The following is a 56,330-nucleotide window of genomic DNA, read 5'->3' on the forward strand; positions in this document are numbered from 1 at the left end:
CGATCACGACAGCGGAGAAGAGCGCGCTCAGCGACATGCTCGGTCGTTGCTGATCCGCCCGGCTTCGGGTTGGCTGGGGCCATGGCGACCTTCGTACTGATCCATGGCGGTGGCGGCAGCGCCTGGGACTTCCACCTCCTCGAGGCGGAACTGACCGGGCGCGGGCACGACGTCGTCGCGGTGAACCTGCCGATCGACGACGAAAAGGCGGGCTTCCCGGAACACGTGGAAGCCGTCGTGAACGCCATCGGCGATCGCGGGGACCTGGTCGTGCTCGGCCATTCCTATGGCGGCTTCACCGCGCCGTTGGTGGCCGAGAAGCTTTCACCGCGGCTGCTCGTGATGCTGACGCCGATGGTCCCGAAGCCGGGCGAATCGCCGGGGGACTGGTGGGGCAACACGGGTTTCAAGTCCGACGAAAGCCTCAGCGAAGAAGAGCAGTTCTACAACGGCGTCCCCGCGGACATCGTCGCGGAGGCGGGTTCGCACGCCCGGAACCAGGTCAGCGCCGAATGGGGACAGCCATGGCCGCTGGACAAGTGGCCGGACGTCCCGACGAAGGTCCTCATCGCGCGCCAAGACCGCTTCTTCGCGCCTGAGTTCCAGCGCCGGGTCGTCCAGGACAGGCTCGGTTTCGCGCCCGACGAGATCGACGGCTCCCACTCCGTGCCCTTGAGCCACCCCAAGGAACTGGCGGACCGGCTGGAGTCCTACCTCACCAGCGATCCAGCCGCATGACGTCTTCGAGCGGCTGACGCGCGGCGGGCTTGAAGGTGTCGCCGGTGTAGAACGCCGTCGGGATGAGCGCGGCCTGGTGCACGTTCTCCGGCAGGCCGAGGATCTCCGCGGCCTCCTTCTCGTACGCGAGGTGCAGCGTCGTCCACGCCGTGCCGAGCGTGACCGCCCGCGCCGCGAGCATGTAGCTCCACACCGCCGGCAGCAGGTTCCCCCACAGCCCGGCCTGGTTCCCGGCGGGCAGGTCCGCGCTGTTCGTCTCCAGACACGGGATGACGTGCACGGGCACTTCGCCCATCTTGTCGGCGAGGTACTCGACGCTGGAGCCGACGCGCTGCTGCACCTTCGACCGCTCCGGGTCGTCCGCGAACAGCTTTCCCGCCGCCCGAGGGGAATCCAGGTACTCGCGGCACGCCCGCTGGTAGAGCTTCCCGAGCTCGGCCCGCTGCCCGGGATCGGTGATCACCAGCCAGTGCCAGCGCTGGGTGTTCGACCCGCTCGGCGCCTGCAGCGCGACCTGCAGGGCGTGTTTGACCAGTTCGAGAGGCACCGGCCGGGTCAGGTCCAGTCGTTTGCGGACGGTCCGGGTGGTCGTCAGCAGCTCTTCGGGCGTCATCTCAGAAGTATGTCGTTATGATCCGCTGGTGGGGAGGCCGCCGCGCGAACGAGGGATGGGCACTTTGCTCAGGCACGTCCTCGACGTGACCGAGGCGGACGTCTCCGCGTTCTTCGAGGACATCGGGCTGGGGGACTACCGGCCGCGGTTCACGCCGTTCGTCCGCGCGATCGTCGAGCACGGGCCGCTGCCCATCCGCGACCTCGCCGCCGAAGTCGGCGTCACCCATTCCGCGGCCAGCCAGACCATCGCGCAGATGGCGCGTCAGGACCTCGTCTCGCTCCGGCCGGGGACCGACGCCCGCCAGAGGATCGTTTCGCTGACCGACAAGACGCGCGACCTGATGCCGACGCTCGAAGCGGAGTGGGCGGCGACCAGCGCCGCGGCCGCCCAGCTGGAAGCCGAACTGCCGTACCCGCTCAGGGAGGTGCTGGTCGCCGCCGTCGAAGCCTTGGAGCGGAAATCGCTCCGCGAGCGCATCGCCGAGACGGACGCCGCGCTCAAGCTGAAGCGTCGGCCCGAGAAAGACTGAACACGGCCCAGACGTACTTCCCGCCCGAGCAGAGCTCGTGCCCCCAGTCGTCGGACAACGCGTGCACCAGCTGAAGACCGCGGCTGCGCGCCGCCATCGGCGACGGCTCCTTCAGCTTCGGCCGCTCCGTCCCAGAGTCGAAGACCCGCAGGGTGAGCCTTCCATCGGAGTATTCGACCTCGAGCCTGTCCGGCTTCTCCCCGTGCTCGAAGGCGTTCGTGACGAGCTCGGAGGTGGCCAGGAGGACGTCGTCGACCGCCGGCCCGTCGAGGCCGAGGCCGCCGAGAGTCGCCCGCACGGCCTGTCGCGCGACGGCGGGGGCCGTCACATCGACCGGCAGGGGCAGGGAGACCACCGGCAACGAGCCCTCCGATCGCGTCTTGGACATCGTCATGGTTCCGCACCTCCCCTCACGAGAGACTCCCAGATCCGCTGTTCGCCTCCCTGATACCCACAAGGGCCGAGGTCGAATCAGACTCCGTCGGTGAGTTCCGTCTCGGTCAGTCCTTCACGCAGTTTCTTGAGCGTGGCGGCCAGCAGTCTTGACACCTGCATCTGGGAAACACCGACACGGCGCGCGATATCCGACTGGCTCATCCCGGATCCGAACCGCAGCGCGACGATCTTGCGCTCGCGATCGGGCAGCCGTTCCAGCATCGGCCGCAGTGCCTCCCGCAGCTCCGCCTGGCTCAGATTCGCGTCCGCCTCGCCGAAGCGGGTGTGCGCCGAGTTCTCCAGGAGGTTGTCCAGCGAGGCCCCATAGCGGCCTTGGCCGGCCCGGAGGCCCTCGTAGACCTCGTCGATCGGGACGCCGAGATGCGAGGCGATCTCACTGGGTTTCGGCGCACGCGAGAGCCGGACGGTGAGCTCCTCGCGCACGGCCGAGATGTTCGCGTTCAGCTCCTTGAGCCGCCGCGGCACCCGGACCGACCAGCTGTTGTCACGGAAGTGATGCCGCAGCTCGCCGGAGATGGTGGGGACCGCGAAGGCCAGGAAGTCGCTGCCCTGACCGGGATCGAACCGGTCGACGGCGTGGATCAGCCCGATCGTCGCGATCTGGACCAGATCCTCCATCGACTCGTCCCGGTTGCGGAACTTGCGCGCCAGATTGCGCGCGAGTTCGAGGTGCGCGCGCACCAGCTCGTCCCGCAGCGCCTCGCGCTCGGGGGCGTTCGGGGGCAGCGCGCACATGCGCTCGAACAGGACCGGGACATCCGCGCCGTCTTGCTCGACGGGTTCGGTCACGGCCGGGCCGCCTCGCTCTCCCGGATGAGTTCCACCCTGGACAGGTAGCCGCCGTCGGCCGGGGTGACACTCCGCCGCGCGGACGTCGCGAGCGCGGTGAGCAGCTGCCAGGACAGACCGGTCTCGTCGTCGGGCTCCGGGGAGTCCGAAAGCACCGAGACGGTCACCTCGATCCGCCCGTCCTTCCACGAGAAGACACAGGTCAGATGGCCGTCGGCGGCCGAGGGGAGCAGCATGGAGCAGGCCTCGTCCACCGCCATCCGGAGGTCTTCGACGGCGTCCAGATCGAAGTCCTGGCGCATCGCGATATCCGCGACGATCGTACGGAGAGTGGGTACCACGTGCGGTACCGCGGCCGTGCGTACCTCGATGAGTTGAGCGCCCTCCCCGCCGGGCGGGGTGTTGTCCACCACGTGTGTTCCTCTCTCGAGCTGCGCTGCCGATGGGTCACATGCCCTGGGTGTGAGCAAACCAAACCCACGTTTGAGCCGTGCAGGGGGCGGGCATGTAACCGGCGACAAACGATCTCCTTGGAAGGCGGGGACCGACATGGCTGACGTGAGCCGGCTGCCGAACGTGGTGGCGGAAGAGTGGGACTGGCAGCTCCGTGGGTCGTGCCGAGGCGCGGACAGCAGCTTGTTCTTCCACACGGACAACGAACGCGGTTCCGCCCGTGAGCGGCGCGAATCGCGCGCCAAGGCGATCTGCCAGACATGCCCCGTGCTGGCGCAGTGCCGCAAGCACGCGCTCGCGGTGCAGGAGCCGTACGGCATCTGGGGTGGCCTCGGCGAGATCGAGCGTCGCGAGCTGTTCCTTCGTGAACGCCGCGCCGGGCGCAAGGCCTTGACCGCGCATTGAGCGCGCCCCGGGCACCGGTCGGCGACGCGCACGACGGCGATCGTGGCGCCCCGTCCGTACTGGGTTAGGGTTGGGACTGTCGTTGCGGGGACAGCCACGCCTACCCGCCGAAGAAGAGCGTGCGTCCGTGTCCGGACTGGGCGCGGCCGTCGCTTGAGACCACAGGCGCGTTCCGGCGCTGAGCGTCGGTTCTCACCTGATGAGGAGAATGTGCATGCCCGCAGCGGACCAGAACACCACGCCGCCCGGTTTCAGCATCACGCTGGACGCCGACGCGTCTGAACCGCGTGTGGTGGTCACCGGTGAGCTCGACCTGCTGACGAGCCCGCAGCTTCAGGAGACCCTCGGGGCCCTGATCACGGACAAACCGTCGGGCCGGGTGGTCGCCGACCTGACCGGCGTGACCTTTTTCGACTCCTCGGCGCTGAACGTGGTGCTCCAGGCGCAGCGCCAGGCCGCCGAGAAGGCGGTCGAGCTCGAACTGGTGCCCAGCCCCCAGGTGAGCCGCGTGATCGAGCTCACCGGCGTCGCCGAGCACCTCAGCGTGTCGGAGGAGCCCCCCGCCTGATCCCCCGCTACGGTCGTGGGCTCGTGATCCGCGACACCTGGGGGCAGCAAGATGATGGGGCGGACGCATGCCCTGACGGGGTGGTGCGCGGGCCTCGCGCTCGCGCCCGCCGTCGGAGCGGGGACAGTGCACCAAGCGGTCGTCTTCGCCGCGACCACGGCGGGTTTCGCCCTCCTTCCCGACCTCGACCACCCGGGCGCTCGCGCGTCGAAGCTGCTCGGCTGGTTCACCGGCGCGATCTCATGGATGCTTCGCCGCGTTTCGGCGGCTCTCTACGCGCTGACCAAGGGACCTCGGGACGAGAAGGTCACCGGTAAGCACCGCCATCTCTCGCACACCGTCTTGTTCGCCGTCGGCCTCGGCTTCCTGACCTCGTGGGGGACCGCCGAGGGCGGGCCTTGGGCCGTGTTCGGCGTCGTCGTCCTCGGCCTGCTGCTCGCGGAAGGCGCGCTCGGCGACTGGCTCCTGCCGGTCAGCGGCGCGGCCGTCGGCTGGTGGGTGTGGACCGCCCCGCCGGACAAGTCGGCGCAGCTCGCGGAGATCTCCGGCTGGCTCGGCATCGCCGTCGCGGCCGGGTGTTTCGTGCACTGCCTCGGCGACGCGCTGACCGAGTCCGGCTGCCCGTTCCTGTTCCCGATCCCGATCGCGGGCGAAACCTGGTACGAGATCCGGCCGCCGAAGCCGCTGCGGTTCCGCACCGGCAAGAAGGTGGAAAACCGGCTGATCTTCCCGGTGTTCGCGGTCGCCGCGGTGGTGCTGATCCCGGGTGTCTGGGAGTACCTCTTCACCACGGTCCAAGGGCTGCTCACGCCGGACGGGACGCAGACCGCGGTGCAGTGAGGAATGCCCTCGTCGCCGCCGGCGTTGAATCGGAACGCCGGACCCGGTTGAGGAGGGGGAACAGTGGACAAGCCCGTGCTGCGCGCCGACGCGCGCCGCAACCGAGCGAAGGTGCTCGCGGCCGCCGAAGAGGCCTTCGCCGTCGACGGCCTCGCCGTACCCCTCGACGAGATCGCCCGCATGGCCGGTGTCGGCGCGGGCACCGTCTACCGGCATTTCCCCAGTAAGGAAGCGCTCTTCCAGGCCGTCGTCGTGGACCGTCTCGAACAGTTCGCGCGGGAAGCCCGCGAGTTGCTGACCGCCGAAGACCCCGGCGAAGCGTTCTTCGACTTCTTCAGACGCGTCGTCCAGCAGGCGTCCCGTAACCGGGCCCTCTGCGACGCGCTCGCCGAGACGACCGGGCTGGGTTTCAAGGCGAGCGCGGGCGACGAGTTCCGCTCGGCGACGCAGGCGTTGCTGACGCGGGCACAGGCCGCGGGCGCGGTGCGCGAGGACATCGACGGCGACGATCTGCGCGCCCTGATCGCCGGGTGCCTCGCCGCCGAACGGTACTCACTCGAAGAGCGGCATCTCGTGCGGATCATTGTCGACGGTTTGCGCACGCTACGTAACAAAACGTAAGATCAACGCGAGAAGTCCTCGTACCTGCGCTTCGCATGGCGAGGGGGTGCCGGATGTCCAGTCAGGGTCCCACCACCGGTTCCGTCACGGTCGCGGCCATCGCGGGTCTCGCGACCGGGCTGCTCGTCGCCGCGCTTTTGGTCGCCGGCCGCGAGCCACAGCCCCGCGTCTACGAAGTCGGCACCACCCCGTCCCCGACCTCGACGTCCCGTTCGGTCGGGCCGGTCACGGTGACCGTGCCGGGGAGCGCTCCGGAGCCGCTCGTCATCACGCGGACCAGCACGCCGGCGCCGCGCACGGTGACCCGGACCGTGACGCCTACACCGACGTCGACGGTGCTTCCGCCTTCGACGACCACCGGGTTCCGAAGCGACTGATGACCGTGAAGGCCGCCCCCGATGAACGGCCTCCACGGTCATCCCCTGTGGCTAGCCGACGTCGCGACGCCGCCAGCCCATGAGCCCGGCCACGAGCGCGACCACGGCGACCCCGGTCAGCCAGACCAGCGGTGTCGCGGTGAACGCCGCGGCGGGCAGCTTCGGAACGTGCGAGAACGGTGAGGCGTCCACGATCGCCTGCGGCAGGTTCAGCACCGGGCCGAACAGGCTGAGCAGCAACGCCAGCCCGGCGATCGCCCACGCCGCCGTCGTGAACTTCGGCGCCAGGCCGAAGAGCGTCACGGCGAGCCCGGTGATCACCCACACCGCCGGAAGCTGCGCGAGCGACGCGACCACCATGTCGCCGACCGCGTCACCGGCACCGCCGGACCGCATCCCGTTCGACAGTCCCAAGAGGACACCGCTGACGACCATCATCAGCGCCGTGCCGCCGAACGCGAACACGAGATGGCTCCCCAGCAGCCGCATCCTGCCGACGCCCGTCGCGAGCAGCGGCTCGACCCGCACCGCGGTCTCCTCGGCGCGCAGCCGCAACGCGGCCTGCACCCCGTAGAGCGCGATGACCATGGCGAACAGTCCGGTCATCGCCGCCATGAAGGCGTCGATCAGCCCGTCCGTGCCGCCGAGGCGCTGGAAGATCTCCTTCGCCTGCCGGCTTTCCCCCACGACGTCGCCGATCCCGGTCGCGACCGAGCCGAACACCGCGGCGCAGACCGCCGTGCCGATCAGCCAGCCGATCAACGGGCCCCGGTGCAGGCGCCACGCCAGCGCGAACGGGCTACGCAGCGACGCCGCGGCTTCGGCGGGTCCTGGACGCGGCGGGACGATGCCGGTGCCGACGTCGCGCCGCGGGAGCAGCGCGTAACCGATCGCGCCGACGACCACGGTCGCGGCCAGCGGCAGCAAGAACACCCACCAGCGTTCGTCGGCGAACGGCCGGATCCGCTGTGCCCACCCGATCGGGGAAAGCCAGGAGACCCAGGTCGCGTCCGAGGTCGAGTCACCGACGGCGCGCAGCAGGAACGCGACCCCGACGGCGGTGGCGCCGATCCCGTTGGCCGTCCGCGAGTACTCGGCCACCTGGACGGCGACCGCGGCGACCGCCGTGAAGACCAGACCGGTCGCCGCGGTGGCGGCGCCGAGCGCGAGCGAACCTTCGACGGGCAGCTTCGCGCCGATCATCAGCCCCGTCTCGACGAGTCCGATGAGGACACTCGCCCCGGCCGACACCAGCACACCCGCGGTCAGCAGGGCGTACCGGCCGACCACCGCGGAGGCCAGCAGTTCCGCACGGCCCGAGTCCTCCTCGGCCCTGGTGTGGCGGGTGACGGTGAAGACCGCCATCAGCCCGATGACCAGGGCGAGGAAACCGCCGAGCCGCCACGCGGTGAACCCGCCCGCGGTCGAGAGGTCGAAGGCCGGGCCGTAGATCAGCGAAAGGGACGGGTTCGCGCCCATGCTCGCGGTGAGCCCGGCCCGTTCGGCGGCCGTCGGGTACAGGGTTTCGAACGTGCCCGACGACGTCGAGGGCATGATCCCGAGCAGGACGATCCAGATCGGCAGGACGATCCGGTCCCGCCGCAGCGCCAGCCGGGTGAGCTGCCAGGTGCCGACCAGTCCGTGCGCCGGCCCGGAAACGACGGCCGGGCGCTCCAGCGTCGCGGTCATTTCGCGCTCGCTTCGCCTGCGTAGTGGCGGAGGAACAGCTCCTCCAGCGTCGGTGGCTGGCTGGTCAGGCTGCGGACGCCGACCTGGGTGAGCTGCCGCAGCGCTTCGTCGAGGGAGCGGGTTTCGACGTCGAAGCGGACCCGGTTGCGCTCGACCTTGAGGTCGTGGATGTTCTGGAGTTCGGTCAGCCCGTTCGGCGGACCGGCGAGTTCGGCCGAGATCGACGTCCTGGTGAGGTGCCGGAGCTCGGCGAGCGTGCCGGTCTCGACGGTGCGCCCGTTGCGGATGATGCTGACCTTGTCGCAGAGCGCCTCGACCTCGGCCAGGATGTGGCTCGACAGCAGCACCGTGCGGCCCTGCTCGCGCTCCTCCTGGATCGCGTACTGGAAGGTGGCCTCCATCAGCGGGTCGAGGCCGGAGGTCGGCTCGTCGAGGATCAGCAGGTCCACGTGCGAGGCCAGCGCGGCCACGATCGCGACCTTCTGCCGGTTGCCCTTGGAGTAGGTGCGCCCCTTCTTCTTGGGGTCGAGGTCGAAGCGTTCGACGAGGTCCTTGCGGCGGCGCTGATCGAGCCCGCCCCGCAGGCGCCCCAGCAGATCGATCACCTCGCCGCCGGAGAGGTTGGGCCAGAGGTTCACGTCACCGGGGACGTAGGCGAGGCGCCGGTGCAGGCTCGCCGCGTCCTTCCATGGGTCGCCGCCGAGCAGGCGGACGTCGCCCGAGTCCGCGTGGAGCAGACCGAGCAGGACCCGGACGGTGGTCGACTTCCCCGCGCCGTTCGGGCCGAGGAAGCCGTGCACCTCCCCAACGGGTACCCGCAGGTCAAGGCCGTCCAAAGCCTTGGTCCGGCCGAAGGATTTGTGGAGGCCGGAGATGGAGATGGCGTTTTCCATGAAGCTGAAGGTACAGTGATTTCACGAAGTTGTGAAGTTAAGAAAACGTATGGATGGTGTGATCACTCTGGGGGAAGTAAGAGAGGATGTGCCCATGACGACGACGCCTGAGAGTGCTTCGAGCACGCAGAGAGACGAGGACGCCGTCCGCCGTTACGTGGAGCACCTGGGCCTCACGCTTTCCCAGATCGGGATGCAGCGGATGCCCGCCAGGGTGTTCGCCGCGTTGATGACCACCGACGCCGGCCGGCTCACCGCGGCCGAGCTGGCCGACCAGCTCTCGGTGAGCCCCGCCGCGATCTCGGGGGCCGTGCGGTACCTGGAGCAGATCGGGCTGGTCGCCAAGGAACGCGAGCCAGGCTCGCGCCGCGACCACTACCGGCTCTTCGACGACCTCTGGTACGCCACCTTCATGAAACGCGACCGCATGATCACCATGTGGCGCGACGCGGCCGACGAGGGCGTTTCGGCGCTGGGGGCGGACACGCCGGCGGGCGAGCGGGTCGCCGAGATGCGCGACTTCCTGAGCTTCATGATCAAGGAGCTCAACGACATGTACGCGAAGTGGCACGAGATGCGGGCCGAAAAGGGCAAGTAGGGCCATCGGGCCTCGTGAGTGAGGACGGTTAGAACCGTCCTCTGTACCTGCTGGGTCGAAGGTCCGTGAAGGCCTCCTTGAGGGACCCAGAGTCTCTCAAGGAGGCCTTCACGGACTGGCAGACGGGGCGCGGCGTGCGCGGAGGCGTGACTCGTGTGACTGGATGCCGCACTCGCGAGTTCCGGCTTCGATCACGTGAGTGCGGTGCCACGTCCTCGTGAGTGGCAAGGACGGTTAGAACCAGCCCTGTCCTCCATGCCTACGGTCGGGTGGTTTCGCGTGCCCGGTTGTCGCCGAGCGTCGTCCACGCATGTCTGGTCTTGACCGGGGTTGCGAAAGCCACTTTCGCAACGTTGAAGGTTGCGAAAGTGGCTTTCGCAACACGCCCTTAGAACCTTCACGGACCGAAGCCTAGGACGGGTGGAACCGTCCTGAACACTCACGAGGCCACCGCGACCAGGAGTGTGCCCGCGAGCCGTTCCGCCCACTCGTCCAGCTCCCTCGGGGACGGTTCGCGGTCCTCGAAGGACGCCAGGAACGCGTACTGGAAACACGCCCCGAGCAGCAACGACGCCGCAGCGTCCAGATCCGCGTCCTCGCGGATCCTGCCGAGCCGGGCCTCTTCCTTCAGATACTCGGCGACACGCACGAGCGGGACGTCCGGTCCGCGGTCCCTGCTCAAGACCCGTTCCCGGTGGGTCGCGAGCAACTCCCGTGAGGAGAACAGCGACACCGCGATCGGGAAGCTCTCCAGGTAGAACGACAGCGTGATCCGCGCCAGCCGGGCGAGGTTCGCCGCGAGCGGGGTGTCCGAAGACGTCCCAGCGGTGTCCATCAGCTCGTCCAAGGTCGACCCGAGCGCGGGCAGCCGCTCGGTGAGCACGCTCGTGAAGATCTCGGTCTTGTCCTTGAAGTGCTTGTACAGCAACGCCTCGGAGTAGCCCGCCGCCTGCGCGATGGCCTTCGTCGTGGCATGCGCGTAGCCCTGCTCGCGCATCACCTTCGCCGCCGCGGCGACGATCTCCTCGCGGCTTCCCATGTTCGCTCCTGAGGGCTTCTCAGCGTTCGCTCGACAAGTGGTTAGTGAACACTCACCATAGTGGGTGAGTGTTCACTAACCCAGGAAGGCGTGACCATGAAGCTCACTGTTCTCGGTGCCACGGGCGGGGTCGGTTCCGAAGTCGTCAAGCAGGCGCTGGCCGCCGGCCACCACGTCACCGCGGTCGTCCGCGACCCGTCCCGGCTGGACGTCGAAGGAGAACAGCTGGAAGTGGTCGTCGCGCGGCTGTCCGAGCACGGCGCGCTGACCGAGGCGGTGTCCGGGCGCGACGTGGTGATCTCCGCCCTCGGCGCCCGCGACCGTAACCCGACGACCATCGTCACCGACGGGGCCCACGCCGCCGTCGCCGCGCTCGGCTCGGCGGGTGTCCGGCGGCTGCTGCTGGTGAGCGCCAGCGGCCCGTTCGTCGACGGCGACACCTTCTTCACCAGGAACGTCGTCAAGCCGATCCTGGGCAGGATCCTCCGGCACGCGTTCACGGACATGATCGGCGCCGAGCGGATCGTGCGCGCGAGCGACCTCGACTGGACGATCGTGCGTCCGCCGCGTCTGCTGAACGGGCCGCACACCGGCGAGATCGCCGCGCGCACCGACGGCAACGTCCGCGGGAGCTACAGCATCAACCGCGCCGACGTCGCCGATTACCTGCTCCGCGCGGCCGCGGACGACTCGCTCGTCCGCCAGACGGTCTCGATCGCCCACGGCTGACCTCCCGCGTTCAGTCCTCTCGATGCGGTTGTTGCGTGCGCAACGATCGCGTTCAGAGGACGAAACGCGGCAGTAAGGTCGCGAGGTGATCAGCCGTGCGGTGGTGCTCGCCCCGATCCTGCTCGCGCAAGCCGTCCGGGTGCGCCGTACGACGCCCAGGCTACCCGGTGCCGCGGGGCCGGTCAGCGGCCTGGTGGCGGGCGACGGCGACCCGGTGCGGCTCGCGGTGCTCGGCGAGTCCACTGTGGACGGGGTCGGTGCGGCCACGCACGCCGAGGCACTGACCGGACGGCTCGCGGAGGAACTCGCGCGGGACGGCCGCGCGGTCGCCTGGCAGGCACTCGGCCGGACCGGCGCCAACGCCCGCGTGGTGCGCGAGGACCTGCTGCCGCTGCTCGAACCCGCCGACCTCGTCGTGATCGCACTCGGCGTCAACGACACGATCGAACTGCATTCGGCCACGCGCTACCGGCGTGACCTGCTCGACCTGATCGTCGAACTGCGACGTCGCGTGGGACGGGTCCCGGTGGTGCTGGCCGGTGTGCCGCCCATGGGCCGGTTCCCCTCGCTGCCGCGTCCGCTGCGGGACGTCCTCGGCGCGCGGTCGGCCGTCCTCGACGCCGCGGCCGCCCGGCTGGCCCTGCTGCCCGGCGTCGTCCACGTCCCGATGCCTGCCGCGATGCTGGACCCCGCGACCTTCGCCGAGGACCGTTTCCACCCCGGTCCCGAGGGCTATCGGCGCTGGGCCGGGCAACTCGCGGACGTGAGCCGCCGGCTACTCAGCGACACCTTTTCGGACTGAAAGCGCTGATCAGGTCACTCGCATGCCACAGATTAAGAAATTTCCACGAAAAAGCTGGCTCTGCGTGTATCTGGTGGCAGCCTCGTTGCGTCCTATGGAGCAGTCGAGGAAATGAGGGACACCCGATGACGACCGAGACCAACACCGCGCCCGTCGACGACGAGGCCACGGCCACCGAAGACCTCGAAGAGACGACCCCGAAGCCGAAGCCGATCACGGCGCCGGTCCCGCCCCGTCCCGGCACCAGCCCCGACGGCAACTGGGACCCGCACAGCACCGACCCGCCGGTGAACTGAACCGACACAGACAGGTGATGTCCGGAGGCCGAGGGGGCCGCCGGGCATCACCTCCGGGTGCTCCTTCGGGGGAGGGGGACGCCCGGACGCGGGCCCGTTGGGGAGCGGGCCCGGGGGGAGGGAAAAAAGGACCGGCCGGTGCGCAGTCCACACCTACTCGCGCCGGCCGGTGCCTTTGTCCTCCGCCCACACCGAGGGGGACGACCGAAAACTCGACAAAAAAGTTAGTGACTTGATGTATCCCAGAGCCTCTTGCACGCTCCTTCTCCCCGAAGGGCCCGCGATACTGCCAGCGCCGACACGAAGACACGTCCGAAGTGGGGCAGATACGGTGACCGACGTGCAAACGACCGAGGTAGACCCGCCATGGGAAGGACTGACCGGTGCCGACCTGCATGCCGCCTGCATGCGTGCGGCGCGGGCCGGTGACCGCCAGGCGATGGACAGACTTGTGCACGAGCTGACCCCGCTCGTGTGGCATGTCGCGCGCGCGAACGGGCTCGATCGCCTGACCGCCGAGGACGTGGTCCAAACGGTGTGGCTGGCCCTGTTCAGCCAGCTCGAAAAACTTCGTGACCCCAAAGCGCTCGCCGCCTGGTTGATCACCACCACCAGGCGCGAGGCCCAGCATCCCTTCGGCCGCCGCGCTCAGCCCGTCCCGCTGACCGACGAGCTGGCCGAAAGCATGGAGAGCACCCATCCGGCCCCCGAAGAGGAAGCCGTCCGCGCCGACCGGGATCGCCGGGTCTGGCGCGCCTTCCTCCGCCTGCCGCACCGCTGTCAGCAGCTCCTTCGGCTGACCGTGCTCGCCGGGCGGGCCGAATACCAACTGGTCGCCGAAGCACTCCGTATGCCACGCGGAAGTGTCGGCCCGACCAGGGGCCGTTGCCTCGAATCGATGCGCGACCTGCTGGCCCACGAAGGGGGAAGCCGATGAACGACCTCGGGACGCCGGGGGAGATGACCTCCCCGGGCGATGAGGCCTTGCTCGCCGATATCGGACGTTTCATGGACGAACTGGACCCGCCACCGGGAGACCTGGTGCAGCGGGTTCAGTTCGCGCTCGCGCTCGAAAACCTCGACGTCGAGGTCGCCCGCTGGGAACGGATGGACGCCACCGCGGGCGTTCGCGGCAGCGACACCGGCACGATCACCTTCACCGTCAGCGACCTGACCGTGATGATCAACCTCACCAAGATCGGCAAGAAGCACCGGATCGACGGCTGGCTCGTGCCCGCCGGCGAGTACGGAGTGGAGGTTCGCGTCGCCGAGCACGGCACGAGTTCCACCACCGCCGACGAAGGAGGCCGGTTCGTGCTGGACAACGTCCCCCAGGGCACCACCCAGATCGTGATCCACCTCGGCGACGTGACCTGTCGCCGAACGGTCGTGACCCCCACAGTGGTGCTGTAACCGGACGGCTGTTCCGTTATGCGGCGTGGGTGTGCTCCCATAGTGCGTGTGCCCGCGCCGTCTCCTCCTGTCGTCGATCCCGTAGCCGAGGAAGCGGCCGACCTTCATCGCCAAGCGAGGGCCGCCGCCTCGGATCACGGGCTCAGCAGGCCGATCCGTCTGCTGCGGCGCGCGCTCACGCTGCTCGGCCCGGTGGACGCGGATCTGGTCGCCCGGCTGGAGATCCGGGTCCGGATCCTGATCAGCCTGGCGGCGGCCGAGGCGGAGTTCGTGTCCCAAGAGGACGGTCTCGCCCGGCTGGACGAGGCGGAACGCATCCGGCTGTTGCTGCCCGGTGGCGACGTGCGGCACGAACTGCGCTTCGTCGTCGGACTTCAGCGCGCCGTCGTCCTGATGCGAGCGGGGCGCCTGGAGGAGTCGCTCGCGCTCAACAACGCCTTCCTCCCCGGGTTGGCCGCCGAGGCGGGCAAGTACAGCGCGGTGCTCACCAGGTCCCTGGTGAACCGTGCGTGGCTGCATCTGGAGATGAGCAATCCGGACGCGGCGTACCGTGACCTCGTCGAGGCGTCGGACCTCGCGGTCGAGCACGGTCACCGGTTGCTGGAAGGGAAGATCCGGCACAACCTCGGTGATCACGCGCAGTTGCTCGGCGACATCCCGGAAGCGCTCCGGCACTACGAGCAGGCCGCCGCGATCTTCGTGACCGACGGGCCCGGTTCGCTGCCGCTCGTCCGGCTGGACCAGGCGAAAGCGTTGCTCACCGCCGGGCTCGCCGAAGAGGCGGCGCGGCACCTCGACGACGCCATTCCGGAACTTCGGCACAACGGCGCGGTGCATCTCGTCGCCGAAGCGGAGGTCGCCAGGGCCGGTGCCGCGATCCTGGAACGCGACTACGCGCTGGCGAAGAAGCTCGCGGCGTCGGCGCGGCGGAGTTTCCTGCGGCGCGGCAAGGGGCGCTGGGCGGAGATCGCCGAACTGACCAGGCTCCGCGCGGACGCGGTGAAGGTCTTGGCGGACAGGGAGAAGAAACCGCCCGCGAAACTGCCGGAGCGACTGGCCGAACTCGCCATCCGGTTGGCGGGCCTGGGTCTGCGCGACGAAGCGGGCGCGGCGCGGATGTTCGCGGTGCGGCTGCTGATCCGTCGCGGGGAGACGGCCGCCGCCCAAGCACTGCTGGCGCAGGTGCCGAAACCGCGGCAGACCACGCCGATCGACCACCGGATGCAGCTGCGGTTGTGCCGGGCCGAACTCGCGGTGGCGTCCCACCGGCCGCGTTCGGCGCTCGCGCAGGCACGGGCCGGGCTGGCGGAACTCGGGCAGATCCGCGACCGCATGGGCGGGCTCGACCTCGTCTGCGGGACGGCGGCGCACGGCGAAGAGCTGGGCAAACTCGCGCTGACGCTGGTGCTCAAGAAGGCGAGGCGCAGCGGCGCCGGGGCGAAGAGCCTGTTCGCGTGGCTGGAACGCACGCGCGCGCAGGTGTACCGCTACGAGCCGCTCCCGGTCATCGAAGATCCCGCGCTCGCCCGGCACATCAACGAAATGCGCCACGTGCAGGGGACGATCCAGGCGCGGCGGCTGTCCGGTGAACCGGTCGGACAGCTCGAGGAGCGCTACGACCGTTTGCAGCGGGAGGCGACGCGGCTCGGGTGGTACACCAGCCAGTGGGGTCGCCCGAGGCCCGTCTCGGCACCCGAAGAGGTGGTCGAGCGGCTCGGTGATCGCGTGCTGGTCAGCCTGATGGGGTATCGAGACACCTTGTACGCGGTGGTCGTCGACCGCGGCCGGTTCCGGCTCCTGAAGCTGGGGCCGCTGGGGGAGATCGTCGAGACCGCGCGGCAGTTGCACGCGGACCTCGACGCGCTGGCGCCGGACAACCTGCCCGCGCCGCTGGTCGAGGTCGTCACCGGTTCCGCGCGGCGCCGGGCGGACAAACTGGACCGGCTGATCTCCGCGTCGCTGGCGAAGACGCTGGAGAACCGTGAGCTGATCATCGTGCCGATCGGTTCGCTGTACGCGTTGCCTTGGGGCGCTTTGCCTTCGCTGCACGGACATCCGGTGTCGATCGCGCCGTCGGCGACCGCCTGGGTGACCGCGTCCGGGCGGCGGAACTCCGGCCCGGTGCTGCTCGCCGGCGGGCCGGGGGTGCCGGGTTCGGTCGGTGAGGTGCGGAACCTGCGGGCCGTGTACCCGCACGCCCGGCTGGTCGACGGGAAGGACGCGACCAGCGACACCGTCCTGTCCGCTTTGGACGGTTCCGGCATGGCGCACCTGGTCGCGCACGGCGCGCACGAACCGGCGAACGCGTTGTTCTCGCGGCTGGAACTGGTCGACGGCCCGTTGTACGCGCACGAAACCGCCCGGCTCGCGAAACCGCCGGAACGGGTGGTGCTGGCCGCGTGCGAACTCGCGATGAGTCACATCCGGCCCGGCGAGGAGGCGCTCGGTTTCGCCGGGACGTTGCTCGCCAGTGGTTCGCGGACGGTCATCGGCGCGATCGCGCGGGTCGGCGACAAGGCGGCCGCGGCCGCGATGACCGATCTGCACCGGCGGCTGGCGCTGGGGACCGCGCCCGCTCTGGCGCTCGCGGAAGCGACCGCCGCCGATCCGCTGCGGCGCCCTTTCCTGTGCCTGGGCGCGGGCTGACGTTCTCTCGCTTATGGGGCGAAAGCGTCCTTCACCGCGTCTCATGCGGCGAAAGCTCCCTTCGCCGCGTCCAATGTGGCTATGGCGTCCTTCGCCTACCCACAGGAGTTGTCCACAACCATCGTCGTCTGTGGACAACTCCGCCGAGCGCCCGTTCCCGTCGCCCTCCGCCGGTAGACTGGACTCGGGGTCGCCCCCCTTGGGAAGGGCGGGGGGTGGGGTCAGGCGCGTTCGGCGTGTTTCACCAGGCGGGTGGCCAGGATCGAGATCACGGCGCGCAGGGCCGTGCGGATGCCGGCGCCGGTCCCGGGCAGCGGTTCGGTGAACCGGCCGGTCCACCGGAGATCCGTGCCGCCGGAAGCGTTCGGCGTGAACGAGACTTCGGCGCGATAGTCCTTCAGCAGCGCGAGCCCCGCGAAGCCGTAGACGTGCTTTCGGTCCTGTTCGTACTCCAGCGTCTCTTCGTGGAGATATACCGGCCACAGGCCGACGGCCCGCACCGCGCCGACGCCGTCCGCGCCCGGTTCCCGCGCCCAGCGCGAGTGGAACACCACCGGCTTCGCCCATTCCGACCACCGGGAACCGTCGGCCTCCAGCGCGAACAGCGAAGCGGGCGAGGCGCTGCTCGTCCGGTTGACCTCGAAGGAGTACGTCTTGCCCATGTGGCGACGATAACCGCTCCGAGCGCCACGGATAAGTAAAGATAGGGACGTGAGCACGCCGCGCCGCGAGATCGCCGCACCACATTGGCTGGTGCAGCTGCTCCGCAGCACACCCGTTCCCATTCCGTGGAACATGGTCGCCCGCGCCGTCCTCGCCCTCGCCGTCCCACTCGCCGTCGGCTACGCATTGGGCGACATCGGAGTCGGCGCGCTCGTCTCCACCGGCGCCCTGCCGACCGTCCTTTCCGAATCCGCCGGCCCGTACCGCTACCGCGCCCGGCGGCTCGGCGGCGCCACCGCGGCGGCGGGTCTCGGCTACTTCGCCGGACTGATCACCGGCGGCATCCCCGCCGCGTCCATCCCGGTCGTCGTCGGAGTCGCGGCGGTGTCCGCGCTGATCAGCGCGGCGGGCAGCAACGCGTCGGTCGCCGGACTGCAGATGTTCGTCTTCTGCGTGCTCGGCACCGGCCAGCACGTCACCGGCCTGCGCGTCGAAGTCCTCCTCGGCTACTTCTGCGTCGGCGCCGCCTGGAGCCTGCTGATCGCGCTCGCCACCTGGACCTTCCGCGCCACCAGCCCCGAACGCGGCGCCGTCGCACACGTCTACGTCGAGCTCGCCGCGATGCTCTCCGCGACCGACGAGGCCACCTCCCGCGTCGCGCGGCACCAGCTCACGACCGCGATGAACACCGCGTACGACCGGCTGCTCACCGCCCGCTCCTGGCTGTCCGGCCGCGACGCCACCTACCGCCAGCTGCTCAACCTGCTCTCGGCCAGCACCCCCGCCGTCGAGGCATCGGTCGCGATGGTCAACGCCGGCCGCCACGCCCCGGACGACGTGATCGACCACTTCATCGCGACCTCGGCCGCCGTCCTCGCGAACCAGGAACTCCCGGAGCCGCCCGAAGCGCCCGAAGACGCCGACCCGGTCCTCGCCGCCCTCTACGCCGGGCTCGCCCGGATAGGCAAGGGCGACAACCGGAAGCGGCGCGAGGTCCAGCCGTGGCACAAACGCCTTCGCGGCTGGGCGGGTTCGCTCGTTTCCGGCCCGCTCACCTGGTTCGCCGCGCTCCGCCTCACGTTGTGCGTCGCGATCGCCGAAGTCGTCGCGCTGCTCGTCCCGTTCGAACGGTCCTACTGGATCACGCTCACCGTCGGCATCGTCCTCAAACCGGACTTCGGCTCGGTCTTCGGCCGCGCCGTGCTGCGCGGCATCGGCACGGTGATCGGCGTGGGCATCGGCGCGGCCGTACTCGCCGCGGGCGGCGAAGGCTGGCTGCTGGTCCTGCTGATCGCCGTCTTCGCGGGCGGCGTCGCGGTCGGCAAGGTCCGCAACTACGGCATCCTCAGCGCCTTCGTGACGCCGCTGATCATCCTGCAGATGGATCTCGCCAGCACCGGAAGCTGGAACATCGTGCTCGCGAGGCTCGTCGACACCGTGCTCGGCTGCGCGATCGTCCTGATCTTCGGCTACCTGCTCTGGCCGGGAAGCCGTCGGCCGCAGGTCGGCGGACGGCTCGCCGACAGCCTCGACAGCCTGGTGAAGTACGTCGACAAAGGACTCGTGCTGGCGCCGTCCGGCGAGGCCCGGCTGGAACGCTCACGCGCCCGCCGCCGCGCCTACCGCGCACTGGCCGACCTGCGGACCGCGTTCCAGCAGGTCGTCGTCGAACCCTCCGCCGCCGGACGGCAGGCCGTCGCCTGGTGGCCGGTGATCGCCGGGCTCGAACGCGTCGCCGACGCCGTCACCGAGGTCGGCGTCACCCTCGGACGCGGCGCCCCTGCCCCCGACGAAGCCGATGTCGCGCTCCTGACGGCGGCCCTCACCGAACTCGCGGCCGCCGTCCGCGAGGAACGGGATCCGGCGGAGATGCCGATGCCCGACAACGAACGGCTGTCCGGCGTCGTCGACCAGATCGGCGCCGCCTTCGACGCCGTGCGCGGTCCCGACCTCGTCGAACGCGCGCCGTTGCGGCTGGTCCGGCGCTTCCTGCCGTATCACCGCCGCGCCTGAGGCATCCTGGTCCGGACGGACCGGCTTCCTGGGGGCTCGATGAAGGACTGGATACCGCTGATCCAAAGCCTGATCTGGCCGGTGCTCATCGTGGGCTTGGTGATCAAGTTCCGGTCGTCGCTCCATCGGCTCGCCGACACGATCACGAGCCGGGTGAGCCAGGGCGCTTCTTTCGAGGCCGGTGCCTCGGGGGTCAGGCTCGGACGAACCACGGCCGGACACGACCAGCGTCAACACGATCCACCTCGCCCACACGGCACGACGCGAGAAGCAACTGGACCGGGACAACTACCAGTACCACGGCATCCACGCCTTCCTCGTGGGAGACGACGACCGCGATCTCGACCGCGTCACCAAGGTCGCCTACCACCTCCACCCGACCTTCTACGAGCCGAACCGGATCGTCACGGACCGGAAGACGGACTTCGCGTTGAGGACCGCGGGCTGGGGGATGTTCAACCTCACGGCCGACGTCCACCTCGAAGGCCGGGCGACGCCGCTGCGGCTCGAGCGGTACATCAACTTCTGACCACCCACCCGGACGGGGGATGGGTGAGCATCATCTCGAACTAATGTTCGAGTTTTCACGCATAATCGACGCATGCTCGACACTGGTGACACGCTGCCGCCGGGGCCGCGTCACCTGCACATGGTCCGGCCCAACCAGCCCGTTTGGGTCGATCTCACGCTGGTGTACCCCGTCGGCGCGGTGAAGACCCGCCTGCCCGACGGCCTGGATCTCACCGCCACCGTCCCCGGGCTGCTGGGGATGTGGCGGGCGACGACGACGGGGCACTGGGTCGGCTGGGTCACCTTCCAGCTCGGCCCGGTGGGCCGGGGCGGCACGACGCATTCGCAGTGGGTGCTGGCCGAGGCGCTGCGGCCACGCGAGCACCGGAACACGTGGTCGGGCAGCTTCCCCTCCGAGCGGAGGCGTTGATCGTCCCGGCTCGTGGACGGTATTGACCGCATGCCAGAACACGCCCACGATGGCCACGTGTCCGCCATCCTGGAGTCCTCGCCGATCCGTTCGGTGGGTGAAGGTGCCGTCGCGCTCTTCCTGCGCCGTGGACGTTTGGGCTCTCCGCCCGCGTAGCTCCTCATCTCGCCAAGTCGTCCGACGGTGAATCCAGGGAGCCTCCATGTCCATCGAACTGCCCGACCGTGTCGGTCTCCGCCCCGCGACCGTCCCCGACGGCGGGATCTTCGAAGGGCCGCGTCTGCTGCGGCGTTTGCCGGAAGGCGTAGAGGAGCGTCCGTACGAGCTTTTCTCGCTACGCCCGTTGGGAAGGGTGATCGGCGCCGAGATCGGCGGCGTCGACCTCGCCCGTCCGCTGACATCCGAGCTCCACGCCGAGCTGAACCGCGCGCTGCTGGAGTGGAAGGTGCTGTTCTTCCGCGATCAGGACATCACTTCGGCGCATCAGCGCGCGTTCGCCGCCAACTGGGGCGAACTGGAGACGAACCCGTTCATCCCTCAGGGCGAGACCGAGGACACCACGCGGTTCGCCCGGTCCGCGACCATGCCGGCGTTCGAGAACATCTGGCACGTGGACGTCACGTTCCGGCCCGCGCCGGCGCTCGGTTCGGTCCTGCGGCTGATCGAGGTCCCGCCGGTGGGCGGCGACACGATGTGGGCCGACATGGCCGCCGCCTACGACAACCTGCCCGAAGACGTCCGCGAACGCGTCGACGGGTTGACCGCGGTGCACGACTTCATCCCCGGCTTCGACCGTTTCTCCGACCCGGAACTCCTGCTGCGCCACCAAGACGCGTTCCCGCCGGTCGAGCATCCGGTCGTCCGCACGCATCCGGAAACGGGACGCCGCACCCTCTTCGTGAACCAGGCCTTCACGACGCACATCGTCGGCATCGACCGCGACGAGAGCGACAGGCTCCTGCGGTACCTGTTCAGCCGGGCGCACATCCCGGAGTTCCAGGTGCGCTTCGCCTGGCGGCCGGGTTCGGTGGCCTTCTGGGACAACCGCGCCACGCAGCATTACGCCGTCAACGACTACCACCCGTACGCGCGGGTGGCCGAACGCGTCGCCATCGCGGGCGACCGGCCGTTCCGAGCGTCCCCATGACGGGTGATCGTCGAGGCGTGTTCACTCGTACCTGTGTGACGATGTGGCCATGGGCATCAACTTCGATGAATTGAAGAACAAGGCCACCGACGCTCTCCGCGAGCACAACGACAAGATCGAGGGCGGCCTGGACAAGGCGGCCGACTTCGCCAAGTCGAAGTTCTCCGGTCACGACTCCCAGATCGACTCGGGTGTCGAGAAGGCGAAGGGGTTCATCAACAAGTTCGACGACACCCCCGACAACCCCCAGCCCCAGAACCCGCCGCAGGGCCAGTAACCCCCCCACCTCCCGCATTTCGTCCTCTGAATGCGGTACTTGCACACGCAAGGACCGCATTCAGAGGACGAAACGCGTCAGGAGACCTCGCCGATCGCGATGTCGCCTTCGATGGCCGTGATCCGGCCGCCGCGCTCGCCGAGCGCGATCAGGCCGTCGCGCGCGTCCGGGGCGGTCAGGCTGACCCGCACCCCAGCGCGTTCCGCGTCCTTACTGGCCGCAAACGCTTGCGCGCCCTCGTGGCCCGCGTTGACCGTCACCGCGAGACCGCCCGTCGACGCCAGCGAACCCCGCGCCGCGCCCAGCCGCCCGAGCGCCTCGTCGACGATCGGCAGCAGCGCGTCCCGGTTGCCTTCGGTCATCGCCCGCACCAGCGCCGGGCTCGACCCGGCCACCCGCGTGCCGTCCGTATAGGACCCGGCGGCCAGCGACATCGCCAGCGGCCCGCCCTGCGCGCCGATCGTGGCCAGGATGGCCGCGAAGATATGCGGCAGATGCGAGATCCGCGCGACCGTCTCGTCGTGCGAGTCCGCGGGCAGCGGCACGACGTGCGCGCCGACGTCCAGTACGAGCTGGGCGACCTCCGCCCACGCCGTCAGATCGGTGTCGTGCTCGACGCCCAGCACCCACGCCGCGCCGCCGAACAACGCCGGATTGCTCGCCTTCCAGCCCGAGTTCGCCGTCCCGGCCATCGGATGCCCGCCGACGAACTTCGCGTACGGCGCGCGGCGCCGCACCGAGTCGAGCACCGGCCCCTTCACGCTGGTCACGTCGGTGAGCACGCAATGCCCGGCGACCCGCGAAACGGTACGGAGCACCTCTTCGACCGCGGGCAGCGGCACCGCGAGCACGATCATCGCGTCCCGCTCCGCCGCCTTGCTCAGCGCCGCTTCGACCTGTGTGGTGACGTCGAAACCCGCTCTGCTGGCGGCGTCCGCGTCAGCTTCGGAGGTCGTCGCCCCGAACGTGGTGCGGCCGATCGAATGCGCCGCGCGCAGCAGCGAACCACCGATCAACCCGAGCCCGATCACGCATACGTCCCGCACAAGGCTCATCCTGCCATCTACTAGGCCACTCGTCAGAGAACGGCGGCCAGGCGGGTTCCCTGATCGATGGCCCGTTTGGCGTCCAGCTCGGCCGCGACGTCGGCGCCGCCGATCAGGTGCACCGGAAGTCCGGCCGCCCGCAGGTCGTCGACGAGGTCGCGCACCGGCTCCTGTCCCGCACAGACGACGACGGTGTCGACGTCGAGCACGCGCGGCTTGTCACCGACGGTGATGTGCAGGCCGTCGTCGTCGATCCGCTCGTAGGCGACCCCGGTGAGCTGCTCGACGCGCTTGGCCTTCAGCGCGGCACGGTGCACCCAGCCGCTGGTCTTGCCCAGCCCCGCGCCGATCCCGGACTTCTTGCGCTGCAGCAAGAAGACCTGCCGCGGTGACGGCTCGACCTTCCGCTCGGTCAGCCCGCCCGCGGCCCGCTCGGGATCGGTGACGCCCCATTCGGCCATCCACGCGTCCAGATCGAGGGCGGGGGAGGTGGTGTGCGTCAGGAACTCGCTGACGTCCACGCCGATCCCGCCCGCGCCGATCACGGCGACCTTGCCGCCCACCGGTTTCCCGTGCCGGACGACGTCCACATAGGACAGAACCTTGGGATGGTCGATACCGGGGAGCGACGGCACCCGCGGTGTCACGCCGGTGGCCAGCACGACCTCGTCGAACCCCGCGTCGACCAGATCGGCGGCGGCCACGCGGGTGCCGAGGCGCACCTTGACGCCGGTGACCTCCAGCCGCCGCGTGTAGTACCGGATGGTCTCCGCGAACTCCTCCTTGCCCGGGATCTTGCGCGCGATCCCGAACTGGCCGCCGATCTCGTCGTCGGCTTCGAAGAGTTCGACCGCGTGCCCGCGTTCGGCGAGGCCGGTCGCGGCCGCGAGCCCGGCGGGACCCGCGCCGACGACGGCGACGCGTTTGGTCTTCCGCGTCGGCGACAACGTCAGCGTCGTCTCGTGGCCCGCGCGCGGATTCACCATGCAGGACACCAGTTTCCGCTTGAAGGCGTGGTCGAGGCAGGCCTGGTTGCACGCGATGCAGGTGTTGATCTCGTCCTCGCGCCCGGTCTCGGCCTTCCGGATCCACTCCGGGTCGGCGAGGAACGGCCGCGCCATCGACACCAGGTCGGCGTCGCCGCCGGCCAGCGCCTCCTCGGCGACCTCGGGCATGTTGATCCGGTTCGACGTGACCACCGGGATCCCGACGTGCGGCTTGAGTTTCCCGGTCACCCAGGTGAAGGCCGCACGCGGCACGGACGTCACGATCGTCGGCACTCGAGCCTCGTGCCAGCCGATGCCGGTGTTGATGATCGTCGCGCCCGCCTCTTCGACCTCCTTGGCCAGCGCGACGACGTCTTCCCAGCTTTGCCCGCCCTCGACGAGGTCCAACATGGACAGCCGGTAGATGATGATGAAGTCCTCGCCGACCGCTTCCCGCGTGCGGCGCACGATTTCGACGGCGACCCGCCGCCGGTTTTCCGCGCTGCCACCCCATTTGTCGGTGCGTTTGTTGGTCCGCTCGGCGAGGAACTGATTGATGAAGTAGCCCTCGGAGCCCATGATCTCGACGCCGTCGTAGCCCGCTTCCTTCGCCAGGAAGGCACAATCGGCGAAAGCGCGGATCTGGCGCAGCACGCCGTATCCGGAAAGGGCCCGTGGTTTGAAGGGATTGATCGGCGCCTTGATACCCGACGCGGAAACGCTCAGCGGGTGATAGGAATACCGGCCGGCGTGCAGGATCTGCAGCGCGATCTTTCCGCCCGCCTCATGCACCGGATCGGTGAGTTGCTTGTGCACCTTGGCTTCCGCGCGCGTCGAGAGCTTCGACGCCAGCGGCAGGAGCCAGCCGGTCCGGTTCGGCGCGAAACCGCCGGTGACGATCAGCCCTACGCCGCCTCGGGCACGTTCGGCGTAATACTCGGCCAGTTGCGGGAAATGCGCTTCCTTGTCTTCGAGGCCGGTGTGCATCGAACCCATGATCACCCTGTTGCGCAGGGTGGTGAAGCCGAGGTCGAGAGGGGACAGCAGGTTCGGGTACGGGCTCATCGCTGGTCCTTACGCATCGTGGTGGAATGCCCGGAGGACTTCTTCGAGCCACTCGACGTGGCCCTGTTCGGTTCGGATTCCTCCGCGCAGCACGAGGAACTGGTGCAACGACTGTCCACTGAGGACGTTGGGGTCGGGGAAGTCGCGCTTCTCGATCAGCAGGTACGCGTCGAGCTGTGCCGCGTGCGCGTCGCGATGCCGGGTGACCTCGGCGGCGACGGCGGCCGGATCGCCGAGCGCCGCGCCGCGGATCTTCACGGCGAGCTCCCTGGCGGTGGCCGACGGATCGGGTTCGGCGAGCCAGCGGGCCAGTTCGGCCCGCCCCGCGTCGCCGACGGTGTACACCTTCTTGTCGGGTTTCCCGGACTGCGCGACCTGGTCGACGGTGATCCAGCCCGCGTCCTCCATCCGCTTGAGGACGCGGTAGATCTGCTGGTGGGTGGCGCTCCACCACAGTCCGATGGACTTCTCGAAGCGGCGCGTCAGCTCGTAGCCCGAGCCGGATCGCTCGGACAGCGAGACCAGGATCGCGTGCTCCAGTGCCATGCACCTAGTTTCATATGCACCTAGTTGCACTGCAAGGCGACGCACGTCACAAGCGCGTGAAGGCCCCCTTCCCTCGGCTGAGCCGAGGGAAGGGGGCCTTCACGGGAAAAAGCTACGGCTTGCGGGCGATCCCGCCGATGACGCGGGACTCCGACGGCGAAGCGGCGAAGATCGTCTTCTCGTCCGGGTGCCACGCCGGCGCGTAGACCAGGCCCGGCTCCAGCAGCGGCCAGCCGCCGAAGAAACGCCGGAACTCGTCCATGGTGCGCAGGAAACCGGGGTTCGTCGTGGTCTCGTAGTACTCGAGGATGTCCAGCAGCGCCTGCCGTTCCTCGTCGTTGGCCGGGTTCTCGTTCGTCATCTGCGAGAGCACCAGCAGCGAACCCGGCGCGAGCCGGTCGCGGTAGAAGTCCAGCAGCCCGTCCGGGTCCTGTTCGTCCTTGATGAAGTGCATGACCGCGTTGACCACCAGCGCGATCGGTTCGCGGACGTCGATGATGCCGGAGTCCATCACCCGGTTCCAGAGGTCCTCGGGATCGAACAGATCCGCCGCGATCGCGTGGTGGCGGTCCGGATCGGCGGTGTCGGCGAGCAGCAGCGTCGAATGCGCGAGCGCGATCGGCTCGTTGTCGATGTAGAGGACGTGCGTGTCCTCCTGCGGTCGCGCCTCGTCGGCGACCTCGTGCACGTTGCCCGCGGTCGGCAGCCCGGAGCCTATGTCGACGAACTGTTTGATGCCCAGTTCCGCGCAGTGCCGCACGGCCCGGCCGAGGAACTGCCTGCTGGTCTTGCAGTAGTCGCCCATGAGCGGCAGGCGCTCGCGCACCTTCTCGGCGAAGTTGCGGTCGATGGCGTAGTGCGTGTCGCCGCCGATGAAGTAGTCGTAGACGCGGGCCGCGGACGGCCGGTCCAAGCTGTTCTCGACGGCCTTGAGCGCCGCGTCGTGATCGATCATCGTCATCCCTTTGTCCGCGCCGGAAATCCCATGCTAACCGGCCGGGACGTAGGCCTCGCGGTAGGCGTTCACGGATTCGGTCAAGCGATCGAGCTCCGCGCGGGTGCGGGCGAGACCGGCCGCGTCGAGCCCCATCGCGTCACCGATGATCTTCGGGATCCCGCTCGCGCGTTCCCTGAGCGCGGCGCCTTTCCCGGTCAGGCTGATGCGCACGGACCGCTCGTCGTCGGCTTGCCGGACGCGCTGGACCAGTCCGGACTTCTCCAGCCGCTTGAGCAGCGGGGACAGCGTGCCGGAGTCGAGGTTCAGCACGGTGCCGAGCTCCTTGACCAGCCGCTCGTCCTCCTCCCAGAGCGCGAGCATCACCAGATACTGGGGATAGGTCAGGCCCAGTTCGTCGAGCACCACGCGGTAAAGCGCGGTGACGGCCCGCGATGCCGCGTAGAGCCCGAAGCACAGCTGATCGTCCAGGCACAGCGACCCGGTGTTGTCCGTGGGCATCGGTCCTCCTTCTCCCCATGGTGCGCCGATCATGCCGCACCTCGCCATGGGAGTGGGGTAAATCTCCTTGGGTGCATTTTAGTTGTGCACAACTGAGTTGCGAGCTACCTTTACTGCGTCGACGTCGGAACCCAGGAGGCAGAAATGACCGCCAACCCGCACAACCTGGCCCTCGAACCGGCCGCGCAGGCCTTCGTCGAGGCCACCGCCACGCCGCCGTTCCTCTTCCAGCTGCCGCCGGAGGAAGGACGCAAGGCCGTCGACGAGGTCCAGGGCGGCGACGTCGAACTGCCCGCCGCGGACGTCGAGACCACGCACGTGGACGGCGTCGAGGTCCGCATCGTGCGGCCGCGGGGCGCGACCGGGCCGCTGCCCGTGATCGTCTACATCCACGGCGCCGGCTGGGTCTTCGGGAACTTCCACACCCACGAGCGTCTGGTCCGCGAGCTCGCCGTCGGCGCGGGAGCGGCCGTCGTCTTCCCCGAATACGACCGCTCGCCGGAGGCGCGCTACCCGGTCGCCATCGAGCAGAACTACGCCGTGGCGAAGTGGGTCGCCGAGCACGGCGCCGAAAACGGACTCGACGGCACGAAGATCGCGATCGCCGGGGACTCCGTCGGCGGGAACATGACCGCGGCGCTCACCTTGCTCGCCAAGCAGCGCGGCGACGTCACCTTCCGCCAGCAGGTGCTCTTCTACCCGGTCACCGACGCCAGCTTCGAGACCGAGTCCTACCGGCGGTTCGCCGAGGGCTACTTCCTCGCGCTCGACGGCATGAAGTGGTTCTGGGACCAGTACACGACCGACCCGGCGCAGCGCGCGGAAATCACCGCGTCGCCGCTGCGGGCGAGCCTCGACGAGCTGGCCGGTCTCCCGCCCGCGCTGGTGATCACGGCCGAGGCCGACGTCCTGCGCGACGAAGGCGAGGCGTACGCCGCGAAGCTGCGTCAGGCCGGTGTGCCGGTGACGGCCGTGCGATACCAGGGCATCGTCCACGACTTCGTCATGCTCAACACGTTGCGCGAAACGCACGCCGCGGAGGCCGCGACAAAGCAGGCGATCGGCGTGCTGCGTACCGCTCTCGCAGGCTGAGTAGTCCGGAACCCGGTTTGTCCAGGGTGACACGCGTCACCCTGGACAACACTTCCCGGTGGTCGCACGTCTCTTGATCCAGATGTGGGAAGTGCGGTGCGGGGGCGTGCCGCGGCCGGAGAGGGACACGATCGCCATGGGACTGGGACTGAGTGCCATCCGGCTCGATTCGACACTGAACCTCGTCATCGTCCTGGTGCTGACGCTGCTCGCGATCATCGCCGTCCCGTTCCTCTGGGAACGCTGGCGCCGCAAGGTTCTCGGCCGCAGCGGCACGATCCTCGTCGCGGTCGTGCTGGTGGTGGTCAGCACCGGGATGGGCGGGAACATGATCGGCGGGTTCTTCCCGACGGTCGGCGCCCTGTTCGGCACCGGCGTGTACTCCGGCGAGAGTGTCGACGCCGTCGCCGGGCAGAACGGTTCGGATCTCGACAAACTGCGTGACGCCGGGGCGATGCGGGCCAAGGAGGGCAAGGGTTCCGTCGTGCACATGACGGTGACCGGCAAGCGCACCGGCCTCACCCGCGACGTCTCGGTGTACTTCCCGCCCCAGTACTACGATCCCGCGTTCCGGTCGCTCAAATTCCCGGTCATCGAATGGATCCCGAACTACCCGTCCGGGCCCGAAGTGGTCACCGGTCCCTACGAACTGCCCGCCAAACTCGACGCGGCCATCGCGAAGCACGTGCTCCCGCCGACCCTGGTGATCATCCCGGACCCGACCGGGAAACCGAAGGTCGGCCACGACACCGAATGCATCGACGAGGTCAACGGGACCGCCAACGACACCTATCTGACCGCCGACATCCGCGACTGGGCGGTCGAGAAACTCGGCGCCAACCCGCAGCGCAAGGCGTGGACGATGGCGGGCTGGTCGTCGGGCGGATACTGCGCGATGAACCTGGTGACGCGGCATCCGCAGTGGTACGGCCAGGCGGCGAGCGTCAGCGGGTACTACAAGGCTTCGGTGGACGCGGAGACGGAGAACCTGTTCAAGGGCAGGCAGGACATCGTCGACGCGAACACGGTCACGGTGAACCTGCAGAAGCATCCGTCGCCGGTCGACATCCTCGCGATCGCGGGGGACAAGGAAAGCTTCGAGAGCTTCTCGATCGACCAGATCCAGGCGGCCGTCCGCGCGCCCGCGACGCTCTCGTCGTGGCGGATCCCGGACGCCGGGCACAACATGAACACCTTCAAGGCGCAGGTTCCCGACGTGCTGGCGTGGATCGGCGCGCGGATCGTGCCGCCGTGCGCGCCGCAGGACAAGAAGATCATCACCAACGGCGGCGTCACGCCATGGCCGCTGCCGAACACCGGCGCCAAGGGCGCGCTAGTGGACGTCGTCGAGTGACTTGGCTCGATAGGCCTTGGGGTACAAGCGGATCCGGTCTGGAACCCGTTTCCCGGCCGCCCGCGTGATCGCTCCGAGGCGCCGGAGACGGCGTTCGTCGGTATCTGTCCACTTGAGACTCAAGCGCTCGCGAAGAGCCGGTGGCAGCAAGCCGATCGCGCACAGGGTCAGCACGTTCCCGCCCGCCGGCCGCACGGGGCGCCACAGGGCTTCCGGCAAGAACCACCACGGGGGCGGTGGTGTGTCGCGCATGGTGATCGAGCGGAGCAGTTCCCGGACCGTGTGGTTGTCTTCGAGCCGGTTCGCGACGACGTCGTCGAAGTAGGTCTCGAATCCTTCGAGGTCCTCCGGCATGTGGTGCTCACGGAGGCCGAGCAGCAGGCCGACGCGTCGCCATTCCGCGTAGAACCGGCGCTTTTCCTTGTCTGACAAGGGATGGACGAAGACCTCGTGCATGCGGACGGTCGTCCAGAACGTCGAGCCGTGCACCCACCAGTACGCCTCGGGGTTCAGCGCGTGGTAGCGCTCGCCGTGATGGTCGACGCCCTTGATCGCCTTGTGCATCTCGCGGAGCCGCTCGGCCTCCGCGACCGCCTCCCGGCCGCCGAAAACCTGGCTCAGCAAGGAATCGATGGTCCGGTCGAGACGGCCCCACGGGTCTTCGGTGTAGTTCGAATGGTCGTGGACGCCGGCGCCGACCACCGGATGCGCGACCTGCAAGAGCAACGCCGTCCCCGCGCCTAGCAGCAGTCTCCGGTCGCCGACCACTTGCCAGGCAACGGAATCCGGGCCGAGCGGGGTCACGGTGGGCAGGCGGGCTTCGGTGCTCATGACGACCTCCCGAGAGAGCGGCGTGACGCCACTGTCCCACCTTGTTTACACCTCGTCAATAGCGGGGAGCAGTGCCTTGACCACCTCCGTCACCTGTCGGCCCGCACCGGCGTAGGTGGTCGACAACGGCTGCGAGGTCAGGACGACGACGATGTAGCGGTCGTCTTCGCCGACCACGCCCGAGCTGTGCAGGATCCGCGAGCCGCGGCAGCACGCCCAGCCCTGTTTGATCGACCAGGGAAGGGAACCGACGGCGTCCGGGATGCCGAAGTACTGCCGGATCCCGTCCGAGCCGTTCTCCGTCGCGCCGCTCAACGCCCGCATGATCGTCGTGCGCGGCCCGGCCCCCGCCTTGTCCAGCAGGTAGCGGTAGATCTTCACGACGTCCGCGGCGGTGATCCGGGTGTCGCCCCAGCGGCCGGGATCCTCGGGCGGACGCGTACCGCCGAGGCCGATCTTGGTCGCCCAGCGGGTCACGATCGTGGGGCCGCCGAGGGCCGTCCACAGCCTGCTGGCGATGTCGTCGTCGCTGACCGACAGCATCCGCTGGACGGTGCTCGGCGGTGTGCCGGCTTGAAGCGCTTCCAACGCGATGAGGAGCTTCACGACCGACGCCGAGGTGTAGGACCGTTCCGACCTGAGCGAAACGGTGCTCTTCTTGGCCGTGCGGTCGTAGACGACGACGCTCACCTGCCCGCCGGGGACGAGGTCCGCGAGGGCTTGGCTGTCGACGGATTTCGGTGGCGGACCCGGCGCCGCCGAGGACGAGGGCGTCGGGGACACGACCGGATCCTCCGGTTCGACCTCGACTTCGACGGACGGCGCAGGGGTGCTCGGCACCGCCTCCGCGACCGCCACCGGACCGGGACGCGACGTCGGGATCAGGACCATCGCGAGGATGGCGCCCAGGCACAGCCCCACCAGGAGGAAGACTCCGCTCACCTTGCCCACATGACCTGTTGACCGCGTCACCCGTTCGTGTTCACGGGTAGCCCGTTCGGACGATGCTGTTTGTCCGGAAGGGCAGCGGGGTATCCGGGGTCCAGCGTGAATTCAGGTCGCCAACTCTGGGAGGCGGAGCAATGGCACGTGCACAACGCGCTCGTATCCGGACGGCGGGGCTCCAGCCCGCTCAGGTTCTCGCCGGGCTGTCGAGCCTGGCCTTCCTGGTGTTCGGGATCGTGGGCTTCACCAGGACGGGATTCGCCGATTTCGCCGGGCGCAGCGACGCGACCGTGCTCGGCTTCTCGGTGAATCCCCTGTACAACCTCGGTTTCGTCCTGCTGGGCGCGATCGGGCTGCTGCTGACCTTCGGGTCGGGGCGGTCCCGGGTCTTCGGTTTCCTGACGTTCGTCGCCTTCGGGGTGCTGTTCGTCTGGGGCCTCATGATCACGGGGACCGTTTCGACGAACCCGGTCTCACAGGCCGGTAACCCGTTCAACCTGAACGGGCCGGACAACTGGCTGCACCTCGGCCTCGCCGCGCTCGGGCTGGTGATCGCGTTCCTGCCCGCGCGGCACAAGGTACTGCTGCCGGAGGACGAAGAGGAGACCGTGGTCGCGGACCGGGCGGACAGCGCCACGGCCGTCGAACCCCTTCCGGACGATTCGCGACGGCCGAAGCACGGAAAAGGCCCGACCGTCGCTCGGGAAGAGCGACCGCCGGGCCTGGCCCACTAGCGCTCAGTAGCCGGAATCCTGGGCGGGAGCGTCTTCCTCCTTCTTGGGGGCGGCGTTCCCGCTCTGCGCTGCCTTGTCCTTCACCGGCGCGGTGCTCTTGCAGCCGGCGGGCTCGATGACGAACCAGGTGCCGCCGACGCCGTGACCATTGGCCTCGCCCGCGTTGGCGTCCTTGGCGTAGCGGTAGACGGCCCATCCGCCGACGGTGACCTGCATGGTGCCGTCCGCGCGCTTCACCTTGCCGAGCAGCTTCTGGTCGATGCCTTCGAGCTGGACGTCGCCCTCGGCGAGCACCGGCGGCCAGGCCTTCGCGCAGTCACCGTTGCAGGTCGGCTGCTTGTTCTTCTTGTCCTTGGTGAACATGTACAGCGTGAAGCCGTCTTGGTCCACAATGGCCGGTCCGATGCCGTCGACGTTGCTCGCGACGAGCTTCGTGTCGCCGCCCTTTTGCTCGGCCGGAGCCTCCTTCGCCGCCTGGCCGGCCTTGCCGCCCTTGGCGTTCGCGGCGTACCAAGTGCTGCCGACGCCCTGCCCCTTCGCTTCGCCGGCCTTGGCGTCCTTGGCGTAGCGGTAAAGCGCCCAGCCGCCGACGGTGACCTGCTTGCGCCCATCGGCACGGGTCACTTCGCCGACCAGGGCCTGATCCACGCCTTCGATCTGGACTTCGCCTTCGGCCAGCACCGGCGGCCAGGCCTTCGCGCAGTCACCGTCGCAATTGGACTTCGGCGGCTTCGCGCTGTCCTTGTCGAAGCGGTACAAGGTGAAACCGTCCTTGTCGACGAGGACCTGGCCGAGATTCCCGGCTTCGGCCACGGCCACCTTGGTCTCACCCTTGGCCGCGGGGGCGTTCCCGCCCGCCCCGGCCACCGCCGCGGCGGGAGCGACGGCGGGGGCCGCCGCCTCGGTGCCGCCGGAGCAGGCCGACAGCACCACCAGGCCTGCGGCCGCGGACGCCGCTGCGACGACGAAACGCTTGCGAAGCATGGGATTTCTCCTTGTTCGTAGGGGTTCCGCGGCTTGGCGCGGTGAGCTTGTACCCCCTACACGGAGCCGGTTCGAGACCGGTTCAAGGAGTTTTCGGTTTTTCTTCGCCGGCCTCCAGCGCGGCGTCGACGAGCACCCCGGCCGAGCCGGTGTAGTGCGCGGGATCCAGCAGGTCGGCCAGGGATTCGGCGGGTAGCACTCCGGTTATCTCCGGCAGGCCGGAAAGAACCTCGCCGAGGGCCTTGTCCTGTTCGAGGGCGAGCGTGGCCGCTTGCCCGAGAACCTCCTTGGCTCGCGCCTTGCCGAGCAGCGGGGCGAGCACCGTTGAAAGCCGCTCGGAGACGATCTGGCCGTGCGTGAGGCCGAGGTTCTCGCGCATGCGCTCGTCGTTGACGACCAGACCGCGGGCGAGCTCGGCCGCCGTATACGCGGCGCCGCCGGTCAGGCGCAGGCACTCGCGCAGCAGCTGCCACTCCGCGTGCCACGCGCCCGCGGACCGTTCGTCCTCGGAGACCAGGGCCTGGGTGACGCCGGTGGCCAGCACCGGCACCTGGAGCGCGGCCGACCGGATCAGCGTCGCGAGCACCGGATTGCGTTTGTGCGGCATCGCCGAGGACCCGCCACGGCCCTCACCCGCCGGCTCGGCGACCTCCCCGACCTCGGTGCGCGTCAGGAACTGGACGTCGACCGCGATCTTCCCGAGCGCGGCGGCGGTGAAGGAGAGGGCGGCCGCGAGGTCGGCCGTCGGGGTGCGAAGCGTGTGCCAGGGGAGCGTGGTCTCGGCGAGCCCGGTCTCCTCGGCGAAGGCCGTTTGGAGGCGCTGCGGATACCCGTCGGGCAGCTCCGCGAGGCGCGCGTACTCGGCGTACGCGGCCCTCGTGCCCGCTGCGCCCCCGAGCGAGACCGGCAGAACGACCCGGTCCAGCCTGTCGAGCGCTTCGAGCGTCAGCTGACGCCAGCCCGCCGCCTTGAGCCCGAACGTCGTCGGCACCGCGTGCGCGGTGAGCGTGCGCCCGGCCATGGTCTTGTCGCGATGCGCGCGGGCGAGATCCGCCAGCGCCTCCGCCGTCGACTCGAGGTCCGTGGTGAGAAGCGCCCGCGTCCGCGCGGCGACCAGCATCATCGCCGTGTCGAAGATGTCCTGGCTGGTGGAGCCGCGATGGACGTACTCCGTCCCGGCGGCCTCGGTCAGCTCCTTGATCAGCCCGACGACCGGGTTCGCCGTCTCACGAGCCGCCCTCGCCAACGCGACCACGTCGATCTCGGCGGACGCGGCCGCCTCCGTGATCGCCGCCGCGGCGTCCTGCGGGATCAGCCCGGTGCGGGCCTGCGCCCTGGCGAGCGCCGCCTCCGTGTCCAACAGGGCCCGTAACCAGGCGAGATCACCCGTCGCCGCCTCGGCGGGCGTGCCGGCGCGGACCGGGGACAGGAGGCCGGAATCGGGATCGGCGTTCATCGGCCCAGCATCGCATTTCAGAGTTTCAATGGCCTGTCCTCCCGTCGATGCGCTCGCGAAGCAAGTCTGCGTGGCCGGCGTGGCGGGCGTACTCGGCGATGTGACGGGTCAGCAGCCACCGCAACGAGAACGGCTCACCGTCGCGACGACGCTTACCCGTGTCGTCGAGCGACGCGGCCGCCACGATCTCCCGCGACCGCGCGCACTCCGCACGCCAAACCGCCCACGCTTCCTCGACGTCGCCACCGGTGTCCTCGAAGTCCTGCTCCGGCCACTCGTCGGAGTAATAGAGCATCGGCACGTCCTCACCCGCGAACTGCAGGCGGAACCACCAGCGCTCGGTGCCCGTGAGGTGCCTGAGCAGCCCGTGCAGCGACAAACCCGACGGCTCGATCGGCCGCCGGGCCATCTGCTCCGGCGTCAGCCCCTGACACTTCAGCTCGAAGGTGCGGCGATGCCAGTCGAGCGTGGACGTCAGGATCTCGCGCTCGCTCGCCACCCGCGGAGGCTCTGGGCGGTCGCCCTCCCAGTTCGCCGCGTAGTTCTCGTCGGGGATCGTGTCCATGCCCACGACCATGGCAGAGACCCCCGACAATTCCGTGGCGCTCCGGCCGCCGCCCCGGCATCCTGGTGGTCGACGGCGGTCTACTAGACTCGGCCGCACGGGCCGTTAGCTCAATTGGTAGAGCTGCGGACTTTTAATCCGTAGGTTCTGGGTTCGAGCCCCAGGCGGCCCACTCACTCGACATCCTCGCTGATCAGCGGGGATGTTGTTGTTTGTGGATCTTGCGGTCGTCGGCGTGATCTTGGGTGGGCTCGCTGTGGGCTCTGTGGGTGCTCGGCCCTGCGTTTGGCTCGTTTTCGTGGTGGCCCGGACGGCTCAGGGCGTGCTTCAGCCCCGGGGTCGTTCCCTTTCGTTGATGGCTGCATCTGCTGACGTGTTCTTGGGTCTGGCTATGCGGCGTGGGTGGCGGCTCGTCTGCCGACGGTGATCAGGCGGCGTCCTGTGGTGCGGTGGGGTCGTCGTTTGGGGCGGAGGCGGGTGGCGGTGGTGCGGGCGGCGTCGAGGACGAGGCGTGCGGTGGCTTCGGCGGTTTGGTGGGCGAGGGTGGGTAGGACGCTGGTGTAGGTGTCGGCGGTGAGCACGATGCTGGCGTGGCCGAGGAGGTCTTGGACGGTTTTGAGGTCGTTTCCGGCGGCGAGGGACAGGCTCGCCGCGCCGTGCCGGAGGTCGTGGAGCCGGATGGGTGGTAGTCCGGCTTGGTCGTTGAGGGTGCGGAAGAGGTGGGTGATGGAGTCGGGGCGGATCGGTTCGCCCCATCCGTTGGGGAAGAGGTAGCCGACGGGTTGGCTGCGGAGAGGTGTGCGGGCCTGGGCGCGGTGACGGCGCAGGACGGTGATGGTGTTGTGGTCGAGCGCGATGACTCGGTTGCTGGCTTCGCTCTTGGGTTTGCCGAGGGTGACTTCGGACCCGACTTGGCGGGCTTGGTGGGACACGGTGAGGTAGCCGGCGTCCAAGGTCGATGTCGCTCCACATCAGCCCTGCGACTTCACCTCGGCGGAGGCCCAGCAGCGCGACGAGGTGGAAGAGCGGGTAGAGCCGGTGGTCGCGAACGCTGTGCAGGAAGACTGCGGTTTGCTGAGCGGTCCACACGGCGACGGCGGGTCGTTCTCCGGTCGCTTGCCATTGAGCGATGCGTGGTGGTGTCCAGACGACGGCGTGCGGGCGTCGGTGTGCCGGGAGTTCGATGTAGCGGGCCGAGGCGCTGCGCGGAACCGGGAAGCCTGTGCGCTGGGCGAGCGCATAGAAGGCCGGACCGACGTCGTTGTGTCGAGGTAATGCACCAAGGCGCCGGAACTCGCCTGCGGTTACTGCCAACGGTTTAAATGGCGGACAACAATTAAAGCGTTAAGTTGGAAAAAAGCCAACAATTTGTCGGAATAAGGGGTGGTGGACCCGAGGTCCGCTTGCAGTGTTGCCGCGAATTGGTCTGGGCCATGTCATGATCGTTCACTCTGTTGGAGTCTTCCTTCACTCGATAGTGATCGTGAAGAGTCAGGATGACTTTGTGGGTCGCGTGGCGTCGGGGGACGCGTGCTGACCGGGCCGAGGGGGTCCTTTTCAATGGTGCGTCCGTCAGTGACGCGTGGTTTCAGGCTGCGCGCGTTACCCATGGTGTTCCTGATGCTCGCCGGCGTCGTCGTGGTGACGGCGAGCTCGCCGAAGAGTTCGCTGCCGACTCCGGTCGTTCCCGTCGCGGAGGCGCCGGACGCTGCCAGCGCGTTCGCGGCTGCGCGGTTGCAGGGCACGCCGGTCGGGGTGGCGGATCAGACCGCTGAGGCGAAGAAGGTGCTGGCGAACCCAGATGGGACGTTGACAGCACAGTTGTCGCCGCAGCCGGTGCGGGTGCGCAAGGGAGCCGGATGGGTGCCCGTCGACACGGCGCTGACCTCCGTGCCGGGCGGCACGATCAGAGCGAAAGCGGCTGTGGCCGACGTGGCGTTCTCTGCCGGTGGCGAGGGACCGCTGGTTCAGTTCTCGCGCGAGGGCAAGCGTCTCGCGTTGCGGTGGCCTGGCACGTTGCCGAAACCTGAGATCGAGGGCAGCACGGCGAGGTATCGGGAGGTGCTGCCTGGTGTCGACCTGGAGATGCAGGCCGAAGCGGAGGGATACAACCAGCGTTTTGTGGTCAAAACTCCGGAAGCGGGACGCAATCCGGCGTTGGCGTCGATCAAGCTCGGGGTCGAGACGGAAGGCGTGCAGCTCACCTCGGATGGAAGCGGTCTTGTCCAGGCCGTCGATGGCGACGGGCAGAAGGTTTTCGTCGCGCCGGCGGCCACGATGTGGGACGCCCGGGGGCGCGAGAGCACGAGCACGCCGGTCGAGGTCAAGGTCGACCGCTCTGCGATGACGTTGACGCCGAACGCCGCGATGCTGGCGGATCCGGGCACGCGGTACCCGGTGGTAGTCGACCCGGATATGCGGTCGCCGGGGCAGAGCATGTGGGCGAAAGTCTTCCGAGGACACCCCGATCGGCCGTATGTCAACGGGACGGGCGACGGTGACGCGTGGGCGAAGGTCGGAAAGTGTACGTGGGCTCAATGCCAGGATATCGATCTTGCCCGCACGTTCTTCCAGTTCGACACGGCGTTCCTGGCTGGCAAGGAAATCAAGACAGTCAATTTCAACACCGCTGTGGTTCATGGTCCGGATTGTGGTGCGAACGAGCACAAGCTCTTCATCGCGGATCGCAATCTCGACTGGGGGGGTCACCTGGAACAACCAGCCGCGCGGCCAAGAGGTCAGTACTTCCTGGGTTCCAGGTAGCTGGGATAGTTGCCCGGGTAATCAGCCTGCTGGTTTCGGCGTCGGTCTCTACATCAATCCGAACGGGTCGACGACGTATTTCCTGCAGGCGAAGTCCGAAACGGATTCCGACGCTTGGCGCAGGTATGACGTGCCGAGCACGATCCTGCAGATCACCTATAACACGAAGCCGAACCCGCCGTATGACATGAAGACCGATCCGCCGCTACCCGCGCCGTGCCGGTGGTGTGACGGCGTGCCGTATGTCGGGGGCAAGTCGATCAGGCTGTTGAGCAGGTTGTCCGATCCGGATGCCAATGACCAGCTCCGTCCGGTCTGGAACATTTATGGCGGAGCTCCGGACCAGCGCGCTCCGGTGATTTATCAAGCGTCGGGTGCCTACCACAGCACCGATGTCGATCTGACGACGCGTAACGGGCAGCGTGTCACGTGGACAGTGTGGGGACACGATTCCGCGGACGGTGGTGCCTTCCGGAACGGGCCGGGTCCGTTCATCGTCGACCGGACGGGTATCGGTATCAAGCCGACTGTGACTGCGCCGCTCTACAAGGCGGATAACGCTTGGCACGGTGGTGTCGGCGTGCCAGACGTGTTCGAGTTCAACGCCAGCGATGCGACCACCACGGTCCCGGACGTCGATCACTACCTCTATGGCTGGACCGATCCGCCCACGACGAAGGTCGATGCGGTCGCCCTCGGTGGTAAGGCCTCTGTGAAGCTGACCCCGCCTGGGGACGGACCGCGGGATCTGTTCGTGCAGAGTGTCGACCGCGCCGGGAATCCCAGCCAGACGCAGGTACACCATTTCTATGTGCGGGCGGGTAACGGCCCGTTGGCGCAATGGTCCCTGGAAGGCAACACGAAGGACACCGCGACCCTCGGCTTCCGCGACGCGACGTTGCACGGCGGCCCCGTCTACGTGCCGGGAAGTACCGGTTCGGGCCTCAAGTTGGATGGTGTCGACGACTACGTGACGGCGCCGATCTCGGCGAGCACGTACCCGAGTTTCTCGTTCTCGGGCTGGATCAATCTCGGTGAGAAGAAGCCGGGCTGGTCGACGTTGCTGAGCCAGAACGCGTCGACGACGGCGATGGTGAAGCTAGGGCACACCGGCACGGCGACCGATCGGTGGGCGTTGGAGTTCCGGCCCGGGAACGACCCTGCGTCGACTCCGACCACGGTGTCCTCGATCAGTGCTGCGCAGACGAACACGTGGACTCATCTCGCCGGTGTCTACGACTCCGGCGCACAGCAGATCCGGCTGTATGTCAACGGCGATCTCCAAGGCAGTGCGCCGTGGGCGAACCCGTGGCCTGCGACTCACGAGTTCGCGGTCGGGCGCGCGATCGTGAACAGTGCCGGGGCGGACTATCTGGCTGGCGCGGTGGACGAGATCCGCACGTATGACCGGGTGCTGACCGATGCCGAGGTCAAATCGGCCGTCACCCGGGACAACGTCACCGCGGGCTATTGGAACCTCGACGACGCGGACGGGACGACCGCGCGCAACGCCGCCGCGGGCGGCGAGATGGCCGTCCTGCAGCCCGGTGCCAGGTTCGTTCCCCAGGGAGCGGTCAACGGCGCGGCCAGTTTCGACGGAGTCAAGGGCTTCGCGGCCACGCCGGGGCCGGTGGTGCGGACCGATCAGAACTTCGCGATCACCGCGTGGGTGCGGCCGGACAAGCTCGGGGACATGGCCGCGGTCTCCCAGGACGGCACGGCGGTGAGCGGCTTCTACCTGAAACAGAACAACGGTTCCTGGGTCTTCGGCATGAATCCCGGTGACGCCACCGGTGGCACGGCGGCAGAGGCCAGGTCGGGGGCGAACACAGTGCAGACCGAGCCGTGGACGCATCTGGCCGGTGTGTACAACGCGACCGCCAAGACCCTCACACTGATGGTCAACGGAAAGCAGGTCGCGAGCGTCCCGGCCCCGGCATCACCGTGGCACGCGGCCGGTCCGTTCGCTATCGGGCGGGGGAAGTACGGGACGCCGCTCGGGTACTGGTCCGGTGGCATCGACGAGGTGCGGGCCTACAGCCGCACGCTCGACCTCGCGGAGGTCCAGGGCATCGTCGCCCAGAACAACGTCACCGCCGCCACCTGGAAACTCGACGGTGACGCGCAGGACACCTCGGGCATGGCGAAGCACGGCGCGGCGAAGAACGGTGCCCAGTGGGTCGCCGGGCAGACCAGCTATCCGGATCAAACCGATCTCGCGGTGAATCTGGACGGCGTCGACGACTACGTCAGCGCTCCCGCGCCGGTCGACAGCAGCATGAGCTTCTCCGTCGCCGCCTGGGTCAAGATGACCACCAAGACCCCAGGCTGGGGTGCTGTGGTGAGCCAGAGCGGGCAGAACGTGTCCGCGTTCAACATCGGCTACACCGGCACTGCCGATGACCGGTGGGCCTTCGCGATGCACGGTCCCGACAGCACCGCACCGAACTCCGTCGTGCGGGCCCGGTCGGCGCAGCCGGTGCAGACCGGTGTCTGGACACATCTCGTCGCGAGCTACGACAGCAACACCGGTGAGATGCAGCTGTATGTGAACGGCACCCTGTCGGGGACCGCGACGTTCACCGCGAAGTGGAACGCGACCACCGAGTTCGACATTGGCCGCGGTAAATGGAACGGCACGTGGCTGGACGCGTTCGGTGGCACGGTCGACGACGTCAAGGTCTACAGCCGTACCTTGTTCACCGACGAGATCCGTACCATGTCCGGCCAGGACCTCACCCTGGTGCACAACTGGCAGCTCGACGAATCCAGCGGCATCAAGGTCGCCGACTCGGCAGGAGCGCGCACCGGAACACTTGAGCCGGGCGCGCAGTTCGCACCTGGGCGGGTCGGGAACGCGGTGCAGTTCGACGGCAAGACCGGTGCCGTGGGAACCACGGGTGTCGACCTGCGGACTGATGAGAGTTTCAGTGTGTCGGCGTGGGTCTACATGGACCGCAAATCCGACATCGTCTCCAAGCTCACGGCTTTGAGCATCGATGGCGAGCGGACCAGCAAGTTCCGGCTCGGGCATGTCGCCGATGAGATGAACGCGACCTGCTTTGACGGAGTTTTCGAGAATCCGAACGCCTGTGGCAAGTGGGTGTTCGAGATGGCGGAATCCGACACGGACGCGGCACCGATCACCAAGGCCGCAGTGTCCACATTGCCGGCCGAAATCAACACGTGGGTGCACCTCGCCGGCACCTACGACCGGCAGACCAAGAAGATCTGGCTGTATGTCAACGGCAAGCGCGTCGGTGACGGGACTCTGAACGGACGTTGGCAAGCATCCGGAGCCGCCCAGATCGGCCGTGGCCTGACCGCGGACAAGCCGAGCCAGTTTTGGACCGGCAGGGTCGACGATGTTCGCGTCTACACGACCGCGCTTGACAGGGACCGGGTGTCGAGTCTGTACAAGTCGTATCCCGCTGCTGACGGTGGTACTGCGACGTTGCCGGTCGCGGATGCGGGGCACTGGCGGTTCGACGAGAACGCCGGCCAGGTGGCCATGGACGCGAGCGGTCGTGGATCGACCGTGGCGTTGAAGAACGGTGCCGGGTGGGGCGGCGGGATGAACACGCCGGGGTTGCGTCTGGACGGGGTCACCGGCTACGCACAGACCGCTGGCCCGGTGCTGGATACGGCGAAGAGCTTCTCGGCCGCGACTTGGGTGCAACTGACGAAGACCGACGGCGGCTACTACTCGGTGTTCGGGCAGGACGGTGCTCGGGTCAGCGCGTTTCAGGTCCAATACGACGGGGGCGCGAAGAAGTGGCGTGTCGTCGTACCCAGCGAGGACAAGGACAACCCTCCGGTTGTCACGCTGTGGGCCGGCCAGGCTCCGCAGGCGTACCAGTGGACGCACCTGGCCGTGGTGTATGACGCTCAGTTCCGGCAACTGAAGCTGTACGTCGATGGTGTGCAAAGCGCGGTCCAGGTGGGAGTCACGGTGATTCCGTCGGCCGGGGCCTTCTCTATCGGCAGAGCGTGGTGGAACGGCGGGAACGCCGGCTTCTTCCCTCAGGGAATCGACGACACGCGGGTCTTTTCGCGAGCACTCACCGACGCCGAAGTGCGCAAGGTGCACGACGACACTCCCCGGGGTGACGGCGGCGCCTGGCGGTTCGACAACGGCACCGGCAAGGACTACAGCTGGCGCGGCAACGCCGTCGTCCTGACCGGCGGCGCGTCCTTCGCGCCAGGTGTGAGCGGTACCGCGCTCAAACTGAACGGCGCTGACGGACAGGCCACCGCGACCGAGCGGGGATTGGCCATGCAGGACAGCTTCACCGTGTCCGCCTGGGCCAACCTCGCCCGTACCGATCAGGTCGCGACCGTGCTCTCACAGGACGGCGCCCGGATGAGCGGCTTCACCCTCCAGTACCGGCCCGAGGCCGGGCGGTGGACGTTCGGCGCGACCGCACAGGACGTTGACGCGTCACCGGTCTCCTACGTCAGCTCGTTCGACCCCGCGGTCGTGAACCGGTGGACACACCTCACCGGGATTTACGACCAGGCGGCACACCAGCTTCGTCTGTATGTCGATGGACAGTTCGCGGGCAAGAAGGACGGTGTGGTGCTCTGGCAGGCGAACGGGGCCTTCGCTATCGGCCGAGGCAAGACCAACGGCAAGGCAGCCGAGTTCTTCCCTGGCATGATCGACGAGGTCTACGCCCACTACGGCATGGCCTCCGACGCGACGATCAAGACCTACGGCAGCTTCCCCGCACCCGACGGCGGCCAACTGGGCAGCTACGTCGACGGGACGGGACGCAAGCGAACCGTGAGCACGAGTGCCGCGCCCGCGGTCGGTTACCGGTTCCAGGAAAGCCTGGGCATGCTGATCGACGGCGCGCAGCCCAACACGCGTGTGCTGCACTCCTGCCAATCCGGTGCGGACTTCTTCACCTCGACCGACGCCGCCTGTGAGGGTAAGACCAAGCTCGGTGAGATCGGTTCCGTCTACACCCAGCAGCCGACCAACATTCCCACGATCCCGGTCTACCGGTGCACCTCGTCGGCCGGGCATTTCGACAGCCGCCAGGCTGACTGCGGGGGAGCGACCCAGGAATCACTCCTCGGGTACACCCTCGCCTACGCGCCGCTCGTGCGGTACTACAACAACGCCGCCTACGACCACCTCGGCACCACACAAGCGGCCCGGCCCGGGTACTACGCCGAGTTCCGGCACGGCTATCTGTCACTGCTCCCCCAGACCGGGACACAACCTTTGACCGCGTGCGTGAACGACACGGACCTGTTCGTCTCCCTCGACAGCGCCTGTGAGGGCAAAACCGTCATCGAATCGATCGGTCATCTCTGGACACAGAAACCCGACGACCCCGCCGCGAAATCTCTCTACCGATGTGGCAGCAGCGGGACCGAGTCGATGACCAGCGACGACGACAACTGCGAAGGCCTGCCCAAGGATCGATTCCTTGGCTACGTCCTCGCCGACATCCCCCACGTCGAACCCGTCTTCGTAGCTACGAGCAGTGCGGAGCCGGCGCCCGGTGAAGTACGGCCATCGGCAGTCGGTGGCGGCTAGATCTCCAGCCCAAACCGCGAATCGTCCACCGCGCACGAGGTAGCCCCGCGCAGGGGAGGGCCTCGCCGCGTCCAGCCTGGAGAACTGATGCGACACAAACCGTCCGCACGCCGCACGTCGAGAACCCTCACCGTCGCGCTGATCTGTTCGCTGGTCGTGACCGGCGTCAGCACCACGCAGATCGCGAGCGCCGCCAATGGCTGGAGCGTCGACTCACCGATAGTCGACTCGACTCCGGTGACGCAACAATCAATGGCTGGCCGGGCCATCGACGACGCGAGTCGCGCCGCGCTCACCGGAGACCAGCCGAGCGGGTCCACGACCCCCGACGGCGTCGGCACCAGCAAGGCGACCTCCCTGTCGCCCACAGCGACCTGGGACGTCTCGGAGCAGACCGGCGACTTCGCGTGGTCGTACCCGTTGCGTGTGCCCCCGGTGCCGGGAAACCTGACACCCAGCCTGGCTCTGTCCTACACGTCTTCGACGGTCGATGGACGTACCAGCGCCACCAACAACCAAGCGTCGTGGGTGGGTGACGGCTGGGACCTCAATCCAGGGTTCGTCGAACGCACCTACGGCGGCTGTCAGGACGATAAAGAGGGTGGGACCACGCCACCCAAGGTCGGCGATCTGTGCTGGAAGAGCGACAACGCCACCGCTGTCTACAACGGGATCGGCGGGATGCTGATCCACGACACCGACAAGAAGGTCTGGCGGCAGAAGAGCGACAACGGCGCCCGTATCGAGCATCTGACCGGCGCCGCCAACGGAGCCCGTGACGGCGAGTACTGGAAAATCACCACGGTCGACGGCACGCAGTACTTCTTCGGATCCGCGCCGGCGTCCAAGTCGACCTGGACCGTGCCCGTCTACGGTGACGACGCCGGCGAACCCTGTCATGCGGCGGACAACACGTTCGCCAACTCCGCCTGCACCCAAGCCTACCGCTGGAACCTCGACAAAGTCGTCGACCGGCACGGCAACCTGATCCTCTACACCTACGACATCGAGACCAACAACTACGGGCAAACCTCAAAGACGCAGCCGTCTCATACGTTCGCGGTGGCACACTCAAAGAGATCCAGTACGGCCTTCGTGAAGGTGATCCCGCCCCGGCGGCGGGGAAGGTGAGCTTCACGACCGAGGAACGGTGCGTGCCTGGCAGCCTGTGCGTCTTCGAGAAGCCGGAGAACTTCCCCGACGTCGCCCTGTCGGACCGATGCGACGGCGCGACATGCAAAGACCACTACACCCCCACGTTCTGGTCGACCAAACGCCTCGCGAAGATCACGACGCAGCTCCGCAAGGACAACGCCTACACCGACGTCGACAGCTGGACGCTCGAGCACCTATTCCCCAACCCCGACGACGGCAACAAGGCCGCACTATGGCTCAAATCCATCACCCACACGGGCCACGTGGGCGCGCCCATCGCGCAACCCAAAGTCACGTTCGAAGGCAAGAAGCTGCCGAACCGGGTCGTGAAAGACGATGGTGTCGGCCCTCTGAACCGCTACCGGCTCTCCGCCATCGTCTCCGAAGCCGGTGCCGTCACAACCATCAACTACGCCCAGCCCGACTGCACCGCGACCTCTCTGCCGGACAAGCCGGAGAACAACACCAGACGCTGTTATCCGGTGACATGGATCAAAAAAGACTTCGCCGAACGGACCGACTACTTCCACAAGCACGTCGTCGACTCCGTCGTCCAGTCCGACCGCCTCGGCTCGAGTTCTGAACAGGTCACCAGCTACGCCTACCCCGAAGGCGCGGCCTGGCACTTCACCACGTCCGAGTTCACCGCCGAGAAAGACAAGACCTGGAACGAGTTCCGCGGTTTCGGCAAGGTCATCGTCCGCACCGGCAAGCCCGATGATCCCAGCGGGCCGATCAGCTACACCGAAAGCCGCTACTTCCGCGGTATGCACGGGGACAAGCTCCCCAACAACGGCACGCGCACAGCCGACGCCAAAGACAGCGAAGGCGGCGTCCACGTCGACGAAGACTGGCTCCAGGGGCTCGAACTGGAAACCACCAGCAAGAACGGCGAGGCCGGGGCAGCAGTCAGCAAAACAATCACCGAGCCCAGCTGGGAAGGACCGACGGCAACTCGGGGTGCCTTCAAGGCCTACATCGTCCACGCCGGCACCCAACGCGCGTTCACCGCGCTCGCAGCCGGCGGCTGGCGAGTCACGAAAACCACCACTGACTACGACTCCAACGGCCTCCCGACAAAGGTCCACGACCTCGGCGACGCCAACGTGACGGGTGACGAACGCTGCACGACCACGACCTACGCACAGAACACCGAACGATGGCTGCTGAACTACCCCTCCCGAGTCGAAACACGCGCGGGAACCTGTGGCTTCCTGCCGCAGTATCCGCGCGACACCATCTCCGACGTCCGCACGTCCTATGACACTCTCGCGAACGGAGCTCCGCCGACCGTCGGTGACGTCACACTGACTGAGGAAGTCGACGGATATAACGGCTTCACGCCGGTCTACCGCACTGCCACCAAGTACAAGCGCGACGTTCATGGACGTGCACTCGAGACCACCGACGCGGACGGCAACGCCTCGACCGCCGTCTACACGCCCGCGACCAGCGGCCCCGTTACCCAGTTGGTTTCGGCCAATGCTCTGGGACACAAGACGACCACCGTCTTCGAGCCCGCATGGGGTGTACCGCGACTCATCACCGACGCCAACAACCGGGTCGCGGAAATCACCTACGACGCGCTCGGACGGAAGACCGAGATCTGGCAACCCAACCGGCCGCGCTCAGAAAAACCTCAAGGCAACGCGCGTTTCGCCTATAGCGTTCGCAATGACGCACCCAGCTCTGTCACGACGACCCAGATCGGCCCCAACGGCAACTACGCCACCTCGACGACGATCCTCGACAGCTTCTACCGGACGAGGCAAGTCCAGACGCCGGCACCCGGCGGCGGCAGGCTCCTCACCGACACCCGGTACGACTCACAGGGCCGCGCCTACAAGACCACCCAGCCCTTCTACAACGACAAGCCGGTCGACACCTCACTCTGGGAGGCCAGCGAAGTCAAGGTCCCCGGGCTGACGCAGCTAGAGCATGACGGAGCGGGCCGCGTCATCGCCTCTACCTATCGGGGCGGGACCAAGGAATGGCGGACCAGCACGACCTACGGCGGGGACTCGGTCAGCGTTACGCCACCCGAAGGCGGTGTCGCGACCACCACGATCACCGACGCCCGCGGCCGCACCACCAGCCTTCGCCAGTACCACGGCGCGCAGCCGACCGGCGACAACTACGACGAAACCAAGTACGACTACACCCTGGCCGGCCAGCTCGCCACGCTCACCGACTCGAGCGGCAACCGCTGGTCCTACACCTATGACATCCACGGTTCGCTGATCCGCTCGGACGACCCCGATCGCGGGCCCACCACCTACACCTACAACAAGCTGAACCAACAGACCAGCAGCACCGACGCCCGCAACAACACCCTCGTCGTCCGCTACGACAAACTCGGTCGCAAGACCGGCGTCTTCAAAGACAACCTGTCGGGAACCAAGCTCAGCGAATGGGTCTACGACACCGCGCACAAGGGCATCGGGAAGCTCGCGTCGTCAACGCGCTGGGTCGATGGCAACGCCTACGTCAAAAAGGTCAACGTCTACGGACCGCTGTACCAGCCGACGACGCAAACGATCATCATCCCGCCGATCGAAGGACCGAGACTCGCTGGCACCTACCAGTCGTCTCTCCAGTACAACCCCGACGACACCCTCGGCGGTGTCAGCGTTCCCCCGGCCGGAGATCTACCGGTCGAAAGCATGCTCTTCACGTACGACGACCTCGGCAACCCGGTCAGCACCGAGGGCAGTTGGGGCGACGCCGAGTATCAGGACTATGTGTCCGCGACGGAGTACACCCGTTACGGCGAACCGCAACGTCTCCAACTCGGCGGTGAGAGCAGTGCCAGCAGCAACGGTAAACGGGCCTGGCTGTCCTACTACTACGACACCAACACCCGGCGTCTCGACCGCACCATCGTCGACGCCGAAGTACCGCAGCCGATGCAGACCGACACCCGCTACGACTACAACCCCGCGGGCGGCCTGACCTCGATCACCAACGCCCCGATCGGGCAGCCTGCCGACAAGCAGTGCTTCGGCTACGACTACCTGCAACGTCTCACCGAGGCCTGGACACCGAACGGAGACTGCGGGCAAGCCCCGGCTACCGCCGGCCTTACCGGGCCGGCGCCGTATTGGCAGTCCTTCTCGTACGACAAATCAGGCAGCCGCACCGGAGACACCCAGCACACGCCCAGCGGGGACGTCACCCGCAAGTACACCTACGCCGCACCAGGCACGCCGAAACCCCACATCCTGAACTCGGTCACCTCAGAAGGACCAGCCGGGACCAAAACGGCCCAGTACACCTATGACGAGATCGGTAACACCAAGACCCGCCCCGGCGTCACCGGTCAGCAGAACCTCGACTGGAATGTCGAGAACAGACTGGAGAAGGTCGCCGACGGCGACGCGGCGACGAGCTTCGTCTACGACGCCGACGGCGAACGGCTCATCCGCCGCGACCCGACCGGCACCACGCTATATCTCGGACAGCAGGAGGTGCGGCTCGATAAGGCGAGCGGCAACGCGACCACGACCCGGTACTACACCCACGGTGGCTTGGCCGTCGCGATGCGCACCGGCGGTGTCCTGAGCTGGCTCGCCGGCGACCACCAGGGCACTACGCAGGTCGCGATCAACGCGAACGACCTCACGGTCAAGCAACGGCGCCAAACACCGTTCGGGGCCCAGCGCGGTCCAGGTGTCGTGATGCCGGGCGAACGCGGCTTCGTCGGCGGCACCAACGACGCCTCAACCGGACTGGTCCATCTCGGAGCTCGCGACTACGACGCTGACCTGGGCCGGTTCGTGTCGCTGGACCCGATCATGCGGCCGACCGACCCGCAGCAGATCAACGGTTACAACTACGCCAACAACTCGCCGATCAACCTGAGCGACCCGAGCGGCACGGAACCGTGCCGCGCGAACTGTGACTGCATGTACAGCGGGAAATGCGGCGGTGGCAGCGGTGGGTGGACGCCGCCGGTGGCTCCACCGCCGTCGCCCAAGGACACGCGCCATGCCTACCCGGCGTCGATGGGCAAGGACATTCCTTCGATGTCGCCAAAGCAGCGACGAGCAGCTTTGGAACATCGGTTCAACACCTCGAAAAAGTTGCCTGTTGCGCAACTTTCGCCGGACTTCGCCCAGTTCGAGTTCGCCTTCTGCTCGGAATTCCCCGATGTCCGCAGCTGTGATCCCACACCGCCCGGCTGGGAAGAAACCCTTCAAGCCGCCCTGTTCTTCTTCCCCTGGGGCAGAGTCGGCAAGGCAGCCTGGGAACTCGGCGTGGGACTCACCGCGTCCAAAGCCGCAACGGTTGGGGCTGGTGGAGCCGTACCAGTCGCAGCAGGCGCCGGAGCCGCCGCAGCGGGAGCGGTCAACGCGGTGGGAGGAACTCAGAACTGTGTGGCATGTGTTATCTCGGGAGACCTGACTCTAGCCGGTAAGCCAGCGTCAGCTACCAACCTCTACCCTGCTCATCCAGTTCCAGGTGGCATGAAGTTGATCGAGAAGTACGCTGGGGCGTCATGGCGCCCAGTGAGTGGTCAACCGGCGATCGAGAAGGAGTTGTTAGCAGCCGGCAACGGAGCCCGTGGGATCGTCTACGGCGGCAACGGCGGCACAGCACACGTTTGGAACGCCGTCGTCCAAAGAGGGCAGGTCAACTACGTAGACTTCCAGGGGGTGGCTTCCAATGGCCCCGCATCATTCGATCAGTGGAAGACCTTCTTCTTCGTGAGGACTAACTAACGTGGTACTGCAAGACGCATTCGAAGCAGCTCAACAGTTTCTCGATGAGGAGATTCGCCCCGAGCACGCGTTGGAACTTGTGATCGTCAAGTGCGCCGAGGACGAAGAGGGCTGGGCCTTCAGTTACAATAGCCGGGCTTTCGTCGAAGATGGTGACATCGTCTCGTCTTTGGTTGGTAACGGCCCGATCATCGTGCCGCGGTCTGGTGCCGCGCCCTATATCGGCTCGATGTTCGGTCGAAGTGATTTGTGAGCAAAGCGACGGCCGATGGCGCTGCAGTACCGGTCGGCCGCAGGCGCGGTGCAAGTGTCGCCGGCGGCGCAGTCAATGCGGAGTGCAAATAGTGGCCGACCTCAGTCCTGCTCATCAGGCTGTTGAGATGAGCGATCTTCCGCTGCTTCGTGAACTACTTGATGGCGGCGCTAACATTAATGAAGAGCATGATGGGCTCACGTTGTTGCATCATGCCATTGATGTCGAGATCGACAGTCACACGCAGACAGGCGAGCCGCTGCGCGTGGACGTCACGGCTTACTTGCTCGCGCGAGGAGCGGACCCGCTGCGTCCTTCGGATGGTGGTTGTGGCGTTACAGCGGAGCAGATGGCCTTCGAGAGTCGTCATTGGCTGGCGTCGGCTCTCTTTGAGGGATGGGGTAATCGTCGGCAGGGAGAGGGCGCCTAGTGGTTCTCCCTGTCAGGACGTAGTTGTCATCACTAACCGAAGGGTTGCTGGAAGGCGCGAGTACGCAAAGCCGGGTTTCCAGTTGTTGGGTGCTGCTGGCGGCAAAGGTGTTGCCGAATGGACGGGCGCGTCGTCTCCGATTGGGCTCCGTTGCCGACGTAGAGCCCGACACAGGTTGGTACAGGACGGCACTCGTCCGCGGCAAAGACTGACGTTGACCTGCACGAACCGGCAGTATTTGATACTGAACGCCAGTAGGTGACATGGCTGACTTGTGGACTTTTAATCCGTAGGTTCTGGGTTCGAGCCCCAGGCGGCCCACTCTTTCGCCTGGTCCACACGTTGTGGCCACCCAAGACCAAGATCATCTCCCCGGTTCATCCCCGGGAAACGACCGCAGACGGCGCCAGACCCGGCCCAGGATTGGGTTCGAGCCCCAGGCGGCCACTCCTATTCCGGTGATGTGCGTCGGGCGGCGGTGGCGATCCGGACGAAAACGATCGCCACCACGGCACCCCAGAAAAGGGAAAGCCCGCCGTAGCCCCACAGGGCGACCATGACGCCGGCGAGCAGCGCGCCGCCGGCGGAGGTGAGGAGCACGAGGAAGTCGGCGGCGCCCTGGACCAGCGTCCGGATGCCGCTCCGGGTGGACGCCGTGAGCAGCACCGAGCCGGAGAGGTAGCCGGCGGACCACCCCGCGCCGAGCAGGAGGAGCCCGAGGCCGACCAGGAAGGGGTCGTGCGCGGGAGCGGCGGCGAGCGTGATCGCGGCGGCCACCTCCAGTGCGAGCCCGATGAGCAGCATCCGGTGCGCGCCGATCCGGTCGCTCAGGTAACCGACCAGCGGCCCCGGAAGGAACATCGCCGCGGTGTGCACGCTGATCACGACACCGATCGTCGCGAGGGTCGCCGCGCCGTGGTCCAGGTGGATGGAGGCCATGTTCATCAGCGAGATCATCGTGGCGTGCACGATCATCAGCGAGAGGACGGCGCGCCGCACGGGCGGATCACCGGCGACCGCGGCCAGCGCGGTGCGGAATTTCGGCCGCGCCTTCGTCTCGCGGTCGAGGGATCTGGCCAGCAGCAGCGGATCCGGCCGGAGCATGACGAAGACCAGCACACCGCTGACGGCGAGCCCGGCCGCGATGGCGACATACGGTCCTGAGAATTCCGGCAGGACACCATGGCCGATCCCGGCGAAGGCACCGGTCAAGGCCGGGCCCAGGACGGCGGCGGCGATGGAGCTCCACGAGAGCACACCCATCGACCTGCCCAGCCGGTCCGCCGAGGCGAGATCCGTCGCCGCGTAGCGGGCTTGCGCGCCCGCGGCCAGTGCCGCCCCCAAGGAGACGGCGCCGGCCAGCAACAGGACGTAGGTCGAGAACATCGCACCGAGGACGACGGCCGCGGCGCCCGCCGCACCCGTCAGATAGCCCGCCGCGATCCCCGCCCGCCGTCCGCGGTCCATCGACAGCGAGGCCAGCGGAACACTGAAGACCACCGCCCCGCAGTAGATCATCGCCTGCGCGAGCCCGGCCTTGCCCGCCGAGCCGGTCAGCCGCTCGGCGATCAACGAGATCAGCGGCCCCGCCATCGCGAACATCAGCGAGAAGACGGCTTGGACGAGCAGGAGCGAGCGGATCACCCGCCGCTGAACGGTACGCGGCGACTCGTCGCCGCGTACCGTCTCGCCGTCCGCCGGTTTGACCGACACCCTCGGCCCTCCTCCTCTACTGGTTCTCGGCACCCTCGGTGATCCGGCGCTCGACTTCTTCCGGGGTGTCACTCACCGGCATGCCGTCGGCCCGGCGAGCCGGGACGCCGGCGCCGAGGACGTACAGCGCCGTCTCGCCCGCGCCGTCGATGCCGAGCGCGGCTTCCAGCTCGGTGTCGCGGAAGGCGTCGTTCTGTGACGGCCCCAGGCCGACCGCGGTGGTGCACAGGGCGAAGGTCTGGGCGAGGTGCCCGGTGTCGAGCAGCACCGTCCGGAGCATCCGCGCGTTGCGGTACTTGTACATCGCGCGGTGGACGTTCAGGGTGAGGAAGACGACGAAGCCCGCGGTGGTGATCATCCGCTGCCCGAAGACGAGCCGGTTCAGTTCCTCGTCACCGAATTCCTGCGAGACCACTTCGAGACTGTGGTCGTCCTGCGAGTACCGGTAAAGCCCGGGCGGAATGGATTCGACGTTGCGGACGACGATGTAGCATTCGCTCTCGTGCCTCGCGCCTCCACAGGGGCTGGTCCGCAGAGTCAGCGTACCCAGCACGCCGGCGTCGAAGAAATGCATCGGCGCGAACGTGTAATGCAGAATGGTGGAAAAGCTGCGCAGCGGAACCGCGTCCGTCGTGAAATGACGATGCGTCCGGCGGGAAAGCAACACGTCGCCGAAATCGCGCTGCAGCGGAAGGAAGGCCCGTGTCAGCCTGATGCGCTTCGCGTCGGGGCGCCGGGTGAAGGGCTCGGGCGGCGGGCCGCTTTCCTCGATTTCCGTACGGGCGGCCACGCGCCATGCCGCTACCTCGGCGTCGCTGGCGGCGCGTTCATGCGTGATGTACGCGGTGTCCTTGGTGCCGAAGTGGAAGAACTGCGCCGACGGTCCCCATGAGCTCCATTTGTCGAGCATGAGGTCTTCGTCGGCGGCCTCTTCCTTGGTTCGCAGGAGACCGGCACCGGCGAGCGCCTCGACGGCCTCCGCGACGGAGGCGGGGTCGTAGCCGTTGAAATCCCTGGTCACGGACTCGGGATCGGTCCACTCCTCGAAGCGGTTGAGCAGCTCCACGGCCGTGCCGTCGACGGCGATGCCCTGCTTCTCGCCGTCTTCGGGGGTGACCGCCAGATAATCGTCGAGGACAAGGTCCCCGTTCACCCAATACCCCACCAGGGAGCGGGCGCGTCGCAGCTCCATCGTCCTGTTCCTCCTCGGACACAACACAGGTACACTGCGGAGGGGTCGAAGGTCGTCGACCCCTCCGCAGTGGTCTCATCGAATCCGGCGGTCATCGCTGGGGATGATCAGCTTGATTTCAAGCCGATCTCCGATGGGCCGCCACGACTCGACTGCGCCGCCGATATAGGCCATCGGCGGCTCAGTCGATCAGATGGTGTGCGAACACAGCAGCATCTTCTTGACCGGGAGTTCGGTGCGCTGCACCTTGACCGTGATCTTCATCTTCCGTCACCTCCTTTTTGTCGTCTCACCTCAGCCGGATCCTCTTGTCGCATTTCCTGCGGCCGGTGGCTGCGGTCCTCCAATAATGGACCCGCCGCATAGGGGTGTCTTCTTCAGAAGTGCTACCCGGTATTTCGGTTCACCGTCCATTGTGGCCATTTCCCGGCCGGCGCTCGGATATTCGATCGTGCGATAGGCGGCGCGGGAGGTGGCTGCTCGCCGCGCCGGGGCGGGTCTCGGCCGAGCCCGGCGACCGGGGTGGCGCGCTGACCGGGAAGCGGCAGTTTTGGCGCACAGGGGTCACAACGGCGCCGCATTCTGTGACACTTTCACGGGCTGTGTCCCGTTGTGACAGCGCGAGAAGGGAATCTGCTGTGTCCGGAATGCTCAACAGACGCAAGGCGCTCGCTCTCGGTGGAGGTGCCGCGCTCGGCGCCATGGTCGCCGGTGCCGGTACGGCTTCCGCCGCGACGGGATGGGTCCGGCTGCCGATCGTCACCGCCAACATCGGCCGCGACAACCTCGGGGCGCGCGAGGCCGCGATCGACGCCGTCCGCAACTGTGACTCCCTGGTGCGGCCCCTGGTCGGCTGGCAGGAGATCAACGAGGGCGACACCGGCGAGCCCGCGATGATCGACCACTACTTCGGGCCCCTGTACAACAACGCGTTCCTGCGCCACAACACGTCGTTCCGGATCCCGATCTCGATCCCGCAGCCCTGGGAGGTGGCGAGCGCGAAGACCACGTATGTGCACGGCGGCATCACCGGGGTGACCCCGCCGCGCTGGATCAACGAGGTCGTGGTGCGTCACCAGAGCCACCCGACGCTCCAGTTCGCGCTGATCAACTCGCATTACATCGCGAACGCGTACAACGGCGACCAGCGCGCCGACCTGCGCGACGAGTGGAACGAGCACAAGAGGATCCACGCCAGTCGCGTGCTCGCGCACCACAACGTCGGGCGCCTGGTCTTCTGGACCGCGGACACCAACAACCCGAACTACTACAAGGCCACCGGCCTGGACGCGGAGCGCCGGTGCTTCGGCACCGGGATCGACCGCATCAACTGGCTGGCGGGCAACGGCGTCGTCCAGGAGCAGTTCATCGACACCAAGACCGTGGACATGCGCGTGGACGGGCATGACGCCCGGGTCGCCGTCTTCCAGGTCCGCCTGGCCTGACGGCACGCACGGGCCGGGCGCCGACCCGCCCGGTCCGTGCGGGTCAGGAAAGGAAACCGGCGCGGAAGCCGATGGCGACCGCTTCGGCGCGATCGTGGACGCCCAGCTTGCGGAAGATTCGTTTGCAATGAGTCTTGACGCTGTCTTCGGAGAGCGCGAGATCGGCGCCGATCTGAATGTTCCGTTTCCCCTGCGCCATACCCCAGAGGATCTGGAGTTCACGTTCGGACAGGCGGAGGCGTTCGGCGTCGGGTGGCGCGGTGGCCGGTTCGGGGTACAGGCCGTCGTACTTCCGGAGGAATCCGCCGATACCGGGCACCAGCGCCCCGGCGGCCGTACCGAACGACCCGAACATGATCACCGCGGCGTCGGGGGCGACCGACAGCAACGCCGCCGCGGCGGCGGGACCGGTCGGCTCGTCCGGCCGGACCGCGACGAGCGCCACGTCGGCGGGCGCGCGCGTGTAGCCGCGGACGAGTTCCTCGGCGGTCGCGGCGCATTCGACGCGCCCGATCCCCGGCGCGCCCCGCAGGGACCGTGCGATCCCGTGGCGCGTACTCGGCCGGTCGGCGTAGACCACTATCGCCACCGCGACCGTCCTTTCCGGGGATCGATCGCGATCGCGTTCGTTTCGGGGATCGAACACGGCCTCCATGTCCGTGGAACGCCGGTTCGCACATTCTCTTACGCGGGATGATCAAAAATTTCCGGCACCCGATGTCGAGTTACCGAACTGTGACCCTCGACCCTGGGCCGGGATTTCGACAAGCAGTTGACCGCCGCCATTTCGATTCACCCGATCGTGGCCATAAGGTCGAATTTTCCGCGTTACGGCTCCGACGGAGAGTGGTTCATTCGAGGTGGGGGAGACTGTAAGGAGTGGTGGCCGCGGGTCCCGTAAGTGGCAGTTCCCTATTGCCTGACGGGTCCTTACTGTCTGCTGTTGGGGCAAACCTTCGAGTAAACCGGAAATGGTGGAGTGCGATGGTGTGGCTGCGAACGACCGACGGTGGAATGGGCACGACGCCCGTTTCACGCGGTCTTCGCGAGCCCGTCTCGCGGCGGGCGAGTTGTTTCGCCGTGGTCTGCCGCGCGGTTCTGCTCGGCGTGTTCATCCTCGCCGGCTTCGCCGTGATGAACGCCTTCGAGACCGCTGTCGCCGCCGATTCCGGATGCGATCCAGGTGACCCCGCCACGGCGCCACCGGCCTGCGAACTCGCGACCGTCGCCGTCCAGGAGACGGAGCCCGCCGCGCGGATCGCGCCCTCGCCGATCACGACGAAGGCGATCTCCCTCGTGAACACGACCGCCGGGCAGGGCACGGCCTTGGTAGGCTCGGCCGCGCCGGCGCTGGCACCGGCGATCGAGCAGGTCACCGCGATGACGACCGCGCTCACCCAGACCGTCGACACCGCGGTGAGCGAGACCGTCACCACGGTGAACCGGACGCTCGACAACCCGGTCACGACCAAGCTCACCGGTACGGTGTCCGCGCTCGCGCCGGTCGTTTCCAGCACCGGCTTGCAGCCCCGGATCAGCGTGCCGGGCGTCGTCACGATCACGGCGACGGAGGGCTCGCAGCCGGAGCCGTCCCACCTGCGGCCCGTCCCGGAAACGCACCGCGAGCCGGTTTCGGCGGCGCCGCAGACCTCGACGGCGGTGGACCTGCCGGTGGTGTCCGCCCCGGCGGCTCCGCTCGACGGCGACTGCGCGTTCTGCGTGAACGGGCCGCACGAAGCATCCTCGTTCCAGCCCTCGACCGCGACGGCGGCGCCTGCCGACATCGGCTCGCAGCGCCCGGTCGACCGCCTTCCCCTTGGTTTCCCGGCAGCGCCCATCGGCGCCGTCGGGCCCGGCGCCGGCACTTCGTCGGCGGGCTCCAACGGTGGCCACGCGCAAGGCGCGATCGTGCTGCCCGGAAGGTCCGCCCACGACCAGCGAATCGCCTGCTGGAGTGTCGGCCCGGATCACATCGCTCCGCTGCGCAAGCGCGCGCAGCAACCTCCAGTGTCGCCTGACTGACGTGTCGGCCACGAAGTGAATTCCTTGATCGGTAGCGACAGCAGGACCGCCGAGGTGCAACTCGACGGCAGGCTCGCGAACTCATGGGCTGAAATCGCCAGTCTGTAGCTCCCGCTGCCACTACCTCCATCAAACGGTTCGGTGTCCAGGGCTGTCGGTGAACAAACCCCTTTTCTCAGCAGACACGTCAACCGCCATGCCGATTTTATCGGCAGGCGCTCATGAACTGGAGCGTTGAAAATGAAAATCACACGTCGGACTCGGCGCCATCGCGCCGATGTCCCCGGCGGACGGGCCCCAATCGGCCTTTCCCCGGCAAATCCGTTCTCCCCCCGATCGAACCGCGTACTGCGCGGGGCGGCGATATCGCTCACCGCGACCTTCGCGATCGTCGGCCTGGTCACGAACACCGCCGCTGCTTCCCTGCCGGGCCTCGACGGCCTCGGCCTTTCCGGAACGGACACCACCTCACTGCTCGCGAGCTCTCA

Annotated in this window: 54 protein-coding genes and 2 tRNA genes (2 of these 56 running past the window's edge); 34 read left to right on the plus strand and 22 right to left on the minus strand. The window is 67.9% G+C overall.

Annotation, left to right across the window (positions count from 1 at the left end; genetic code table 11):
- Window positions 1-53 carry the final stretch of an HNH endonuclease family protein gene (locus tag ACSMFO_RS14140; protein ID WP_038507695.1) on the plus strand. It extends 616 nt beyond the left edge of the window, so only the last 53 of its 669 coding nucleotides appear in the window; the start codon falls outside the window, past its left edge; it ends in the stop codon at window positions 51-53.
- A gap of 28 nt (window positions 54-81) precedes the next feature.
- On the plus strand, window positions 82-738 hold the full coding sequence (locus ACSMFO_RS14145; RefSeq protein WP_436458935.1) for an alpha/beta hydrolase: 657 nt from the start codon (window positions 82-84) through the stop codon (window positions 736-738).
- On the opposite strand, the gene ACSMFO_RS14150 is transcribed toward ACSMFO_RS14145, so the two are convergent.
- Window positions 716-1,351 carry a nitroreductase family protein gene (locus ACSMFO_RS14150; protein ID WP_038507699.1) on the minus strand — a complete coding sequence of 212 codons (636 nt, stop codon included), beginning with the start codon at window positions 1,349-1,351 and terminating at the stop codon, window positions 716-718. The genes ACSMFO_RS14145 and ACSMFO_RS14150 overlap by 23 nt on opposite strands.
- A gap of 55 nt (window positions 1,352-1,406) precedes the next feature.
- Between ACSMFO_RS14150 and ACSMFO_RS14155 the strand changes: the two genes are divergently transcribed.
- Window positions 1,407-1,883 (plus strand): MarR family winged helix-turn-helix transcriptional regulator, encoded by a 477-nt coding sequence (locus tag ACSMFO_RS14155; RefSeq protein ID WP_436459025.1) that lies wholly within the window; start codon window positions 1,407-1,409, stop codon window positions 1,881-1,883.
- Here the strand turns inward: ACSMFO_RS14155 and ACSMFO_RS14160 are convergent.
- The 3 genes from ACSMFO_RS14160 to ACSMFO_RS14170 all read right to left on the minus strand — a co-directional run bounded on the left by ACSMFO_RS14160 (window position 1,852) and on the right by ACSMFO_RS14170 (window position 3,541).
- Entirely contained in the window at window positions 1,852-2,277 is a 426-nt protein-coding gene (locus ACSMFO_RS14160) for an ATP-binding protein (protein ID WP_436458936.1), read from the minus strand. The two genes, ACSMFO_RS14155 and ACSMFO_RS14160, sit on opposite strands and share 32 nt — an antisense overlap.
- Window positions 2,278-2,354: 77 nt before the next feature.
- Entirely contained in the window at window positions 2,355-3,128 is a 774-nt protein-coding gene (locus ACSMFO_RS14165) for a SigB/SigF/SigG family RNA polymerase sigma factor (protein WP_436458937.1), read from the minus strand.
- Window positions 3,125-3,541 (minus strand): ATP-binding protein, encoded by a 417-nt coding sequence (locus ACSMFO_RS14170; protein WP_016330768.1) that lies wholly within the window; start codon window positions 3,539-3,541, stop codon window positions 3,125-3,127. The genes ACSMFO_RS14165 and ACSMFO_RS14170 overlap by 4 nt, the downstream gene beginning before the upstream one ends.
- Before the next feature lie 136 nt (window positions 3,542-3,677).
- On the opposite strand from ACSMFO_RS14170, the gene ACSMFO_RS14175 reads away from it, so the two are divergent.
- The 5 genes from ACSMFO_RS14175 (at window position 3,678) to ACSMFO_RS14195 (ending at window position 6,392) form a co-directional block, all read left to right on the plus strand.
- The gene (locus ACSMFO_RS14175) at window positions 3,678-3,986 is read left to right on the plus strand and encodes a WhiB family transcriptional regulator (RefSeq protein WP_037315146.1); all 309 of its coding nucleotides are present in this window, start codon (window positions 3,678-3,680) and stop codon (window positions 3,984-3,986) included.
- Window positions 3,987-4,200: 214 nt separating this feature from the next.
- Window positions 4,201-4,554: an STAS domain-containing protein gene (locus tag ACSMFO_RS14180; RefSeq protein ID WP_016330770.1), complete on the plus strand. Its 354-nt coding sequence runs from the start codon at window positions 4,201-4,203 to the stop codon at window positions 4,552-4,554.
- Window positions 4,555-4,608: 54 nt separating this feature from the next.
- Complete coding sequence (locus ACSMFO_RS14185; protein WP_436458938.1) at window positions 4,609-5,394, plus strand: metal-dependent hydrolase; 786 nt, start codon at window positions 4,609-4,611, stop codon at window positions 5,392-5,394.
- A 63-nt stretch (window positions 5,395-5,457) separates the two neighbouring features.
- The gene (locus tag ACSMFO_RS14190; RefSeq protein WP_125731737.1) at window positions 5,458-6,015 is read left to right on the plus strand and encodes a TetR/AcrR family transcriptional regulator; all 558 of its coding nucleotides are present in this window, start codon (window positions 5,458-5,460) and stop codon (window positions 6,013-6,015) included.
- A gap of 53 nt (window positions 6,016-6,068) precedes the next feature.
- On the plus strand, window positions 6,069-6,392 hold the full coding sequence (locus tag ACSMFO_RS14195; RefSeq protein ID WP_073846092.1) for a hypothetical protein: 324 nt from the start codon (window positions 6,069-6,071) through the stop codon (window positions 6,390-6,392).
- A 51-nt stretch (window positions 6,393-6,443) separates the two neighbouring features.
- Here the strand turns inward: ACSMFO_RS14195 and ACSMFO_RS14200 are convergent, their stop codons facing one another.
- Window positions 6,444-8,081 carry an ABC transporter permease gene (locus ACSMFO_RS14200; protein ID WP_436458939.1) on the minus strand — a complete coding sequence of 546 codons (1,638 nt, stop codon included), beginning with the start codon at window positions 8,079-8,081 and terminating at the stop codon, window positions 6,444-6,446.
- Window positions 8,078-8,974, minus strand: coding sequence for an ATP-binding cassette domain-containing protein (locus ACSMFO_RS14205; protein ID WP_436458940.1), 897 nt, complete (start codon window positions 8,972-8,974; stop codon window positions 8,078-8,080). The genes ACSMFO_RS14200 and ACSMFO_RS14205 overlap by 4 nt, the downstream gene beginning before the upstream one ends.
- Window positions 8,975-9,068: 94 nt before the next feature.
- On the opposite strand from ACSMFO_RS14205, the gene ACSMFO_RS14210 reads away from it, so the two are divergent.
- A complete protein-coding gene (locus ACSMFO_RS14210; RefSeq protein ID WP_436458941.1) occupies window positions 9,069-9,572 on the plus strand; it encodes a GbsR/MarR family transcriptional regulator in 504 nt (167 codons plus the stop codon).
- A 439-nt stretch (window positions 9,573-10,011) separates the two neighbouring features.
- Here the strand turns inward: ACSMFO_RS14210 and ACSMFO_RS14215 are convergent, their stop codons facing one another.
- Window positions 10,012-10,611, minus strand: coding sequence for a TetR/AcrR family transcriptional regulator (locus ACSMFO_RS14215; RefSeq protein ID WP_436458942.1), 600 nt, complete (start codon window positions 10,609-10,611; stop codon window positions 10,012-10,014).
- A gap of 96 nt (window positions 10,612-10,707) precedes the next feature.
- On the opposite strand from ACSMFO_RS14215, the gene ACSMFO_RS14220 reads away from it, so the two are divergent.
- From ACSMFO_RS14220 to ACSMFO_RS14245, 6 genes are all read left to right on the plus strand, one after another.
- Complete coding sequence (locus ACSMFO_RS14220) at window positions 10,708-11,340, plus strand: NAD(P)-dependent oxidoreductase (protein WP_436458943.1); 633 nt, start codon at window positions 10,708-10,710, stop codon at window positions 11,338-11,340.
- 85 nt (window positions 11,341-11,425) lie between these two features.
- Window positions 11,426-12,142, plus strand: a complete 717-nt coding sequence (locus tag ACSMFO_RS14225; protein ID WP_400567231.1) for an SGNH/GDSL hydrolase family protein — start codon at window positions 11,426-11,428, stop codon at window positions 12,140-12,142.
- Between the two features lie 125 nt (window positions 12,143-12,267).
- Window positions 12,268-12,438 (plus strand): hypothetical protein, encoded by a 171-nt coding sequence (locus ACSMFO_RS14230; protein ID WP_360088698.1) that lies wholly within the window; start codon window positions 12,268-12,270, stop codon window positions 12,436-12,438.
- 331 nt (window positions 12,439-12,769) lie between these two features.
- Window positions 12,770-13,375 carry an RNA polymerase sigma factor gene (locus ACSMFO_RS14235; protein ID WP_007030724.1) on the plus strand — a complete coding sequence of 202 codons (606 nt, stop codon included), beginning with the start codon at window positions 12,770-12,772 and terminating at the stop codon, window positions 13,373-13,375.
- Window positions 13,372-13,851, plus strand: coding sequence for a hypothetical protein (locus ACSMFO_RS14240; protein WP_007030725.1), 480 nt, complete (start codon window positions 13,372-13,374; stop codon window positions 13,849-13,851). The genes ACSMFO_RS14235 and ACSMFO_RS14240 overlap by 4 nt, the downstream gene beginning before the upstream one ends.
- A gap of 42 nt (window positions 13,852-13,893) precedes the next feature.
- Window positions 13,894-16,497: a CHAT domain-containing protein gene (locus ACSMFO_RS14245; RefSeq protein ID WP_436458944.1), complete on the plus strand. Its 2,604-nt coding sequence runs from the start codon at window positions 13,894-13,896 to the stop codon at window positions 16,495-16,497.
- 221 nt (window positions 16,498-16,718) lie between these two features.
- On the opposite strand, the gene ACSMFO_RS14250 is transcribed toward ACSMFO_RS14245, so the two are convergent.
- Complete coding sequence (locus tag ACSMFO_RS14250; RefSeq protein WP_073846095.1) at window positions 16,719-17,159, minus strand: SRPBCC family protein; 441 nt, start codon at window positions 17,157-17,159, stop codon at window positions 16,719-16,721.
- A 49-nt stretch (window positions 17,160-17,208) separates the two neighbouring features.
- Here ACSMFO_RS14250 and ACSMFO_RS14255 point away from each other — a divergent pair, with 49 nt between their 5' ends.
- From ACSMFO_RS14255 to ACSMFO_RS14275, 5 genes are all read left to right on the plus strand, one after another.
- Window positions 17,209-19,173, plus strand: coding sequence for an FUSC family protein (locus tag ACSMFO_RS14255; protein ID WP_436458945.1), 1,965 nt, complete (start codon window positions 17,209-17,211; stop codon window positions 19,171-19,173).
- Window positions 19,174-19,354: 181 nt separating this feature from the next.
- A complete protein-coding gene (locus ACSMFO_RS14260; protein ID WP_436458946.1) occupies window positions 19,355-19,702 on the plus strand; it encodes a pYEATS domain-containing protein in 348 nt (115 codons plus the stop codon).
- 72 nt (window positions 19,703-19,774) lie between these two features.
- Window positions 19,775-20,113 (plus strand): hypothetical protein, encoded by a 339-nt coding sequence (locus ACSMFO_RS14265; RefSeq protein WP_037333240.1) that lies wholly within the window; start codon window positions 19,775-19,777, stop codon window positions 20,111-20,113.
- Window positions 20,114-20,315: 202 nt separating this feature from the next.
- Window positions 20,316-21,260, plus strand: a complete 945-nt coding sequence (locus tag ACSMFO_RS14270; RefSeq protein WP_436458947.1) for a TauD/TfdA dioxygenase family protein — start codon at window positions 20,316-20,318, stop codon at window positions 21,258-21,260.
- Between the two features lie 49 nt (window positions 21,261-21,309).
- Window positions 21,310-21,537 (plus strand): antitoxin, encoded by a 228-nt coding sequence (locus tag ACSMFO_RS14275; RefSeq protein WP_016330787.1) that lies wholly within the window; start codon window positions 21,310-21,312, stop codon window positions 21,535-21,537.
- Between the two features lie 77 nt (window positions 21,538-21,614).
- Here the strand turns inward: ACSMFO_RS14275 and ACSMFO_RS14280 are convergent, their stop codons facing one another.
- From ACSMFO_RS14280 to ACSMFO_RS14300, 5 genes are all read right to left on the minus strand, one after another.
- Window positions 21,615-22,592 (minus strand): prephenate dehydrogenase, encoded by a 978-nt coding sequence (locus tag ACSMFO_RS14280; RefSeq protein WP_436458948.1) that lies wholly within the window; start codon window positions 22,590-22,592, stop codon window positions 21,615-21,617.
- Window positions 22,593-22,615: 23 nt separating this feature from the next.
- On the minus strand, window positions 22,616-24,634 hold the full coding sequence (locus ACSMFO_RS14285; protein ID WP_436458949.1) for an FAD-dependent oxidoreductase: 2,019 nt from the start codon (window positions 24,632-24,634) through the stop codon (window positions 22,616-22,618).
- A gap of 9 nt (window positions 24,635-24,643) precedes the next feature.
- Entirely contained in the window at window positions 24,644-25,180 is a 537-nt protein-coding gene (locus ACSMFO_RS14290; protein ID WP_436458950.1) for a PadR family transcriptional regulator, read from the minus strand.
- A gap of 112 nt (window positions 25,181-25,292) precedes the next feature.
- Window positions 25,293-26,141: an SAM-dependent methyltransferase gene (locus tag ACSMFO_RS14295; RefSeq protein ID WP_174491988.1), complete on the minus strand. Its 849-nt coding sequence runs from the start codon at window positions 26,139-26,141 to the stop codon at window positions 25,293-25,295.
- 27 nt (window positions 26,142-26,168) lie between these two features.
- Window positions 26,169-26,636 carry a MarR family winged helix-turn-helix transcriptional regulator gene (locus ACSMFO_RS14300; protein ID WP_436458951.1) on the minus strand — a complete coding sequence of 156 codons (468 nt, stop codon included), beginning with the start codon at window positions 26,634-26,636 and terminating at the stop codon, window positions 26,169-26,171.
- A 144-nt stretch (window positions 26,637-26,780) separates the two neighbouring features.
- Between ACSMFO_RS14300 and ACSMFO_RS14305 the strand changes: the two genes are divergently transcribed.
- Together ACSMFO_RS14305 and ACSMFO_RS14310 are read left to right on the plus strand one after the other, a co-directional pair.
- Window positions 26,781-27,728, plus strand: coding sequence for an alpha/beta hydrolase (locus ACSMFO_RS14305; RefSeq protein ID WP_436458952.1), 948 nt, complete (start codon window positions 26,781-26,783; stop codon window positions 27,726-27,728).
- 136 nt (window positions 27,729-27,864) lie between these two features.
- Window positions 27,865-29,082, plus strand: a complete 1,218-nt coding sequence (locus ACSMFO_RS14310; protein WP_436458953.1) for an alpha/beta hydrolase — start codon at window positions 27,865-27,867, stop codon at window positions 29,080-29,082.
- On the opposite strand, the gene ACSMFO_RS14315 is transcribed toward ACSMFO_RS14310, so the two are convergent.
- Together ACSMFO_RS14315 and ACSMFO_RS14320 are read right to left on the minus strand one after the other, a co-directional pair.
- Window positions 29,062-29,913 carry an oxygenase MpaB family protein gene (locus tag ACSMFO_RS14315; protein ID WP_436458954.1) on the minus strand — a complete coding sequence of 284 codons (852 nt, stop codon included), beginning with the start codon at window positions 29,911-29,913 and terminating at the stop codon, window positions 29,062-29,064. The two genes, ACSMFO_RS14310 and ACSMFO_RS14315, sit on opposite strands and share 21 nt — an antisense overlap.
- Window positions 29,914-29,958: 45 nt before the next feature.
- Window positions 29,959-30,864 (minus strand): serine hydrolase, encoded by a 906-nt coding sequence (locus tag ACSMFO_RS14320; protein ID WP_436458955.1) that lies wholly within the window; start codon window positions 30,862-30,864, stop codon window positions 29,959-29,961.
- Between the two features lie 131 nt (window positions 30,865-30,995).
- Between ACSMFO_RS14320 and ACSMFO_RS14325 the strand changes: the two genes are divergently transcribed.
- Window positions 30,996-31,592: a DUF4383 domain-containing protein gene (locus ACSMFO_RS14325; protein ID WP_038507725.1), complete on the plus strand. Its 597-nt coding sequence runs from the start codon at window positions 30,996-30,998 to the stop codon at window positions 31,590-31,592.
- Window positions 31,593-31,595: 3 nt separating this feature from the next.
- Here the strand turns inward: ACSMFO_RS14325 and ACSMFO_RS14330 are convergent, their stop codons facing one another.
- The 3 genes from ACSMFO_RS14330 to ACSMFO_RS14340 form a co-directional block, all read right to left on the minus strand.
- Window positions 31,596-32,576: a lipoprotein gene (locus tag ACSMFO_RS14330; RefSeq protein ID WP_038507726.1), complete on the minus strand. Its 981-nt coding sequence runs from the start codon at window positions 32,574-32,576 to the stop codon at window positions 31,596-31,598.
- Between the two features lie 82 nt (window positions 32,577-32,658).
- On the minus strand, window positions 32,659-34,032 hold the full coding sequence (locus tag ACSMFO_RS14335) for a class-II fumarase/aspartase family protein (protein WP_436458956.1): 1,374 nt from the start codon (window positions 34,030-34,032) through the stop codon (window positions 32,659-32,661).
- Window positions 34,033-34,057: 25 nt separating this feature from the next.
- A complete protein-coding gene (locus ACSMFO_RS14340) occupies window positions 34,058-34,597 on the minus strand; it encodes a DinB family protein (protein ID WP_436458957.1) in 540 nt (179 codons plus the stop codon).
- Window positions 34,598-34,696: 99 nt separating this feature from the next.
- On the opposite strand from ACSMFO_RS14340, the gene ACSMFO_RS14345 reads away from it, so the two are divergent.
- Window positions 34,697-34,769, plus strand: a tRNA-Lys gene (locus ACSMFO_RS14345).
- Between the two features lie 217 nt (window positions 34,770-34,986).
- Here the strand turns inward: ACSMFO_RS14345 and ACSMFO_RS14350 are convergent.
- Window positions 34,987-35,550, minus strand: coding sequence for a tyrosine-type recombinase/integrase (locus ACSMFO_RS14350; RefSeq protein ID WP_436458958.1), 564 nt, complete (start codon window positions 35,548-35,550; stop codon window positions 34,987-34,989).
- Window positions 35,551-36,205: 655 nt separating this feature from the next.
- Here ACSMFO_RS14350 and ACSMFO_RS14355 point away from each other — a divergent pair.
- The 7 genes from ACSMFO_RS14355 to ACSMFO_RS14385 all read left to right on the plus strand — a co-directional run bounded on the left by ACSMFO_RS14355 (window position 36,206) and on the right by ACSMFO_RS14385 (window position 49,791).
- The gene (locus ACSMFO_RS14355; protein WP_436458959.1) at window positions 36,206-37,360 is read left to right on the plus strand and encodes a hypothetical protein; all 1,155 of its coding nucleotides are present in this window, start codon (window positions 36,206-36,208) and stop codon (window positions 37,358-37,360) included.
- Window positions 37,361-37,547: 187 nt separating this feature from the next.
- Complete coding sequence (locus ACSMFO_RS14360; protein ID WP_436459026.1) at window positions 37,548-42,911, plus strand: LamG domain-containing protein; 5,364 nt, start codon at window positions 37,548-37,550, stop codon at window positions 42,909-42,911.
- A gap of 156 nt (window positions 42,912-43,067) precedes the next feature.
- On the plus strand, window positions 43,068-44,042 hold the full coding sequence (locus ACSMFO_RS14365; protein ID WP_436458960.1) for a SpvB/TcaC N-terminal domain-containing protein: 975 nt from the start codon (window positions 43,068-43,070) through the stop codon (window positions 44,040-44,042).
- A gap of 23 nt (window positions 44,043-44,065) precedes the next feature.
- A complete protein-coding gene (locus ACSMFO_RS14370; RefSeq protein WP_436458961.1) occupies window positions 44,066-48,787 on the plus strand; it encodes an RHS repeat-associated core domain-containing protein in 4,722 nt (1,573 codons plus the stop codon).
- 1 nt (window position 48,788) lies between these two features.
- Complete coding sequence (locus ACSMFO_RS14375) at window positions 48,789-49,040, plus strand: YrhB domain-containing protein (protein WP_436458962.1); 252 nt, start codon at window positions 48,789-48,791, stop codon at window positions 49,038-49,040.
- Between the two features lie 127 nt (window positions 49,041-49,167).
- Complete coding sequence (locus ACSMFO_RS14380) at window positions 49,168-49,470, plus strand: ankyrin repeat domain-containing protein (RefSeq protein ID WP_436458963.1); 303 nt, start codon at window positions 49,168-49,170, stop codon at window positions 49,468-49,470.
- Between the two features lie 256 nt (window positions 49,471-49,726).
- A tRNA-Lys gene (locus ACSMFO_RS14385) sits at window positions 49,727-49,791 on the plus strand.
- Window positions 49,792-49,920: 129 nt separating this feature from the next.
- Here ACSMFO_RS14385 and ACSMFO_RS14390 read toward each other — a convergent pair.
- Both ACSMFO_RS14390 and ACSMFO_RS14395 read right to left on the minus strand, forming a co-directional pair.
- A complete protein-coding gene (locus ACSMFO_RS14390) occupies window positions 49,921-51,183 on the minus strand; it encodes an MFS transporter (protein ID WP_436458964.1) in 1,263 nt (420 codons plus the stop codon).
- 16 nt (window positions 51,184-51,199) lie between these two features.
- On the minus strand, window positions 51,200-52,375 hold the full coding sequence (locus ACSMFO_RS14395) for a SagB/ThcOx family dehydrogenase (RefSeq protein ID WP_436458965.1): 1,176 nt from the start codon (window positions 52,373-52,375) through the stop codon (window positions 51,200-51,202).
- A 647-nt stretch (window positions 52,376-53,022) separates the two neighbouring features.
- On the opposite strand from ACSMFO_RS14395, the gene ACSMFO_RS14400 reads away from it, so the two are divergent.
- Window positions 53,023-53,820 carry a hypothetical protein gene (locus tag ACSMFO_RS14400; RefSeq protein ID WP_360088750.1) on the plus strand — a complete coding sequence of 266 codons (798 nt, stop codon included), beginning with the start codon at window positions 53,023-53,025 and terminating at the stop codon, window positions 53,818-53,820.
- Window positions 53,821-53,863: 43 nt separating this feature from the next.
- On the opposite strand, the gene ACSMFO_RS14405 is transcribed toward ACSMFO_RS14400, so the two are convergent.
- A complete protein-coding gene (locus tag ACSMFO_RS14405) occupies window positions 53,864-54,409 on the minus strand; it encodes a response regulator transcription factor (RefSeq protein WP_436458966.1) in 546 nt (181 codons plus the stop codon).
- 395 nt (window positions 54,410-54,804) lie between these two features.
- On the opposite strand from ACSMFO_RS14405, the gene ACSMFO_RS14410 reads away from it, so the two are divergent.
- Both ACSMFO_RS14410 and ACSMFO_RS14415 read left to right on the plus strand, forming a co-directional pair.
- Window positions 54,805-55,842: a hypothetical protein gene (locus ACSMFO_RS14410; protein WP_436458967.1), complete on the plus strand. Its 1,038-nt coding sequence runs from the start codon at window positions 54,805-54,807 to the stop codon at window positions 55,840-55,842.
- A gap of 240 nt (window positions 55,843-56,082) precedes the next feature.
- A protein-coding gene (locus tag ACSMFO_RS14415; RefSeq protein WP_436458968.1) for a hypothetical protein crosses the window boundary here: on the plus strand, window positions 56,083-56,330 show its 5' end (the start). The gene runs 2,494 nt beyond the window's last position; only the first 248 of its 2,742 coding nucleotides appear in the window; the start codon lies at window positions 56,083-56,085; its stop codon lies beyond the right edge, outside the window.

The sequence above is a fragment of the Amycolatopsis sp. w19 genome (assembly GCF_051373225.1).
GTDB lineage: Bacteria > Actinomycetota > Actinomycetes > Mycobacteriales > Pseudonocardiaceae > Amycolatopsis > Amycolatopsis japonica.

Bases quoted from the DNA above. Each gene is read 5' to 3' on its own strand.
- ACSMFO_RS14305 (WP_436458952.1), top strand. From the start codon at position 26,781: ATGACCGCCAACCCGCACAACCTGGCCCTCGAACCGGCCGCGCAGGCC.
- ACSMFO_RS14195 (WP_073846092.1), top strand. From the start codon at position 6,069: ATGTCCAGTCAGGGTCCCACCACCGGTTCCGTCACGGTCGCGGCCATC.
- ACSMFO_RS14285 (WP_436458949.1), bottom strand. From the start codon at position 24,634: ATGAGCCCGTACCCGAACCTGCTGTCCCCTCTCGACCTCGGCTTCACC.
- ACSMFO_RS14265 (WP_037333240.1), top strand. From the start codon at position 19,775: ATGCTCGACACTGGTGACACGCTGCCGCCGGGGCCGCGTCACCTGCAC.
- ACSMFO_RS14180 (WP_016330770.1), top strand. From the start codon at position 4,201: ATGCCCGCAGCGGACCAGAACACCACGCCGCCCGGTTTCAGCATCACG.
- ACSMFO_RS14270 (WP_436458947.1), top strand. From the start codon at position 20,316: ATGTCCATCGAACTGCCCGACCGTGTCGGTCTCCGCCCCGCGACCGTC.
- ACSMFO_RS14400 (WP_360088750.1), top strand. From the start codon at position 53,023: ATGCTCAACAGACGCAAGGCGCTCGCTCTCGGTGGAGGTGCCGCGCTC.
- ACSMFO_RS14300 (WP_436458951.1), bottom strand. From the start codon at position 26,636: ATGCCCACGGACAACACCGGGTCGCTGTGCCTGGACGATCAGCTGTGC.
- ACSMFO_RS14335 (WP_436458956.1), bottom strand. From the start codon at position 34,032: ATGAACGCCGATCCCGATTCCGGCCTCCTGTCCCCGGTCCGCGCCGGC.
- ACSMFO_RS14240 (WP_007030725.1), top strand. From the start codon at position 13,372: ATGAACGACCTCGGGACGCCGGGGGAGATGACCTCCCCGGGCGATGAG.
- ACSMFO_RS14230 (WP_360088698.1), top strand. From the start codon at position 12,268: ATGACGACCGAGACCAACACCGCGCCCGTCGACGACGAGGCCACGGCC.
- ACSMFO_RS14410 (WP_436458967.1), top strand. From the start codon at position 54,805: ATGGTGTGGCTGCGAACGACCGACGGTGGAATGGGCACGACGCCCGTT.
- ACSMFO_RS14220 (WP_436458943.1), top strand. From the start codon at position 10,708: ATGAAGCTCACTGTTCTCGGTGCCACGGGCGGGGTCGGTTCCGAAGTC.
- ACSMFO_RS14380 (WP_436458963.1), top strand. From the start codon at position 49,168: ATGAGCGATCTTCCGCTGCTTCGTGAACTACTTGATGGCGGCGCTAAC.
- ACSMFO_RS14275 (WP_016330787.1), top strand. From the start codon at position 21,310: ATGGGCATCAACTTCGATGAATTGAAGAACAAGGCCACCGACGCTCTC.
- ACSMFO_RS14150 (WP_038507699.1), bottom strand. From the start codon at position 1,351: ATGACGCCCGAAGAGCTGCTGACGACCACCCGGACCGTCCGCAAACGA.
- ACSMFO_RS14200 (WP_436458939.1), bottom strand. From the start codon at position 8,081: ATGACCGCGACGCTGGAGCGCCCGGCCGTCGTTTCCGGGCCGGCGCAC.
- ACSMFO_RS14280 (WP_436458948.1), bottom strand. From the start codon at position 22,592: ATGAGCCTTGTGCGGGACGTATGCGTGATCGGGCTCGGGTTGATCGGT.
- ACSMFO_RS14340 (WP_436458957.1), bottom strand. From the start codon at position 34,597: ATGGACACGATCCCCGACGAGAACTACGCGGCGAACTGGGAGGGCGAC.
- ACSMFO_RS14185 (WP_436458938.1), top strand. From the start codon at position 4,609: ATGGGGCGGACGCATGCCCTGACGGGGTGGTGCGCGGGCCTCGCGCTC.
- ACSMFO_RS14160 (WP_436458936.1), bottom strand. From the start codon at position 2,277: ATGACGATGTCCAAGACGCGATCGGAGGGCTCGTTGCCGGTGGTCTCC.
- ACSMFO_RS14295 (WP_174491988.1), bottom strand. From the start codon at position 26,141: ATGACGATGATCGATCACGACGCGGCGCTCAAGGCCGTCGAGAACAGC.
- ACSMFO_RS14205 (WP_436458940.1), bottom strand. From the start codon at position 8,974: ATGGAAAACGCCATCTCCATCTCCGGCCTCCACAAATCCTTCGGCCGG.
- ACSMFO_RS14355 (WP_436458959.1), top strand. From the start codon at position 36,206: ATGGTGTTCCTGATGCTCGCCGGCGTCGTCGTGGTGACGGCGAGCTCG.
- ACSMFO_RS14210 (WP_436458941.1), top strand. From the start codon at position 9,069: ATGACGACGACGCCTGAGAGTGCTTCGAGCACGCAGAGAGACGAGGAC.
- ACSMFO_RS14175 (WP_037315146.1), top strand. From the start codon at position 3,678: ATGGCTGACGTGAGCCGGCTGCCGAACGTGGTGGCGGAAGAGTGGGAC.
- ACSMFO_RS14290 (WP_436458950.1), bottom strand. From the start codon at position 25,180: ATGGCACTGGAGCACGCGATCCTGGTCTCGCTGTCCGAGCGATCCGGC.
- ACSMFO_RS14360 (WP_436459026.1), top strand. From the start codon at position 37,548: ATGAAGACCGATCCGCCGCTACCCGCGCCGTGCCGGTGGTGTGACGGC.
- ACSMFO_RS14395 (WP_436458965.1), bottom strand. From the start codon at position 52,375: ATGGAGCTGCGACGCGCCCGCTCCCTGGTGGGGTATTGGGTGAACGGG.
- ACSMFO_RS14310 (WP_436458953.1), top strand. From the start codon at position 27,865: ATGGGACTGGGACTGAGTGCCATCCGGCTCGATTCGACACTGAACCTC.
- ACSMFO_RS14145 (WP_436458935.1), top strand. From the start codon at position 82: ATGGCGACCTTCGTACTGATCCATGGCGGTGGCGGCAGCGCCTGGGAC.
- ACSMFO_RS14215 (WP_436458942.1), bottom strand. From the start codon at position 10,611: ATGGGAAGCCGCGAGGAGATCGTCGCCGCGGCGGCGAAGGTGATGCGC.
- ACSMFO_RS14250 (WP_073846095.1), bottom strand. From the start codon at position 17,159: ATGGGCAAGACGTACTCCTTCGAGGTCAACCGGACGAGCAGCGCCTCG.
- ACSMFO_RS14330 (WP_038507726.1), bottom strand. From the start codon at position 32,576: ATGCTTCGCAAGCGTTTCGTCGTCGCAGCGGCGTCCGCGGCCGCAGGC.
- ACSMFO_RS14325 (WP_038507725.1), top strand. From the start codon at position 30,996: ATGGCACGTGCACAACGCGCTCGTATCCGGACGGCGGGGCTCCAGCCC.
- ACSMFO_RS14315 (WP_436458954.1), bottom strand. From the start codon at position 29,913: ATGAGCACCGAAGCCCGCCTGCCCACCGTGACCCCGCTCGGCCCGGAT.
- ACSMFO_RS14155 (WP_436459025.1), top strand. From the start codon at position 1,407: ATGGGCACTTTGCTCAGGCACGTCCTCGACGTGACCGAGGCGGACGTC.